Source organism: Bacillus sp. AY3-1 (assembly GCF_008368785.1).
Lineage (GTDB): Bacteria > Bacillota > Bacilli > Bacillales > Bacillaceae_G > Bacillus_A > Bacillus_A wiedmannii.
In genome coordinates this window covers 287,559-345,229 of record NZ_QORZ01000016.1, presented here as the reverse complement: position 1 = coordinate 345,229, position 57,671 = coordinate 287,559, and the positions used below count along the sequence as shown (strand labels likewise).

General features: G+C 33.8%; 54 protein-coding genes and 7 pseudogenes (2 of these 61 cut by a window edge). 14 read left to right on the top strand and 47 right to left on the bottom strand.

Annotated elements, in window-relative coordinates:
• From DN389_RS13010 to DN389_RS12990, 4 genes and pseudogenes are all read right to left on the bottom strand, one after another.
• Positions 1-1,223: pseudogene (locus DN389_RS13010) on the bottom strand (Y-family DNA polymerase); it reaches 43 nt to the left of the window's first position.
• 755 nt (positions 1,224-1,978) lie between these two features.
• Positions 1,979-3,136: a serine hydrolase domain-containing protein gene (locus DN389_RS13005; protein WP_149237213.1), complete on the bottom strand. Its 1,158-nt coding sequence runs from the start codon at positions 3,134-3,136 to the stop codon at positions 1,979-1,981.
• A 390-nt stretch (positions 3,137-3,526) separates the two neighbouring features.
• On the bottom strand, positions 3,527-5,116 hold the full coding sequence (locus tag DN389_RS12995) for a bifunctional metallophosphatase/5'-nucleotidase (RefSeq protein WP_149237212.1): 1,590 nt from the start codon (positions 5,114-5,116) through the stop codon (positions 3,527-3,529).
• 607 nt (positions 5,117-5,723) lie between these two features.
• Positions 5,724-6,560, bottom strand: coding sequence for a bromoperoxidase (locus DN389_RS12990; RefSeq protein WP_106102025.1), 837 nt, complete (start codon positions 6,558-6,560; stop codon positions 5,724-5,726).
• A gap of 516 nt (positions 6,561-7,076) precedes the next feature.
• Here DN389_RS12990 and ycaC point away from each other — a divergent pair.
• From ycaC to DN389_RS12970, 4 genes are all read left to right on the top strand, one after another.
• Positions 7,077-7,721 (top strand): isochorismate family cysteine hydrolase YcaC, encoded by a 645-nt coding sequence (gene ycaC, locus DN389_RS12985; RefSeq protein ID WP_000131220.1) that lies wholly within the window; start codon positions 7,077-7,079, stop codon positions 7,719-7,721.
• Positions 7,722-7,896: 175 nt separating this feature from the next.
• Positions 7,897-8,541, top strand: coding sequence for a hydrolase (locus tag DN389_RS12980; RefSeq protein WP_000067162.1), 645 nt, complete (start codon positions 7,897-7,899; stop codon positions 8,539-8,541).
• A complete protein-coding gene (locus DN389_RS12975) occupies positions 8,538-9,131 on the top strand; it encodes an antibiotic biosynthesis monooxygenase (protein ID WP_098191328.1) in 594 nt (197 codons plus the stop codon). Before DN389_RS12980 ends, DN389_RS12975 begins: the two co-directional genes overlap by 4 nt.
• 13 nt (positions 9,132-9,144) lie before the next feature.
• Entirely contained in the window at positions 9,145-10,980 is a 1,836-nt protein-coding gene (locus DN389_RS12970) for an amidohydrolase (protein ID WP_060487297.1), read from the top strand.
• Between the two features lie 315 nt (positions 10,981-11,295).
• Here the strand turns inward: DN389_RS12970 and DN389_RS12965 are convergent, their stop codons facing one another.
• From DN389_RS12965 to DN389_RS12950, 3 genes and pseudogenes are all read right to left on the bottom strand, one after another.
• On the bottom strand, positions 11,296-12,177 hold the full coding sequence (locus tag DN389_RS12965) for a LysR family transcriptional regulator (RefSeq protein WP_060487298.1): 882 nt from the start codon (positions 12,175-12,177) through the stop codon (positions 11,296-11,298).
• Positions 12,178-12,395: 218 nt separating this feature from the next.
• Positions 12,396-12,761: pseudogene (locus tag DN389_RS12960) on the bottom strand (MarR family transcriptional regulator).
• 511 nt (positions 12,762-13,272) lie between these two features.
• Positions 13,273-13,515 (bottom strand): hypothetical protein, encoded by a 243-nt coding sequence (locus DN389_RS12950; protein WP_060487299.1) that lies wholly within the window; start codon positions 13,513-13,515, stop codon positions 13,273-13,275.
• A gap of 243 nt (positions 13,516-13,758) precedes the next feature.
• On the opposite strand from DN389_RS12950, the pseudogene DN389_RS12945 reads away from it, so the two are divergent.
• Positions 13,759-13,824 (top strand): annotated as a pseudogene (locus tag DN389_RS12945) (DUF2187 family protein); the annotation flags it as partial.
• Between the two features lie 58 nt (positions 13,825-13,882).
• Here DN389_RS12945 and DN389_RS12940 read toward each other — a convergent pair.
• The 4 genes and pseudogenes from DN389_RS12940 to DN389_RS12920 all read right to left on the bottom strand — a co-directional run.
• Complete coding sequence (locus tag DN389_RS12940; RefSeq protein ID WP_060487300.1) at positions 13,883-14,182, bottom strand: ArsR/SmtB family transcription factor; 300 nt, start codon at positions 14,180-14,182, stop codon at positions 13,883-13,885.
• A gap of 625 nt (positions 14,183-14,807) precedes the next feature.
• On the bottom strand, positions 14,808-15,548 hold the full coding sequence (locus DN389_RS12935; protein ID WP_098190773.1) for a YrrS family protein: 741 nt from the start codon (positions 15,546-15,548) through the stop codon (positions 14,808-14,810).
• Positions 15,549-15,786: 238 nt separating this feature from the next.
• Complete coding sequence (locus tag DN389_RS12930) at positions 15,787-16,221, bottom strand: hypothetical protein (RefSeq protein ID WP_002004029.1); 435 nt, start codon at positions 16,219-16,221, stop codon at positions 15,787-15,789.
• Between the two features lie 355 nt (positions 16,222-16,576).
• A pseudogene (locus DN389_RS12920) lies at positions 16,577-16,699 on the bottom strand (Holliday junction resolvase RecU); the annotation flags it as partial.
• A 433-nt stretch (positions 16,700-17,132) separates the two neighbouring features.
• Between DN389_RS12920 and DN389_RS28780 the strand changes: the two are divergent.
• The 3 genes from DN389_RS28780 to DN389_RS12905 all read left to right on the top strand — a co-directional run bounded on the left by DN389_RS28780 (position 17,133) and on the right by DN389_RS12905 (position 18,283).
• Positions 17,133-17,441, top strand: coding sequence for a hypothetical protein (locus DN389_RS28780; protein ID WP_149237211.1), 309 nt, complete (start codon positions 17,133-17,135; stop codon positions 17,439-17,441).
• 459 nt (positions 17,442-17,900) lie between these two features.
• Complete coding sequence (locus tag DN389_RS12910; RefSeq protein WP_097891741.1) at positions 17,901-18,080, top strand: hypothetical protein; 180 nt, start codon at positions 17,901-17,903, stop codon at positions 18,078-18,080.
• Positions 18,077-18,283: a hypothetical protein gene (locus tag DN389_RS12905; protein ID WP_060487304.1), complete on the top strand. Its 207-nt coding sequence runs from the start codon at positions 18,077-18,079 to the stop codon at positions 18,281-18,283. The genes DN389_RS12910 and DN389_RS12905 overlap by 4 nt, the downstream gene beginning before the upstream one ends.
• A 169-nt stretch (positions 18,284-18,452) precedes the next feature.
• Here the strand turns inward: DN389_RS12905 and DN389_RS12900 are convergent, their stop codons facing one another.
• The 4 genes from DN389_RS12900 to DN389_RS12885 form a co-directional block, all read right to left on the bottom strand.
• Complete coding sequence (locus DN389_RS12900) at positions 18,453-19,403, bottom strand: magnesium transporter CorA family protein (RefSeq protein WP_097891702.1); 951 nt, start codon at positions 19,401-19,403, stop codon at positions 18,453-18,455.
• 295 nt (positions 19,404-19,698) lie between these two features.
• Positions 19,699-20,724, bottom strand: a complete 1,026-nt coding sequence (locus tag DN389_RS12895; protein WP_097891705.1) for a ParM/StbA family protein — start codon at positions 20,722-20,724, stop codon at positions 19,699-19,701.
• Positions 20,725-20,758: 34 nt separating this feature from the next.
• Positions 20,759-21,160 carry a peptidase U61 gene (locus DN389_RS12890; RefSeq protein WP_097891708.1) on the bottom strand — a complete coding sequence of 134 codons (402 nt, stop codon included), beginning with the start codon at positions 21,158-21,160 and terminating at the stop codon, positions 20,759-20,761.
• 85 nt (positions 21,161-21,245) lie between these two features.
• A complete protein-coding gene (locus tag DN389_RS12885) occupies positions 21,246-21,632 on the bottom strand; it encodes a YflT domain-containing protein (RefSeq protein WP_088122536.1) in 387 nt (128 codons plus the stop codon).
• Positions 21,633-21,751: 119 nt separating this feature from the next.
• Here DN389_RS12885 and DN389_RS29170 point away from each other — a divergent pair.
• Positions 21,752-21,903: pseudogene (locus DN389_RS29170) on the top strand (acyl dehydratase).
• Positions 21,904-22,019: 116 nt separating this feature from the next.
• On the opposite strand, the gene DN389_RS12875 reads toward DN389_RS29170, so the two are convergent.
• The gene (locus DN389_RS12875; protein ID WP_097891717.1) at positions 22,020-23,558 is read right to left on the bottom strand and encodes an alpha/beta hydrolase; all 1,539 of its coding nucleotides are present in this window, start codon (positions 23,556-23,558) and stop codon (positions 22,020-22,022) included.
• Between the two features lie 555 nt (positions 23,559-24,113).
• Between DN389_RS12875 and DN389_RS12870 the strand changes: the two genes are divergently transcribed.
• Positions 24,114-24,479 carry a YxeA family protein gene (locus DN389_RS12870; protein ID WP_088122538.1) on the top strand — a complete coding sequence of 122 codons (366 nt, stop codon included), beginning with the start codon at positions 24,114-24,116 and terminating at the stop codon, positions 24,477-24,479.
• A gap of 87 nt (positions 24,480-24,566) precedes the next feature.
• Here DN389_RS12870 and DN389_RS12865 read toward each other — a convergent pair whose 3' ends face one another.
• From DN389_RS12865 to DN389_RS12835, 7 genes are all read right to left on the bottom strand, one after another.
• Positions 24,567-25,277, bottom strand: coding sequence for an alpha/beta hydrolase (locus tag DN389_RS12865; RefSeq protein ID WP_097891720.1), 711 nt, complete (start codon positions 25,275-25,277; stop codon positions 24,567-24,569).
• Positions 25,278-25,380: 103 nt separating this feature from the next.
• On the bottom strand, positions 25,381-25,836 hold the full coding sequence (locus DN389_RS12860) for a TspO/MBR family protein (RefSeq protein ID WP_141542865.1): 456 nt from the start codon (positions 25,834-25,836) through the stop codon (positions 25,381-25,383).
• A gap of 111 nt (positions 25,837-25,947) precedes the next feature.
• Complete coding sequence (locus tag DN389_RS12855; protein ID WP_098190771.1) at positions 25,948-27,378, bottom strand: cryptochrome/photolyase family protein; 1,431 nt, start codon at positions 27,376-27,378, stop codon at positions 25,948-25,950.
• An 85-nt stretch (positions 27,379-27,463) separates the two neighbouring features.
• Positions 27,464-27,976 (bottom strand): carbonic anhydrase, encoded by a 513-nt coding sequence (locus DN389_RS12850; RefSeq protein WP_097891723.1) that lies wholly within the window; start codon positions 27,974-27,976, stop codon positions 27,464-27,466.
• Between the two features lie 79 nt (positions 27,977-28,055).
• On the bottom strand, positions 28,056-30,680 hold the full coding sequence (locus DN389_RS12845; protein ID WP_149237209.1) for a DUF2309 domain-containing protein: 2,625 nt from the start codon (positions 30,678-30,680) through the stop codon (positions 28,056-28,058).
• Positions 30,680-32,212, bottom strand: coding sequence for an NADH dehydrogenase subunit 5 (locus tag DN389_RS12840; protein WP_149237208.1), 1,533 nt, complete (start codon positions 32,210-32,212; stop codon positions 30,680-30,682). The genes DN389_RS12845 and DN389_RS12840 overlap by 1 nt, the downstream gene beginning before the upstream one ends.
• Before the next feature lie 616 nt (positions 32,213-32,828).
• Complete coding sequence (locus DN389_RS12835; RefSeq protein ID WP_061671957.1) at positions 32,829-33,191, bottom strand: Na-translocating system protein MpsC family protein; 363 nt, start codon at positions 33,189-33,191, stop codon at positions 32,829-32,831.
• 392 nt (positions 33,192-33,583) lie between these two features.
• Here DN389_RS12835 and DN389_RS12830 point away from each other — a divergent pair, with 392 nt between their 5' ends.
• Positions 33,584-33,859 (top strand): hypothetical protein, encoded by a 276-nt coding sequence (locus DN389_RS12830; RefSeq protein ID WP_001087713.1) that lies wholly within the window; start codon positions 33,584-33,586, stop codon positions 33,857-33,859.
• Positions 33,860-33,926: 67 nt separating this feature from the next.
• Here the strand turns inward: DN389_RS12830 and DN389_RS12825 are convergent, their stop codons facing one another.
• From DN389_RS12825 to DN389_RS12805, 5 genes are all read right to left on the bottom strand, one after another.
• On the bottom strand, positions 33,927-34,160 hold the full coding sequence (locus tag DN389_RS12825; protein WP_000120818.1) for a YuzF family protein: 234 nt from the start codon (positions 34,158-34,160) through the stop codon (positions 33,927-33,929).
• A 238-nt stretch (positions 34,161-34,398) separates the two neighbouring features.
• Positions 34,399-34,632 carry a hypothetical protein gene (locus tag DN389_RS12820; RefSeq protein WP_000340034.1) on the bottom strand — a complete coding sequence of 78 codons (234 nt, stop codon included), beginning with the start codon at positions 34,630-34,632 and terminating at the stop codon, positions 34,399-34,401.
• 294 nt (positions 34,633-34,926) lie between these two features.
• Positions 34,927-35,073, bottom strand: coding sequence for a BC1881 family protein (locus tag DN389_RS12815; protein WP_000738548.1), 147 nt, complete (start codon positions 35,071-35,073; stop codon positions 34,927-34,929).
• A gap of 547 nt (positions 35,074-35,620) precedes the next feature.
• Positions 35,621-36,082: a CarD family transcriptional regulator gene (locus tag DN389_RS12810; protein ID WP_097915227.1), complete on the bottom strand. Its 462-nt coding sequence runs from the start codon at positions 36,080-36,082 to the stop codon at positions 35,621-35,623.
• A 216-nt stretch (positions 36,083-36,298) separates the two neighbouring features.
• Positions 36,299-37,207 carry an acyl-ACP desaturase gene (locus DN389_RS12805; protein ID WP_000957101.1) on the bottom strand — a complete coding sequence of 303 codons (909 nt, stop codon included), beginning with the start codon at positions 37,205-37,207 and terminating at the stop codon, positions 36,299-36,301.
• A gap of 549 nt (positions 37,208-37,756) precedes the next feature.
• On the opposite strand from DN389_RS12805, the gene DN389_RS12800 reads away from it, so the two are divergent.
• The gene (locus DN389_RS12800; RefSeq protein ID WP_001191994.1) at positions 37,757-38,056 is read left to right on the top strand and encodes a hypothetical protein; all 300 of its coding nucleotides are present in this window, start codon (positions 37,757-37,759) and stop codon (positions 38,054-38,056) included.
• Positions 38,057-38,430: 374 nt separating this feature from the next.
• Here DN389_RS12800 and DN389_RS12795 read toward each other — a convergent pair whose 3' ends face one another.
• Positions 38,431-39,657 carry a phospholipase D-like domain-containing protein gene (locus DN389_RS12795; protein WP_149237207.1) on the bottom strand — a complete coding sequence of 409 codons (1,227 nt, stop codon included), beginning with the start codon at positions 39,655-39,657 and terminating at the stop codon, positions 38,431-38,433.
• 211 nt (positions 39,658-39,868) lie between these two features.
• On the opposite strand from DN389_RS12795, the gene DN389_RS12790 reads away from it, so the two are divergent.
• Positions 39,869-40,069 (top strand): DUF1657 domain-containing protein, encoded by a 201-nt coding sequence (locus DN389_RS12790; protein ID WP_098191422.1) that lies wholly within the window; start codon positions 39,869-39,871, stop codon positions 40,067-40,069.
• Between the two features lie 428 nt (positions 40,070-40,497).
• On the opposite strand, the gene menA is transcribed toward DN389_RS12790, so the two are convergent.
• Both menA and DN389_RS12780 read right to left on the bottom strand, forming a co-directional pair.
• Positions 40,498-41,409 carry a 1,4-dihydroxy-2-naphthoate polyprenyltransferase gene (menA, locus tag DN389_RS12785; RefSeq protein ID WP_000536362.1) on the bottom strand — a complete coding sequence of 304 codons (912 nt, stop codon included), beginning with the start codon at positions 41,407-41,409 and terminating at the stop codon, positions 40,498-40,500.
• A gap of 272 nt (positions 41,410-41,681) precedes the next feature.
• Entirely contained in the window at positions 41,682-43,892 is a 2,211-nt protein-coding gene (locus DN389_RS12780; protein WP_179955891.1) for an MMPL family transporter, read from the bottom strand.
• Between the two features lie 393 nt (positions 43,893-44,285).
• Here DN389_RS12780 and DN389_RS12775 point away from each other — a divergent pair, with 393 nt between their 5' ends.
• Complete coding sequence (locus tag DN389_RS12775) at positions 44,286-44,801, top strand: TetR/AcrR family transcriptional regulator (RefSeq protein ID WP_098191426.1); 516 nt, start codon at positions 44,286-44,288, stop codon at positions 44,799-44,801.
• Positions 44,802-45,248: 447 nt separating this feature from the next.
• On the opposite strand, the gene DN389_RS12765 is transcribed toward DN389_RS12775, so the two are convergent.
• From DN389_RS12765 to DN389_RS12690, 16 genes and pseudogenes are all read right to left on the bottom strand, one after another.
• Positions 45,249-45,524, bottom strand: a complete 276-nt coding sequence (locus tag DN389_RS12765; protein ID WP_098191421.1) for a hypothetical protein — start codon at positions 45,522-45,524, stop codon at positions 45,249-45,251.
• 238 nt (positions 45,525-45,762) lie between these two features.
• Positions 45,763-46,647 carry an alpha/beta fold hydrolase gene (locus DN389_RS12760; protein ID WP_098191420.1) on the bottom strand — a complete coding sequence of 295 codons (885 nt, stop codon included), beginning with the start codon at positions 46,645-46,647 and terminating at the stop codon, positions 45,763-45,765.
• A gap of 168 nt (positions 46,648-46,815) precedes the next feature.
• Positions 46,816-47,811 (bottom strand): CgeB family protein, encoded by a 996-nt coding sequence (locus DN389_RS12755; protein ID WP_098191419.1) that lies wholly within the window; start codon positions 47,809-47,811, stop codon positions 46,816-46,818.
• Positions 47,812-48,111: 300 nt separating this feature from the next.
• A complete protein-coding gene (locus tag DN389_RS12750; protein ID WP_098191418.1) occupies positions 48,112-48,711 on the bottom strand; it encodes a DJ-1/PfpI family protein in 600 nt (199 codons plus the stop codon).
• Between the two features lie 55 nt (positions 48,712-48,766).
• The gene (locus DN389_RS12745; RefSeq protein WP_098191417.1) at positions 48,767-49,750 is read right to left on the bottom strand and encodes a phosphotransferase enzyme family protein; all 984 of its coding nucleotides are present in this window, start codon (positions 49,748-49,750) and stop codon (positions 48,767-48,769) included.
• A gap of 56 nt (positions 49,751-49,806) precedes the next feature.
• Positions 49,807-50,636, bottom strand: a pseudogene (locus DN389_RS12740) (GNAT family N-acetyltransferase).
• Positions 50,637-50,785: 149 nt separating this feature from the next.
• Complete coding sequence (arsC, locus tag DN389_RS12735; RefSeq protein ID WP_149237206.1) at positions 50,786-51,190, bottom strand: arsenate reductase (thioredoxin); 405 nt, start codon at positions 51,188-51,190, stop codon at positions 50,786-50,788.
• Between the two features lie 25 nt (positions 51,191-51,215).
• Positions 51,216-52,256, bottom strand: a complete 1,041-nt coding sequence (gene arsB / locus DN389_RS12730; RefSeq protein WP_149237205.1) for an ACR3 family arsenite efflux transporter — start codon at positions 52,254-52,256, stop codon at positions 51,216-51,218.
• Positions 52,257-52,274: 18 nt separating this feature from the next.
• Positions 52,275-52,712 (bottom strand): ArsI/CadI family heavy metal resistance metalloenzyme, encoded by a 438-nt coding sequence (locus DN389_RS12725; RefSeq protein WP_088122557.1) that lies wholly within the window; start codon positions 52,710-52,712, stop codon positions 52,275-52,277.
• Between the two features lie 60 nt (positions 52,713-52,772).
• On the bottom strand, positions 52,773-53,078 hold the full coding sequence (gene arsR / locus DN389_RS12720) for an arsenical resistance operon transcriptional regulator ArsR (RefSeq protein WP_000046014.1): 306 nt from the start codon (positions 53,076-53,078) through the stop codon (positions 52,773-52,775).
• Positions 53,079-53,451: 373 nt separating this feature from the next.
• On the bottom strand, positions 53,452-53,976 hold the full coding sequence (locus tag DN389_RS12715; RefSeq protein ID WP_097889769.1) for a nuclear transport factor 2 family protein: 525 nt from the start codon (positions 53,974-53,976) through the stop codon (positions 53,452-53,454).
• Positions 53,977-54,117: 141 nt separating this feature from the next.
• The gene (locus DN389_RS12710; protein ID WP_060486500.1) at positions 54,118-54,510 is read right to left on the bottom strand and encodes a nuclear transport factor 2 family protein; all 393 of its coding nucleotides are present in this window, start codon (positions 54,508-54,510) and stop codon (positions 54,118-54,120) included.
• A 4-nt stretch (positions 54,511-54,514) separates the two neighbouring features.
• Complete coding sequence (locus DN389_RS12705) at positions 54,515-55,336, bottom strand: MBL fold metallo-hydrolase (protein ID WP_097889768.1); 822 nt, start codon at positions 55,334-55,336, stop codon at positions 54,515-54,517.
• 292 nt (positions 55,337-55,628) lie between these two features.
• On the bottom strand, positions 55,629-56,249 hold the full coding sequence (locus DN389_RS12700; protein ID WP_097889767.1) for a DsbA family protein: 621 nt from the start codon (positions 56,247-56,249) through the stop codon (positions 55,629-55,631).
• Positions 56,250-57,215: 966 nt separating this feature from the next.
• Positions 57,216-57,392: pseudogene (locus DN389_RS29165) on the bottom strand (S-layer homology domain-containing protein); the annotation flags it as partial.
• 222 nt (positions 57,393-57,614) lie between these two features.
• A protein-coding gene (locus DN389_RS12690; protein WP_098190721.1) for a serine hydrolase domain-containing protein crosses the window boundary here: on the bottom strand, positions 57,615-57,671 show its 3' portion. The gene runs 2,028 nt beyond the window's last position; the window shows 57 of its 2,085 coding nt (coding positions 2,029-2,085); its start codon lies off the right edge, out of view; its stop codon occupies positions 57,615-57,617.

Below are 57,671 nucleotides of genomic sequence, written 5' to 3'. Positions count from 1 at the left end.
GTTGCAACGCTTGTGTAGGAAATTCCACGTAATATACTGTTCTTACCAAATCGTGTTCGAATTTCGTCCATAACTTTCGTTAATCTCATTTCTTTTTCTCTTTGAATAATGTTATCGAAAAGCGAAATTTGCTCTTCTCCTTCATGGATTAAATTTGTTAAAGAAAGACTTATCGATCGAATCGGCTCTCCTGTATGCCGCTCGTATAAAAAATATGTACAAACATTGTAAATATCCATCGTTAAATTTGTTGCTCTGTTTAACGTATGTGCTTTTTTTATTCCTCCCCCGTATTCTCTACTATATCCGACTGAAAAATGAATCGTTTGCGCGTATTTCTTTTCTCGTCTCAATCTGTAACAAACTTCTTCTGTATGCTCTAATAAAATAACGATGAACTCTTCTATTGAATAATCACGAAATAATATTTGGCTTTTCGCTATAGATGTTGTCGCTGGAACATATTTCTCTGCTATTCTGCTAAAATCAATCCCGTTACTATGCAAGTGTAATTCCTCTCCTATTACACCAAATGATTGTTTTAAATACTTTAATGGGTACTGCGCTAATTCTCCAATTGTATGTATACCTTTTCGATTCAATTTCATTTCTGTTTTATACGATATACCCCAAAATTTACTGAGCGGTCTAATACTCCATAACTTCTCGGGTATATCGTCATACGTCCACTGCGCTATTCCATCCTTATTCTTTTTCGCTTCCACATCCATCGCTACTTTACTCAATAATAAATTGGGTCCAATACCAATCGTACTTTCAATCCGTGTATGTTCATATATTTATTGTTTGAACTTTAATGCGAACTCGCACGGATTACTCGCAAACAAATGAATACTCGCGGTCATATCCATAAAAAACTCATCAATACTATATTGATGAAAATCTTCTGGCGCAACATACTGTAAAGCTAAACCTGTTATGTAAGTTGAACATTTCATATACGTATGCATAATCGGATTCACAATAATAATATCTGGTCGCTTCGGTATTTCGTACAACCGTGCCATTTTCTTAATTCCTAGCGCTTTTAATGGCGGTGTTGCTGCCAATACGATTGATCCACTACGGTTTACATCTCCTACAACAGCCAATTTTGTATATCGTGGTTCAAGTCCTTTTTTAATACATGATACGCTTGCATAAAAGCTACGAAGATCTACACATAAAATAATACGATTCGGTAAAAGAGAATAATCATACAAGGTTATCACTCCTAACAAAAGAACGTTTGTTCTTATTATATACGAACTTATGTTCTTTTTAAAGGTATTTTCATGAAAATTTTGGTTAAAATAACCGTTATATCTGTGCGCTATCAATTAAGGCTGGAAAAACTATGTATACAAAAATGCTAGAATTTCAAGTAACTCATAAGCATAAAACTACTAAAACAAACCAATTAAACCTTTATTATCAAAACAAAATTTATATAAATTTCTTTGTTTCTTATATGTGTGAAGATAATAAAATACTATTCCCAAAACAAAAAAGCAAAGATTTTTTAATTTACTTCAGCTTTCTTGTCTCTAATGCATATATTCTTCTAAATTTGATTTTTTCTTGTATATTTTTTCAGCAAAATCTCCTACATAGCGCATGTAACAAGATTCATCCGCATAACTAGTTACTTCCTCTTTTTTTCTATTGTTAATAGCTTCACAATAAAAGCTGTTAAACAGCAAAAGTGCGAAGTCTTAAATTAAACTTCGCACCTTATACAAATTTACAATTAGTGACAATATCAATACAAATATAATAGTATATATACATAATAATCACTTGTTATATTTGTTGCTCTTTTAATCGGCCAATGTATAAACCAATCCTTTTACTTAGCTATCTCTCATAATTGGTTTGATTGTTTCTAGATACTTAATCCCCTCTATACTCATTTCAAGCGGTAATCCATTCCGATTGAAATTACAAATGGAAAAATTTATCCGTTTTTCCTTTTTGCCTACTTGCTAAATTCAGCAAGTAAAATGTTTTTAAAAAATTCCGGATTATTAATGTTTAAACTGTTCGAATTGATAGCAAATGTATGTTTGCCTCCAAGTGTTCCACCAGCAAAAGTAGAAAACCCTGGAACGGCACCCCTGTGTCCCCATATCGAGACACCGTTCGGAAGTTTAATTTCAAGAATTCCAAGACCATATCCAGTTCCCTCTCTTTCTGTAGGAACTGTAGTAAGCATTTGTTTTAGTTGCTGTTCCTTCAGTAATTTGCCACTGAGTAAGTAAGAGAAGAATTTGTTTAAGTCGTCAGCAGTAGAAATCATATCTCCATCCGAGCTACCTGGGTTAATATAAGTAACGTCTTTTAGCTCACTTGCTCCGTCTAGTTGCAAATAGCCACGAGCATGCTTGGTGCCTGGAATCACGCTTGAATTGCCAGGTAGGAATGTATTTGACAAATCAAGCGGTTCAATAATCCGATTTTCAACCTCTTCCGCATAGCTGTTTCCTGTTACTTTTTCGATAAGGATCCCCAGTATTACGTATCCTGTGTTTGAATAAGACCAACCCTTCCCTGGAGCAAAGTCTGGAGGAAGAGAAATCCCCATCTTTACAAATTCTTCAGCCGTATACGATTTTTTTATATCCGTAATATCAAAGTCTTTTGAATTTATATAGTCAGCAATACCACTTGTATGATTCAATATTTGCCGGATCGTAATCTGGTTACCGTCATATCCGTTCCCTTGAATGACACCAGGCAACCATTTTTCAATGGAGTCATCTAGATTCAAACGGTTCTCTCCAGATAATTGAAGTAGAACTGTTGCAATGAACGTTTTCGTCACACTGCCAATACGAAAGCGAAAATCTGCTTTCATTGGTTTCTTAGTTCTCAGATCTGCTACCCCAGCGGTATAACTCCAAGTTTTACCACCCTTAGAAATTTGAGCGAGTATTCCCGGGTATCCAAGTTGCAGTGTATCCCGCATTGCTTTCTTAACGGAAGTACGATCGCTTTGAGTATTTGTATGCAACGAACTAGATACATTTTGCTTGGTTTCTGCTTTTACAATTGAGGCTGGTGTTATGTATAACAAGGAACTTCCAGCTATTAAAAGTGCTAGACTTGCACATGTAATTTTACTGCGTGTTTTCATAAAGTATTCCTCTCTTCTATTGAAATTGTATAGATAGTTGATAGCTGTGTCATATACGAACCACACAGCTATCCATTCTTCCAATGATAAAAAGTCAACACTGAATTTACAATCATTGTACTCATTATTTTCACAAAACACTCTTGTTACTGATTGTTTTATATGTAGGCCGTACTTATCCCCCCTTCACGCCTCCTTATATTTTTATCCTACACAATGAAAATCTCTTTTTCCTTACCTATCCCTTACGAATTCCTTACATTCAAAATCGTTTCTATAATGATAGGATTGAAGTAGCATCTGTGCCCGAAAGCGCAAAAAAATAGATTACCTGCACACTAAAAGGTTTAGCGCACAGGTAATCTAGTTGTTTTTGAGATTAATAAAAACCTAATTTATCTTTTGAATTCTTCCATCAATAATAGACTGAATTGGTTCTTTTGATTTTTTTATATAATCTACTAATGCTTCAAAATCAGTTGGTCCTGTTTCAGCATCTTTCCCATTTTTAAAGGATACAAATCCATCTCCACCTGAAGCTAGAAATGCGTTAGCAACGACGCTGTAAGTTTTAGAAGGAATAATTTCTTCACCATCTGTTAAGCGAATACTTGTTACTTTTTCTCCATTAGGCTTGTTCGCATCCCAAGTGTATTGGATCCCTGAAATTTGAAGCATTCTTGTTATGTCTTTTTGCCATTGTTGATTTAAAATATCACGAATGTCTTGGCCTGTTAAATTTACTTTTATTAATTGATTTCCGAATGGTTGAATACCATATATCTCTCCCCATGTAATATCACCAGCATCTAAGTCATTACGAATACCACCAGGATTCATAAGTGCAATTTGGGATTGCATTGTTGTACGCTGGGCATCAGCAACTAAATTTCCGAGAGTAGATTCACCAGCCGTATTGAGTTTGCGATCTAGTGGAGCAATAGACTTACCTACAACTTCATTAACAAGAGGTGCGATTTTTGCTTGATATTTCTCCATCTTCTTCTTTATTTTTTTATCAGGCTCCATGCCTTCATGGTAAGTTGTAACAATTTCTGCTTTTTTCTCAACAATATCTTGTGTCTTACGATCAATCTTTACATCAACATCAGCAAAAGCCATACCATAAGAATTTGCTTGTACGACAAGTTTATTATTAACAGTTCCATTTACATAAGTGTGGCTATGCCCACCAAAAATAACATCGACTTCTGGATCAGTCTCATTTGCTAATCGGACAATATCACCATTTGTTACGCCGTTCCCATCTGTTGTACCTCCGTTATGCGCAAGAACAACGATAGATTTAACGCCTAGTTTTTTTAATTGCTTTACGAATTTGTTAATAGCTTCAACTTCATCTGTAATTTCTACATTCTTTAGCATAGTAGGCATAACAAGGTTAGGAACATCCGTTGTTACGACTCCGATAAATCCAACAGGAACTCCTTGTACCTTTTTTATAGTGAATGGTGGTAAAAATAAACGACCAGTGGATTTATTATAGAAATTTGCGGCAACATATGGGAATTTTGCTCCTTTAAAATTCCCTGTTTTCTCATGGTATCCACCATAAATAAGGCGGTTCATTTCCGCAACACCTTCATCAAATTCATGATTTCCTATAGTCCCAACATCGAATTTCAAATCATTTAGAAATTCAATCGTAGGTTCGTCTTGTAATAATGCTGAAACAGGAGTACTTGCTCCAACAACATCGCCCGCATGTACCTTTAATGTATTCGGATTTTGTTTTTCACGATCACGTAAATAAGCCCCTAAGTACTCAATTCCCCCTGCATCTTTATTGTTAATTTTTTTTACAGTGTCTACCTGCCCATGAAAATCGTTAATACCGAGCATTTGTACATCTATGTAGCGGTTTGGTTCTGTACTTGCTTGTGCTGAAGGCGCAGCAAATACACTAGTAAAAGTAACTGTACTTAACGCTAAAGCAACTGGAATGATTTTTTTCAACATAAAATTTCTCTCCCCTAATTAAAATCTGACATAATACGATGTTATTTTAATATATTAAGAGAATTATTTCTATAAAAATTCAACTAATTATAAAAATTAATAAGATTTTATTGTTTTCCGATAAAGTACTTCTCCCTCAAAACGTGAAAGTGTAAAAACAGCAACTTTTAGTGGGAGATGAATATTTGTAGGCTTAAGCCTACCCTTTTTACTTAGGATATAAAGGCCCCCACTCAACTTAAGAAAATTCACTACACAAAACCAGGAAATGTACATTTCTTTGTTTTGTAGATTATTCAAAATATTATCTTAATAGTAATATAGCAATCCACCTAAGAGACCTAAAAAACTCTAATCAATACATTTTAGCTGTTAAGAAGAATATTCAATCCGAAACTAATGGAAATTTATCAACCCAAAATCTCAATATCACTATTTAAAAATGAGCAGAAATTTCGTTATAGATGATTTCGATTCTTTAAATTGATTACAATGGTGCACTACTCCGCATTTAAAAAGATGCTCCTGGATTTATCCAAGAACATCTTTTATAAAGCTTTATTTTTACTTGTTTATAATGTATCAATTAACAATTATATAGTTGTAATCAGTCCTTTAAAAATGATAGGAGTGCTTCATTAAATTCTTTGGCATGCGTTGCATTTAGCCCATGTGGACCACCCTTTATTAACGCTACTTTAGAATTAGGAATTGCTTCATGTGTTAACTTCCCACTATATTCAAATGGTACAGTTGCATCTGAATCACCATGAATAACAAGGGTAGGTATATTAAACTGCTCCAAGTCTTTTCTAAAATCTGTCTTACTAAAGGCGGTAATACAATCAAGCGTTCCTTTAGGTGATGCACTGGCTGCAATATCCCAATTATATAAACGGAATGGCTCACTAACTAAATCTGTTCGATTACCAGCCGCGAAAAATCCCTTAGTAAATTCATCAAGAAATGCAAGACGGTCATTTATCACACCACTTTTGAATGCTTCAATTGTAGCATCATCTAATGCCCCCTCAGGATGATCCTCTGATTTGTATAAATATGGAGGAACTGCTCCAGCAAAAACAGCCTTTTCAATACGATCTGTTCCATACGTACTAATGTACCGAGCTACCTCGCCTCCACCCATAGAAAAACCAACAAGTGTGACATTTTGAAGCTCTAAATGTTCTAATAGTTGATGTAAATCAGAAGTAAAGGTATCATATTCATACCCTTCCCACGGCTGAGATGATTTTCCAAATCCTCTACGATCATATGTTATAACTCTGTATCCAGCCTCAACAAGAGCGGGAACTTGGTATTCCCAAGATCGACCACTTAGCGGCCAACCATGAATGAGTACAACTGGTTTTCCTATGCCATGATCCTCATAATATATTTCAATTGGTGCTTGATTTTCAGTTCCTACAGTAATTTTTGCCATTCTTCTACCTCCCAAAAATATTCTAATATGTATCCTTTTTTTCAATAATCCGGATGAATCTCATAACCTATTTACGCATGGTTATGTTGTGAACTCTAAGTATGAAACTCTATTATTCCAACGAATTCATTTTCTCCTTTTGGAACAATGCCCCCTCTAATACCTTTTTCATCATAAAATAATTGCTAAACATTCCTCCTATTCAATTCTAATAACAAAAATAGGAGACTATCAATATCGTTCTATCTATAGAATGTATAGGTAAAACCAATTCATTTTATAGTGAAAATAACTATAGTTATCACCTATACAAACTATAGATAATTTAGAATTGATTAACGAATCAGTTTTCAAATACTATAAATTTGTATAGCGCTTCATGTTCTGTGAATGTTGCTATAACCAATATTATTGGTCAGCTTAGTTATAAACGAATCGTAATAAACGAAGAAACTTATGATAGTATTCGACTATTTAGACTTTCTTCGATTACTTAATTTTTAGGAGGAATACATAATGACTGATCTCTATTCTCGTATTAACAAAGATGATGCTGTCGTGCTTTTAGTAGATCATCAAACTGGTCTTATGTCCGGACTAGTACGTGACTATGGTGTTGATGAATTCAAAAACAATGTTTTAGCTCTTGCTCACACTGCTAAGTTTTTTGATTTACCAGTTATTTTAACAACAAGCTTTGAAAACGGACCTAATGGACCTTTAATGCAAGAATTGGTTGATCTCTTTCCTCACGCACAAAAAATAGCTCGACCTGGACAAATTAACGCATGGGATAATGATGATTTTGTAAAAGCAATCGAAGAAACTGGAAAAAAGCAACTCATCATCGCGGGCGTAGTAACAGACGTTTGTGTTGCTTTCCCGGCACTTTCCGCTATAAAAGCTGGATATGAAGTATTTGCTGTCACTGATGCTTCAGGAACTTTCAGTAAACAAGTTGCAGATGCTGCCAATACGCGTATGGCACATAATGGTGTACAACTTATGAACTGGTTTAGCGTAGCTTGCGAATTACAACGGGATTGGCGCAACGATGTTGAAGGTTTTGGCAATTTACTTGCTAGTAATCTTCCAGGTTATCAAAATATAATTGGAAGCTATATGGGAGCTCAGCGCGATCTTAGTAAACAAAATGCATAAATATATTCCAAAGAAATAGCTTTAAATTACTTTTTTTAGAGTAGATAGTATAGATTTAGTGCTGATTAAATCGGCACTAAATTTTACATTAAAAAGTATAGCAGGGCTTTAATTGACAGAAGATACATTCCTTTCAATAAATAATTTTAAACAATTAAAAAAGGAGCGTTTTATTATGAGTAATTTAGAATTATTAAATCCGGAGAACAGTGCCTTAATTTTGATTGATTTTCAACCTCAAATGACTTTTGGAGTTGCAAGTATTGATAGACAAACATTGATTAATAACGTTATGTTGCTTGCTAAATCAGCAAAAACTTTTAACGTACCTACTATTCTTACTACAGTTGAGACACGCAGCTTTTCTGGTTATTTTTGGCCACAAATTCTTGACATATTTCCAAACCATGAAATTATAGAACGTAGTTCAATGAACTCTTGGGAAGATCCAAAATTTGTTGAAGCAGTTAAAGCAACAGGTAGAAAGAAATTAATATTTGCAGCACTTTGGACTGAAGTTTGCCTTGCATTCCCTGTGCTTGAAGCAATTAAAGCTGGCTATGAGGTGTATGCAGTTGATGATGCTTCAGGTGGTACTAGTTTGACAGCACATAACGCTGCTATGCGTCGTGTAGAACAAGCTGGTGCCATTCCAGTGACAGCAATTCAAGTTTTACTTGAATACCAACGTGACTGGGCACACAAAGACACTTATGATGCGGTAATGGAGATTGTAAAAGAACACACTGGTGCTTATGGTCAAGGCGTAGAATACGCATATACCATGGTGCATGGCGCGCTTCCAAGCAGGAAAATATGAAACAAGAAGGAGTAGCTGTCGAAGAGGTTCATACAGTTAACACGATGGATGCTGCTGATCCAGTAACAACGATTGTTACATGGGAAATTCAAGAAGGTAAAGAAAAACAGTTTGAAACATGGAGACATGAAATCGAAGCTGCCGCTACTAAATTCCCAGGACATTTAGGTGTAAATCTAATAGTCCCTAATAATGTATCCAGAGAGTATACTGTTATTTTTCGCTTTGATACGTATGAGCATCTACGTGCTTGGCAAGAATCAGATATTCGCCGAGATTTGTTAAAAACGGCGGAGCAATTTCAAGCTACTAATCCAACGTACAAAACTGAAAGCAGTTTGGCTTATTGGTTTGTTACTCCGAAAACGCCAGTTCCACCGCCAAAATGGAAAATGTCTATCGTTACCCTTCTGGGGGTATGGCCACTTAGCATGTTAGTTCCTAAATTGATAGGACCTATTATAAAACATATGAATCCTATTATGTCCGCTTTTTTCGTTTCTATATGTATAGTGTCCTTGCTATCATGGGTAGTTATGCCGGTCTTCGGTAAATTATTTCATCCATGGTTACAAAATAATAGGAAATAGACGAGGTGTGAATATGAATGTACCGGATATAATCTTATATAACGGAAAAATTACTACCCTTGATCCCTCTCAACCTGAGGTATCTGCTATCGCCATAACTGATGGTTTAATAACTGCAGTAGGTGGAGATGAGATTCTTAATAGTGCCACAGAAAAAACAAAAAAAATAGACCTTAAAAGAAAGAGAGCTATTCCAGGCCTGAATGACTCTCATATACACGTTATTCGTGGCGGTCTTCATTATAATATGGAATTACGATGGGAAGGTGTGCCTTCAATTGCCATTGCTCTCGAAATGCTCAAAGAACAAGCAAGGCGTACACCTGCTCCTCAGTGGGTAAGAGTAGTTGGAGGTTGGTCTGAATTTCAATTTAAAGAGAGACGGTTGCCAACTTTGGAAGAGATTAATGCTGTTTCTGAAGACACACCTGTCTTTGTACTACATCTTTATGATAGAGCACTTGTAAATCGTGCAGGGCTGCGTGCACTGGGATACACAAAAGATACCCCAGACCCTCCAGGCTGCTTAATTGAGCGGGATAAACGAGGTAATCCAACGGGTCTTTTAATTGCGAATCCTAATGCTTCTATTCTTTATTCAAGTTTGGGTAAAGCTCCAATACTTAATTTTGACGACCAGATTAATTCAACTCGCCATTTTATGCGCGAATTAAATAGATTAGGTATTACAAGTGCCATTGACGCAGGTGGTGGTTTCCAAAATTACCCTGATGACTACAAAGTTGTTGAACATTTAGCCGAGAAAGAACAATTAACTTTGCGTATTGCTTATAATCTATTTACGCAAAATCCTAATCATGAATATGAAGACTTTGCTTCATGGGCAAAACTTGTTTCTCCCGGTCAAGGAACTGATAAGTATAAAATGAATGGTGCCGGAGAAATGTTAGTATTCTCGGCAGCCGATTTTGAAAAATTTCAAATGCCACGGCCTGAACTAGCTACGATGATGGAAGCTGACTTAAAGAAAGTAATTTCTCTATTGGTAGAAAACCGTTGGCCATTCCGTTTACATGCAACTTATGACGAGTCAATCACACGTTTCTTAAATGTATTTGAGGAAGTCAATAAAGAAATTCCTTTTAATGGTCTACGATGGTGGTTTGACCATGCAGAAACAATCTCAGATCGTAGTATGGAACGTGTTAAGGCTTTAAATGGCGGTATTGCCATCCAAGACCGCATGGCTTTTCAAGGTGAATACTTTGTTGATTTATACGGAAAGGAAGCTGCAAAGCATACTCCTCCGATTTATCGTATGTTAGACCTAGGTATACCTGTTGGCGCCGGTAGTGATGCAACTAGGGTTTCCAGCTATAACCCTTGGGTCGCTCTTTACTGGATGGTTGCCGGAAAAACCATTGGTGGACTTTCGATATACGATGAAAAAAATAAACTTGATAGAAAAGTAGCCCTAGAATTATATTCTAAAGGAAGTGCGTGGTTCTCTGGTGATGAAGGTAAAAAAGGAACCCTTGCAGTAGGTCAGTTTGCTGATCTTGCTGTATTGTCTGCTGATTACTTTACTGTACCAGAAGAAGAAATCAAGAACCTTGAATCATTACTCACCATTATGGGTGGGCAGGTTGTTTATGGAAATGATGAATTTAAAAATTTATCACCTGAATTGCCGCCAGCATCACCTGATTGGTCACCGACGGGAGTTTATGGTTATGGTGGCGCTAACCTAGCCCACACTATACTTTCTCACGATGCCCATGATCACAAGTTACATAGTTGCAGTAACCCTCTCCATCAACACACTCATACCGTAATAGGAAAAGATGGAACTAAATGGGGTATTGGTTGTACTTGCTTTGCTTTCTAAGTCAAAACCACCGGTAATGCCGGTGGTTTTCTTTCTACAATAAGGATATGCAAATTCGAAATAGCATTGTATATCCCTATTGGAATCTAGTACTATACGATAAGACCGAAGAGTTGATGGATTAACTTGACTTATTTTTGACAGCCTTCTCTCCTTGCAAAGTCTGCCCTTTTTTCCTTAAGTAAAAGTCAATGATATTCCCATTTGAATCGATCACACCACACATATAAAGCCAATGCCCTTTGACTGTAATTTAGGTCTTATCCCAAGGATTATGTATCATTTTTAACTCTCACACTATAATCATTATTATTTCTATAATACTAATACTTTTTCAGGATCATTTAACTTTTGCATAAAGATACGTGCTGCAAAACTTAAAAATTTATCATCAAAGTGAATAAGATTAATATCTTGACTTGGTGTCGGATCAATAATACGAACTATACTCAAATTATCATTATTAACAAAGTCAACTAGTGAAAGAGGTATTATGGCAACGCCATGTCCATTATATACAAGGCTCAATAGAGAAATAGAAGATTTTGTTTCTATATTTGCTTCAGATAAAGATAACCCTAAACTCTCACAATATATCTTAATAGATTCACGACAACTACATGAAACCATTATTCTACTCAGCCCTGCTAATTCTCGAAAAGAAACAAATGATTTTTCATTCAAAGGATGTTTTTTTGGAATTACAAGGACGAGCTCTTCGCTATACAAAAGGGTGCTTGTTAATGTGTCTGGAATTTGAGCACTACGTGTGATTCCTAAATCAATATTTTGGTCAACGATTTGATTTACAGCAACTTCGGATTCTATAATTTTTACTATAATGTTGGGATAATGTTGTTGAAACTTCATAATATAAGGTGTTAAATAAGTGAGGTCCTCTAATAAACCTCCTATAGTAATCACACCTCTTTTTACACCCTTTAATTCAAAAATTTCATTATAAACGTCATCAAATTGTTGCATGATAAATTTTCCTTTATCAAATAGCAGCTTACCCGCTTCTGTCATTTTGATACCTCTTCCAACTCGATGAAACAAGGGTGTATCAAGTTCACCTTCTAACACACGTATTTGCTGACTTAAAGTCGGCTGTGAAATACCTAGAACTTCCGCAGCTTTAGTAAAACTATTATTATTACAAACTTGAATAAAATACTCTAAATGACGTAATTCCATTCTTGATACCCACTCTCCGCTTTATGAAAGATTTATAATGAAAAGGACAATATGTATACGTTAACATAACAGCTTTATTACCTACTACACTAATTACAATTACATAATTTTCTTATTTTGTATTACAACAAATTTACTACTATTTATTAATTTTTCCTCCTATTTATTTAATTTATATTTAATTAGGATATTACTAAACAGAAATAACCTCTAAAAACTTACAATTTCCGTGTGTAACATCCTAACTTTTTCAACTCTTTAATTATCATTTCTTCTCCATATAGTCCAAACTATCAAATATTTGCCGAATCCCCTCTTTATGCTGAGGAAAAATAGTATCCATCAATTCAATACCTTCTGAAGTAATTGACGTATACGTGATACTACTACTACTTGCAAATAATATTTTGTCTCCAATTTTTTATAGGCTGATCGCCTTTACTGTATAGTAGCTCAAGCACTGCAAATTCAGTTGGATTAAGTCTATAACTTTTTATATCCTCTTCAATACGCTTAGTGATTGACTGTACTGCCCTTGATAATATAACAAATAACTTTAAAGATAAGCTCTCATCGTTAATCACGTTCCTAATTACCAATCCTTTACAAGTTATCTTGAATTCGAGATTTATTATATTATCGTCAAAATATTATGTCAATAATTCATTTTAGCTTTATCAAGCCACTTATAATTTATTTCTCAACATAAGACATATAGAATTAGAAGAAAACAATTGTTACTATATAAGTATCTCAATTGCGTTATTTCTTTTAAAGAGAGCTTGTTTTCTAACGCAAGTTCTCTTTTGTCATATTCTAAATTGAATCGGAACAAATTTCAGGTGATGGTCTGCCTATATATATGATATAGTTTTTAAAAAAAGATTAGAGCTCTCCTACAAAAAGGAGAGCTCTAATCTTTCATATAAAGTGAAACTTTAATCAGTGGGGGTTTTGTTCATCCCCACTGATTATCAGCCCTCACCAATCGAACGTTTACGGACAGTTGATCTCCCACCTAACTTCTTTGCTCCAACTGAATTTTGAGGTGGGAGTTTTACTGTCCGTTAACGCGGGATAAAATTAGTACCTCACTTAAGAAGTTTTAAAAGACAAGCTTGTTAATGATGTCCCAACACTTAAGTCGTTATTTAATACGAGGGATAAACAGGCTACTAATGGTAATGTAATAGTAATTGAGCCATCAGAATTAATCACTATACTAGGACTAGATCCACACTCTTCTCCACCACTTACAATTGATTCTACCCCACCACTCGGAGTAAACGTAACTATAAGACACACATCGATACAAATATCATTTAAAGTATATGCCATTACTTATACCCCTCCCTAAAACAATTTAAAATAAGCTATGTAGTAAAAAGGGCTAATGACACAAAAAAATTTTAGATAAATGCGCATTAAGATGTTTTTTCTATTTTTACAGAGACCCGCTCAATTCATCCTTAAAAACACAAGGTAAAGTGAACCCGTTATAGTCCATGAAATGAGCTCTAATCCCCCCTTATCTAAAAAGGAGGAACTATTATTATGGGATATGATTGTAGTAAGCGGTGTACTTTTGAATTTGATCGAACCATTGTAAATCATAAAAACTATAAAATTTCAAATGCAAATACATAAAGCAACACAAAATAGCCCCTTCTCACCAGCAGCGGCTATTTTATATGAAAATACTTCATTAGTTTATATATCCTAAAACACTTACAATCTTACTCGCTTTTAAATTATGAATATGATAATAAATTTCTAAACCTTTTCGCTCAGCTCGTAACACTTTACCCTTCATTTTTGATAAATGTTGTGAAACTGTCGATTGTGGAATATTCAGTAATTCTGTTAATTGTGTTACATTACACGTTTTTCTCGTACTTAATTCATTTACAATTTGTAAGCGGATTGGATGCGCCATAATTTTCAAAATATCTACATCTTCTTCTGAAACTAAACTTTTTCTCAATTCACTTGTATATGTTGTCATAGGACATTCCCCTTTTATATGAACTCCTTTTATTTTGATCTATTTCCAAAATATTTAAAACTCCGATGTAAAACCTTTATATAAAAATAAAGGAATTTTAAATTTTTAAAAACAGAACGAAATACAATTCACTTTATTTATTCTTACATTACATATAAATAATAAAATATTAATATGTGCTCTATGTGAAGTTAGCCTAAATTTATAATGAAGATTTTTCAAATCATTCACATGTAGCTACCGATTTTTCTGCTTTGTGTTTCCCTTCTATCTTTGTTGTTTTCTTTCCTTGAGCTTTTCATTGTTTTCTCTAGGTGCAGGAGTGTTGGTCATATAAAGATCGATACTACTAAGTCGTTTACTACGAGGAGAATATTTCCTTCCTTTCTATTTTCTTGTACAACTTAATCCTGTAATCGTTTTTTTGTTGTTCTTTGGTTAATAGATGAACGCTCACACGAGATGAGACTTTATTGATTATCAAAGTTGATCCACATCAGGATCTAACAAATGAGTCCAAGTAATTAATGCTGTCAACATAACAAAAAGAGTCCTGATTGATACGGACTCTTTTTGGAGTTTTTAAAAAAGTAAACTTTTAAACACATAATTACATTTCTATTATTTATTTCACCACTTGAACAGATGCTGGTTTCCACCCCTGATTCTCTACCCAATCAATATCAACCTTATATTTTTTATTACTTTGCTTATCTCGTACATTACCGTAGGCTTTATTATCACCATTATTCCCAATAAAATCGAAAATCAATTGGCTCTCTGGAACATCAACAGCATAAGAAATTGCTTGTTTCATCTCACTCCAATCTACTGTTCCTTCTTTAAATTTCATTTCAGGTTTTGCTCCTTGCACTGTACCAATTGGCTTCCAAGAAGGATTAGTTTGAGAACCCTTTTCTTGAGATGCCGTTTTTTCTCCCTCTTTATTTTCATTTTCGTTCATTTTTACCGATTTTTCTGCTTTTTGTTTCTCTTCTAACAGTGCTGCTTCTTTCTCCTCACGTTTCTTCTCTTCTAACAGTACTGCTTCTTTCTCCTCACGTTCCTTCTCTTCTAACTGCGCTGCTTCTTTCTCCTCACGTTCCTTCTCTTCTAACTGCACTGCTTCTTTCTCTTTACGTTTCTTCTCTTCTAACTGCGCTGCTTCTTTCTCTTTACGTTTCTTCTCTTCTATCTTTGTTGCTTTCTTTTCTTGAGCAATTGCTTTCTTTGATGTATCAGAAGGGGCAAACAACTGGTATGTCACTATACCAACTGTCACTAATACCAAAGTAAATGCAATATTAAAAACCACCTTTTTACGACGATTTTGTTGTTTTTCTTGAAACCTGCTTACTTGTCCCATTTTTTAAACCCCCGAGTTTATTTTCTCTTCTAATCTTTATGCATTATTCTTATAATTCTTAATATTTTTATTAAACGATGGAAATAAATCACAATTCCCATACAAGATTTCATATCATAATAAAATTTGTGTTGTTTCAAGCATCTGACATATGTTATTCAAAAATATTTTAATACATTAAAAATTGATAAACTCCTGTTCGTAAGAAACCTTCAATTTTATTCAAAGATGATTCCAATTACGTCCACATTAGATCTCCTGTAGAAATCTTTTTAACAATTAAGCCCCTTCTTCCCTTATTTATAATTTTTAAATTAAACTGCCCTCTATGGTACAATAAAGATGTGTTGTTTTCTACTGGGGTATGTCGTAAAATCAGAAGGGATTTTATCTCTTTTACCTTTTTTTCAGAGTAACTTTCACCACTAGGAAACTCTATTATTCCTAATGTAATCTTTAATTCGCTTTCATCAAAAGTCCAATCCTTATTAAGTTCCCTTATCTTTTGTATAAAGCTTCTTTTGGTTTTTCCTATATAGATTAATGTTTCATTTTTAGCATATACTCTAGAGATTGCAAATATTCCCTTCTTAAAAGCTTCTTCTCTACTATAAAAATCATTTAAACTATACAATCCATACCATTTAATATGTACTTTTTCTATTAATCTCACCTCATTTTTAGATAATATTATAATTTCTGAATGTTCAAATTATTATGGGTACATAGCCTTGATTACTTGAATTATAAATAGTGCTTTTCAATAATACATTTTATTATTACTAATTTCAATAATGAATATGTATATCTCATCATGAATTTCCTATCATTTGTTTCGTCAAGTAAGGCTCATAATTCTCTTCGATAATTTTATCGTTCTGTGGTGGGAGAATCCTTGTACAGGGGAAATGGCGCGTCAGCCGGATGAATTGATTTTTCGTTTTCTAAATACCTTTTCTTAAAATGATATGCGGTGTTTTCACCTAGGACGTCATTTGCATAGAATAGCGTACTTTTTTGGGGAAATTCGAAAATAACACCTTCACAGGGGTCGGACACTTGTCGATAAGCGACACGCCCCCTCTTTGATACATTTTATTTGCTAAATTGATAAGCATTTCAAATGCCATCCCATGGTTTCCTAGTCCCATTGCTATTCCTCTCTTCCTACTTGTAAATTTCTACTTCAATAAAATATGCAATATTTCATATTTTATTATTATAATATTAATTTATTATTTATCACTTTCGATCCTATCATTGGAATTCATTAATAAACTAACATTTGTAATTTAATTCCTGATGTTTAATTCTGTTATAACACGTTAATTTTGTATATTTAAATAATCACAATGGAATTTCTTGTTCTATACATCTATACTTGTTTTGTATATTATATAGCAGAAGAGTAAGGTAAGAGTTACTCTTTGCCATTTTAGGAAAGGGCCTGTTGGAGACAACAGGTCCTTTCTTCGTAAAAGGATTATTTTGTTAAAAAATTTATTTCAATTTATAATCGCTATCTTTTTCTTTAATTTTCCAGTAAAATCAAATGTAAATATTTTAATTACATAGGAGAAAGCAATGAAACATAACATTAATCTGTGGTCCTTTATTTTTTCTTTTATTTGCATTGGTCTATTCCTCTTATATCTTGAAATTGGTTCGATAGCCTCATCTGAAACGAAATTGTTTATTATGAATTCGCTACCTATCCATCCTTTATTTTTTTTACTAGTTTTAACAATAGGAACTTTTTTTGCTGGTATGATGGGATTTTCTAAAATAGATAATTGGGTTGCTATGCTTAGAAGCATAGCGACAGTTCTACTAACACTTTTATTATCAGTGTTTTTAACACTAACTTTGATCATTGGCTATGCATTGAGTTAAACGTCATTCCTTGTGAATAAAACTAAATATTCCGTCAACAATATATATGACATTAGATTTTCTCCTTGTTCCCCCTTGGAGAACCGAGCAGTTAGCTTTTGCTTGATACTTACTAGTTCGTTTAACAAATTCTATATTTTTAGCTAATTGCTCTAAAGCATCAGGTAACATATATCGTTGTAACTCTTAGGAATACAATGGCAGCTCATCATGAATTGAAAAGCACATTATAAAAACATCCTTTCTTTTGATTCTAAAGAAAGGTTAACGCTTTTTCCATTTTTAAAACAGGTTTTTTCGAAGGTTTTAATTTAATCCTAATTATATTTTTTATAAATTCTAAAAGTGTATTCCCTATTTTTGGTATGATAGACAGGAACTATTTTTTAGAACAGGAGACAATAAATGAAAAAAATCAAATTAGGATTATTAGTTATATTTCTATTTATATTTATGTACATGTCTTTAGTAGGAGATGAGAATAAGGGTTCTTTAACTCCTAATCTGATTTCAAAAATAAAATATTTAGAAACTGATTCTGTTACTGGAGGTACATTTAGAGATTATGGCCAAGAAGCAAAATCAGTGTTTGAAAAACTAAGTAGTCAGAAAGATGTTGTAACAAAAAAAGATTTTTGAAGAAGAAAGTTTTTGAGGAATCTTCTCAACGTAATATTGACTTTGTATTAGATGATGGTAAAAAAATCAAATTCAAAGTATTATTTTTTAGTGTGAAACCATACTTTGATGAAGCGTATGTTCAACGTATAGGAGATGATTCCATTTACCACTTAAATAAAGAAGATACAACAGATATAGCAACTCAATTTGCAAATCGTTAATACATTTCTTAAAATTTTATGTTTTATATCTATTAATTATAAAAAAAGAACATCCCCAAACGAATTTTTTTGTTTTGTTAGCTTGATGGGCATGTGGCACTATCTCTATTAATAAATATTACTAACCATATACCTAGATTAATATCTATCATATTTTTTATAAACAGGATTAATTAGATTTAAAAAAAGATTTCTTTTTCTTTACTCGTAATAAGTCACCTGTCCATCCTTTGACTCGCATATACAAATACATACCCCCTGTTGTGAAAATGATAAATAGGAGAGCGATTAAATAGCTATATTTCCATTCTAGTTCAGGCATATATTTAAAATTCATCCCCCACAATGCTCCTAAGGCCGTCAAAGGCGTACTTACAGCAGTTAATACAGTAAGAGCTTTCATAATTTCATTCCCACGATGAGAAGAAACAACTTCTTGTAAATGAATCATCGTGTCTAATTCTTCTTGGTACTCTTTAACGAGTTGTAATCCACGCTCTAATTTTACGTGTGTTTGTTTATAACAAAGGGTGTTTGTTAGGTTTTCTAGCCAAGCTTCCTCCAAGCCTTGTAACACTTCTTGTATTAACCGAAACACATGTGTGTTCATAAATAATTCATGACGAATATGATAAATTCTTTCTAAAACTGCTATGTTATTATGATGATAAAAATCCCATAATACATTTCTGAAATTATTTTCAAAATAGTCAACCTTTCGTAAATAGTGAGATATAAACATTGATAAGATGGCACATAATCCTTCAGCGGAACTATTACATTTTTTTATACCCATAGGGAAATTATGTATTAATTTTTGGAAATCCTCTTCCTCTTTTTCCTGGACCGTTATCAGTATTCCATGAGCTACAAAATAATGAAGAAATTTTTGAATTTTGGCGTCCTTTTTATCTTGATCATATAAAAACGAACCATATACACAAGTTTGACTTGGTGATAACGTATAAACATATAATCCATTTTCACAAGGAGAACTTATTTTTTTTACAAATTGAGAGAAATAAGATGTTACATCACGAGGGATTATAGAAGAAAGTTTTTCAAGTTCACTAGTTTTCACATGATACCAATCCCATTTCGGCATTTTTATACATTCCACATTATTCTTCCTTTCTGAATAGTTTTATGTTTCATCGAATAATATCCGTAACACGAAATTTATATGTAGGTATTCATGTCTTGGAGGAAAAGTTTTTAGATCCTCTACATTACAAACTAAATGGCATAGGAGGTCTTCTTCTGTTACAAGAAAGACCCCCTATATATTAGTTATTTGGATTCTAAATTTTAAACATTTCCTCTATACAAGCACTTTTTATCTTTTCTTATTTATATGTGGCAAAGAAGCCACATAATTTGGCACGTCTATTTAACGAACTCCATTTTGGTCGTTATTATAATTTAGATTCATATGCAGATTGATTAGTGATGTCTTCAAATACTTGACTTCCAATAATAAAGTATCCATGAAGTGCAGCCTCTTTTGAAGCGTCTACCATACGGAAAGAAGAAATTTCACTTTGCATTTTTTCAATTCGTTTTTTGTGGATGTCTACTATTCCTCCTGTCCAAATAATAGTGTCATACTGGTCTAACTTAAATTGTTCTTGTAATACACGCATAACGTCTTGGAAGTGTGTATCCAACTCTTTTTGAATCAAAGTATTAACCTGACTTGTCTGATGATTTTCTTCTCGACCTCCATATCCTTTTTCTAATATTTTTGGCATGTCGTTAATATGCAAGTCATCACTTTCCCCTGCATGATTCTGCAGGATATTCTTAATATTTTTCAAAGGCTTGCTACATCCTAGTTCCGTCTCATAATGATTTAAAATGACATTCTGTTTCATATCTGTCATTTCTAATGTACGAAATCCACCATCAATAATTAAGATACGATCTTGTTCCTGAATGATTCCCTCTTTTAAGAAATAGGCATGTAAAGCGACCGGTTGCTGAAGAATCAAAGCATTTTCCACCGTGATATTAATAAATTTCCCATCGATTTGCACGGAAGTTTCTTTTTTTAATACATTTTGTAATTGCTCATGCTGACTACCAAAATAAGTAACGGGAAGCCCGGTCACAACTAAAGGTAACACGACATTTTCTTTATAATCCTTTGCAATGCAACCAAATATTTGTTGTTTAAACTGTTCGCTTTCATAATAATTTTCTATTTCTTCTTCAAATGGAGGAAGAAATGAAGCGTCAGATTGATGTGCTTCATTTCCCATGTAGTATGCAAAGTCTAAGTCTATAAAACTTACCTTTGTTAAATCTTCACTTTCAGCATGATTAGGTACAGGGGCTAGTGTGGAAGCTTCACTCTTAATCGTCACCTCAGAATCTACATCCTGTCGATATGCCCGCTTAGTAAAACCAATTCCTACATCAATTGCATACAGAGATTTCATACTTTTTCCTCACTTTCTCTTTTTAGAATTAAATCTAAGCACTCTCTTCTTTCCCTTCTTTCATATATTTCTTTTCATTTTTCGTTTTTTCTCCGTCTATGTCCTTACTATTTTGATTTATTTCGTTATCCTTTTCATCTTTTTTCTTTTTGTTATTTTCGTTTTCTGTTAAATCTTTAATAGTAGAAATGACAACCGGTGTGGCTGTAAGCAGTTGTGGTAATGTTTGTTTTGCAACATTAGCTGCAGTTACAGAGAATTGTTTACTTGTCTCAGTTACCTTCTCTAATGTTTCCTTTATGTTTCCTTCTTGTAGTTTGTCTTTTACGCTTTTTCCTTTTGTTTGTATAGCTTTCCGATTTTCTTTTTTTAACAGGGAGACCATGACTCCGGTCGTAATCCCAATCAAAGCATATTTAAATATTGTATGTTTCATTTTTCTCACCCTTCTCTACTTTTATTTTCTTCCATGCTACAACCTAAAATAATTAACTTATCTATTTATCAGATGTTGCAATCTATTAGAGAGAATGATAGTTTTGCGGCTGCCTATCACTCGCCGTTGGTGTTTCAGCTGTTATTAGAAGTAAAATTCTCCCTTGATCTAATTTTTCTTCATATAAATTAGCTTCCTCCTTCGACAACCCCATTTCCTCCATTTGATTTCGGAGTTCGTCCCCTTTTTTGGAGAAAAAGTTGATAATACGTGTACCCAATCCTTGTTCTTTTACTCCAATCGTATTTGTGTTTGTATCATCCGCAATCTTTTTTGTTAGATGTGTTTCATGTGTTAAAACGTAAATGTCATCTTGGCGAATCCCTTGCAATTCTAGCTCTTTTACTTTCATAACTACTTCCTGTTCATTTTCATATTCATGAACCACCGGTTTTCTTTCATTCTTATGCATTGTATTTTTCCTCCTTTAGATTTTTTATTTTCTTATTTAGTTGTTATGTAATATGTAATACACCTATTTTAAAGATGTTAAACCTAAATTTTCAAAAAAATTCACACAATAGGTTATTAATGTTTTTGAATATCAGAGAGATGTCACAAGAACTTTGCTTTGATAACAGAGTTACAAATAACGCTTTGTTTGGAAGACAAGTCCATTATTTTATAGAAATTTTCTATTAAAAAAAGTTACAAAAGGAGTACAAGATATTTTTTTTCGTTAATTAAATCAAAGGAAAATAAAAAAACACTCTTTTTAAAAGAGTGCTAAAAAACATATAACCTAATAATGTTTCTAGTTTGATTACAGAAAGAAAGTCTTTATTAAAACATATAGTTGCTAATTTAATTGCGATCTTCCTTGCACCCAAGCAGCAATATCATTTATAACATACTCAGGAATATTAGCAGGACTATAATATTCATCCGGTTTACTTATTTCTCCATCCCCTTCTGTAAAGAAATGATTTAACTTTGGATATAGTCGATAATCTACGTTATCTCGTTCTTTTAATTGTTCTTTCCAAAGAGGAATTTCAATTTTTGATTGAACTTGATAGTCTCTTTCTCCTTGAATAATAAGAAGCGGTGTCTTTTGTTCTTTTGACATTTCTGCCGCTTTAATTTTCCGTATAGAATCCCAAAATACTGCTGATCCTAAGTAAAAATCTTTTGGGGGATTCTGACCAGAGAAATTGGGATCATTTAATAATTCAAATTGCGATTTGTAGAATTTATATTGCTCCTGGTTCATTGCTCCAATAGAAAAAAGATACTCAAATTGATCTAAAACAACGTCTTGAATCGTACGAGCTGGCCCACCCATTACAATTGCCCCAGCAATATTTTGATTTTGGTCTTTTTCAATCATTTTCGGAAGCATCATTCCACCTTGACTATGACCAAGAATATATATTTGATTCTTATTTATTAGAGGCTCATTTTTAAGAAATTGAGTTACAAGAAGAGCATCATCTGTTGTCTCTTTATCAACTGTATAGAAGGGACTGAATTGTGTTTTCAACCCATGTTCATAAGTTCTTTTATTATAGCGAAGGACAGCAATTCCCTTCGATGCAAGACCTTCAGCTAAATCGCGAAATGGTTTTAAAGCAAACGCTGTTTCATCCTGATCAGTTGCTCCTGATCCTTGAACAAGAATAACCGCTGGAAAAGGCCCATTTCCTTTTGGAATCGACAATGTTCCTGGTAATGGAAATGCACCACTTCCAACTACTACTTCTTTATCAATAAATGACTCAGGCTTACTATATGATGGACGCTCTGCAACAGGACTAAACGACATGCTGAGTTGAAAATCGTCTATTTTTCCAGATGGATCTAGTTTAATTAGTAAAGGTACAGTCATTTTTTCAAAAACTAATTGAATCTCCACATTTGTATGAACAGGATTTGTCTCTTTTTGTGTAACCTCTCCAATTTCTATAAAAGAACCTGCTTGTAATTGCACTGGGAGTCCCTCCCAATAGCTCTTCAGCCATTCTTCGGATATTATTTTCTGTAATGACCTTGAGGTTAAATCAAATGCAGATTTATAATTTTCACTATTCATATGGCGAATAAATGAAAGAGTAGTAGATATAATAGGATTTTCATCATTACTATTGTCTACTTTTTTTATAGTTGTGTTTGCTTCCTTTAAATTCGAAATAAATTGGTAGTTAAACGGATAGTTATATGTATCAGGATATAAGCTTGTTTTCAATACTTCCGTATTCCGTCCCTTATACAAATTTGAAGAACTCGTAAAATTTTCAGGTGAAATTACTTCCTCCGCATATGAGACTGAGGGAATTGCTATTGTAAAAATTGCACTGACAAGTAATAACTTATTACTTATTCTTCTTTTCTTACCCATAATTATTGATTCTCCTTTCAAAATTAAAAATTTCTAATACAATATGCCAACTATAAGGAAAATAAAAATTATTAAAGAGATTAATAATCTATTTTACGATTCCCCCTAACTAGTTAAAAATCTATCATTAACAAACTTCAATAAAAAACGCCTTCCCCCTCTTTTTTTATTGTTGGATTTTCCAATGACCTAGAAGCACAGCACGAAATTACATGTAACCGACCCATGAGATTCTCTGTTTCAAAAGAAAAAAGCACCCCACTAGATGCTTTCTTTAATTGTTCTCACTATCATTTATTTAGATAATTCTCTTATTACTGTAAGATACATTTATTCTAAATACTAAAACTCACTTATTTCTTGATAGGTTCTTAAGAAATATCAAAAAATAAAGAAAACAAGTTATTTGGTTATTCATTCCGTAAGCTTAATGCTCAAGTTAGTTTTTTTCACACGGTGAAACTTTATTAAGAAAACTTTAAGAAATTTCCCTCTATATTTATAAGAATTTTTTTCTATACTGAATCCTGTAAATGAACAAGAGGAGAAATGACCATGAAGAAATTTGTAATTTGCATATTAGGAATAGGCCTTCCTATATACTTACTACCTTTCATATTACGCGGGGATTTAGACAGATTTAATCCGATTGCTGAAGAAAAAAATGTATACGCCGTTGCGAATGGGTATGGCATTCCAGATTATCATTATAAAGGCCGAGCTATGTACTCACTAAAGGGTGTTGATGAATTAAGCAATGAAAAAGAATATAAAGTTGGAACGAACACGCCTAATGTTTTTATAAGAAAAACTTACTTAAAAATTCATGTGAAAGGAAAATATGTGTATTCTTACGATATTATTTCTAAAGAGGATATTCCGGAGAAAATAAGGGGACAATTGGAGATAGCAAATAAATAAAAGAGCCAATTCATACGATTTGGCTCTTTATTCTCTCTCCCATCTACCGTTAGGAAAATTCTTTCGGTAGATTTATTAAATTCGTTATCATTGTTTCAATAACCACTCTTCCATTACTTTCACTGTTTCATCTTGTTGTGCTTTTGCCGTAATTAAACTCGCATTATCACCTTTTTGCTCACCATACATGCCAAAATGAGCATGATTTCCCCCTTTTATCATGTGCATAGTTGTATTCTTTGACATGAACTTTTTATTGTTCTCTATTTTTTCTACAGTTGCTAACGCATCTACTTCCCCATAAATTGATAACATCGGGATCGATTTCGTAGAGAAGTCATCTGCAGGATACGAACCTAAGAAAATGATCCCGTCTATCTTGTCTTCATGTTGGAAGGCATACTTAGAAATCATAGCTCCCCCCATTGAATGCCCCGCAACATACCACTTCTGAACTTCAGGATACTGTTCCATTACACTGTCTACTGCATTGATTCCAAATATCGCTAAATTTAATGGCAACTTAGGCATCACTACAAAATGTCCATCTTTTGCAAGAGCTTCTCCTAAGTAACTATATGCCTCAGCTTCTACTTTAGCTCCTTGATAAAAAATAACCCCTATTTTACCATCTTTCTCTCCAAAAACTATATTCTCTTCATCTTTTTTATCCTCTACTAACGATAAAGCCTCTTTCGTCGGTTTATAAGTAAACTGAGACCAAACAAAAAAACTAATACTTCCTATAAGTAAAATACCTAGTAAAGAGTACAGCGTAATTTTTATCCATTTCTTCACAAAGATGACCTCCCTAAGATGTATATATTCTATATTTTAGATTTTCATTAGTAAACATAAAAACTCGAGCATTTTTATTATGCTCAAGTTTTCATTTACTTCTTTAATTTATACTATAAATGGTCCAAGATAAATATGTAGCAAATGTGGCCCATAAAAAATATGGAATTAGCAACCATGTCGATACTTTAGATAATTTGGAAGAAACCACTATGAGAAGTAACGTAGTAATAGCGACTAGTAAACAATCTACTGTTGCTAAAAATAAATTTTTTTGACTGAATTGAAAGTAGCTGAACGCTTGATTGCACATGTAATTTAAAAGGAATACAAACCAAAATGTTTTTGGCTTACATCCATATTTGTTGTAAATAATTGCAACTGATAATGCAATAAGTCCATATAATACAGCCCATATCATTCCGATTGTCATACCGGGAGGTGTCCAAGACGGCTTTTCTAACGCATCATACCAAGTACGATCAATAGGGAATAAAACACTAGAAACATAAAACAAACCATATGTTAGTAAAAATACTATAATACTAGATTTTTTCATAAACATTCTCCTTTTTACTAGAAGATTATAGAAACTTTATATGATTAGTATGTCCTTGTAATGGATAAAATTCTAATATTAAAATTCTAAATTCATATTGTTTAACCTATTTCATACAAATTCTTTCATACTTTTATATGCAAAAAGGGCTCTCTCTCGTGCTGCCTTATGATCAACAATCGGATAAGGATATGTATTCCCAAGTTTTATATTGGATTTTTGTAAAATATGCTCAGGTGCTTCCCAAGGTTTATGTATATATTTGTTTGGGATATCTCTTAATTCTGGTACCCATCTTCTTATATACTCTCCATTTTTATCAAACTTTTCTCCTTGTGTGATGGGATTAAAAATACGAAAGTACGGTGATGCATCTGCCCCACTTCCAGCAACCCATTGCCACCCCATTGTATTATTTGCAATATCAGCATCTAGTAGTGTATCCATAAACCATTTTGCTCCTTCCTGCCACGGAATTAACAAATGCTTTACAAGAAAAGAGGCTACAGCCATTCTTGCTCGATTATGCATAAAACCTGTTTGCCATAGTTCCCGCATTCCTGCATCAATAAACGGATAACCAGTTTCACCCTTCTGCCATACTGTTAATAACTCCTCTTCATTATTCCACGGAAAATGTTCAAAGCTCTTATTAAGAGGTTTATATACTGTAAATGGGTAATGATATAGCAAATAATAAGAAAATTCTCGCCAAATTAATTGACGTATAAAGCTATTCACTTGTTTTTCAAAAAGACTACATTGTCTTTCGGTACTTTTATTTATTAAGTAATGATACATCCATCTCACTGATATTTGGCCAAATGAAAGATAAGGTGCCAACATCGAATGAGCATTTTCATTTGGAAAGTCTCTTCCTTCACTATAAGAGGCTAATTTGCTAGAGAAAAATTTCTTACATGCTTTGTATGCCCCTTCTTCTGTAGGCTCCCATATTGATTCAATATGAGATGTCCACCGTATAGTCGGCAGCAAATGTAATTCTGAAACAGATAAGCTTGCTGGTAAAGAGTTTCCTCCCTTTATACGCTGCACTTTACTAATAGGCTTAGGTATTTCCTGCTTTTGAAATGCATTGTAAAAAGGCGTAAATACCTTATATTCAGTGTTATCTTTCTTTTTAATAATCCACGGTTCTAATAATAAATGCGAATTAAATTCCTTACAGACAATACCTTTGCCTTCTAATACTATTTTCATTTTTTGATTAGATTGTAATCTGTCTGGATCATAACAAACATTCCAATATACAGCCGTTATACCTAACTGTTCTATGAGAGAAAGTATTTCTTCCAGTGTATTTCCTTTGCGAATTATTAAAGTAGATCCCAATGCCTCAAGTTGCTTTTGGACATCTATTATAGCATGATGTAACCACCACTTTGATGCACTTCCTATTGAAAAAGTTCCATCTTGTACATATACCGGAAGAACCTCACCAGACTGAACAGCCTCAAATAAAGCTGGGTTATCATATAAACGAAAATCTTTTTGAAACATAACAATAATTTTACCTTGCATAGCTATCCCTTCTAATTCTTAAAACATATTAAATTTTATTATATAACAGTAATTTATACATAAGAATTTATTTGTCTTTAATAGATTAATTAACTTTTTCAACTATTTTATTAGTAGGAATTTTAACAACCGTTTCTTTTTCACCTGTTCTATCAATCATGAAACCATGAACTTTAATATCAGAAGGTACTAACGGATGATGACGAATCATATCTATACTCTTCTCAATATTTTCACTAACATTTTCTTGTCCACTTAGCCATGCATTCAGGCTACCACTTGAAAATTCAGGCATGCAATTTTTAAAGAGATAGTCTATTTCTCTGTTATTTTTTATGGAATCACGTTGAATTTGTAGATTAACTATATCAGTTTCTTTATCCTCTATTCCGACAACAATAATTTCTTCAACTTTTTCTTCATAAATAGCAATAATAACAGATCTCATTATATCTCCATAAGGATGTACAATTACAGAATCATAGCTGTGTATAGTCAACACGTTTTCTTGTTGAATGTTAGTTACTTGTTGGATAATCGGCTCTATTCCGTGTTCAATGTCTGTTAATAATAATACTTTTTTATTCTTTGAATTCATATGGAGCACTCCTTCTTCATTATTGTATTTATGAAACTTTTAAACTAGTAACGATAGTTGATTATTCATTACATGATTGTTACCAGTTTTTCCATTGTCCTTCTGGATCAATACTTGCAAGTCTGACCCATCCATTTTGAACTTTTTCTCGAAATGTGAAATCATTATTTAGCAAACGTTCTATATATTCAATAGGCGCTTGAATTACAATTAGTAAACGAAGTGGTGAATGATACGTCTCACTATCTGACTGCATAACGGATTGCCAAGGTAAGCCTGGCAACAAGTCACTTGCATTTCCTTGCATAACACCGAGACCTGCCGTTACGGTTTGGGTTGTTTTGTTTCCACTACCATAATAATGAGGAGCTACAGTTGAAGCGTAATATTGTAAATTTATCCACTGAGCTACTGTTCCTGGCCCTGCAATGATGCTAGCTAATATATCTCCACTTCCATCCTGTTTCCAATCATAATTATGAAGGAAAGCCCTTCCTTCTAAGTCACAATCCTGAGTTAATTCTCGTTTTCCGATAATAAAAGATGCATTACGGGCTAATCCCCATTCCGGACGTATTTCACTCCAATCTTCTGCAAATCGATGTGCCTCTTTACTCGGATTTTTTATTTTCGTTTTAAAATTAGGTAATTGTGTTAAACGCTCTCTATTTGCATGTTGGCTCACATTTGGCATAACCGACTCAATACTATCAAATGCTTCTTGCGCAGTTTCCGAAAGTTCTGGGACGTAAATCCATTCCAATTCATCCACTGTTGTTTTATGTTCAGCTGCTGCAAAAATGGTGTCCTCCGGAATTTTAATGCCTTCAGCAGACAAAGCCTCTCTGACTTCTGGAAGATTACATAAAGTAGCAAAAACTCTTGCATTGAATCCCCCTGCTGCTCCGCCACAAGCACCACACTCAAGCGCTGCAGCATAAGGGTTGTTCGTACTTTGACTACTATGTCCGCACATTACAACTAGAGGCGCGAATTTTTCTGTTAATCCCACCATTTTTAAAGCTTGACGCACATAGTTCACTTTTTCTTCTTTCGTAAAACCGATAGGCATCTCACATTTTGTTTCATGAACATGATTAAGTGAGAATGTCGTATCAGGTTTTCGCAACATTGTTTTGCGAAGGTTACGAATGAAACTACCTACTCTTCTTGGCACAAAACTTCTTGTCATCATTTGTAGACCAAGTAAAGGGCCACTTATCTCAGGTAGTAACATACTTGTAAGTACATTTTGTTTCATCATTTTAAACGTATAACTTACTGAGCTGTCTATCTTCTTACGTTGTTGATAAGATTTATATTCATTTTCATCCGTGAGCTCTTTTATTTGATGTTTCGGTTTTAATATAACTGGCAAAGAAGGATGACTGTCATTACTACCTAGTTCACTAGTCGCAAGTGGTAACCCAAAGAAACCAGCTATTCCAACCGTTTCGAACGGACCTAATTTTTCTAGGTGGCGACGAAACGGTTCTGAACGTACATCAATACAAAATGCTAATTGAGCTAATACACGTTTTTTATCATTAGTTGCACGTTGCTTAGAAACAATCTTTTCCCTTAATTGCTCTGCATGCGTCTGTTCCCAAGCTTCTAGCCAAAGTTTCCTGCGAATATTTTCATCAAAACGATATGCAAATGCTAATAATTCGCTTTGTTCAGCTGCAGACATTTGTGACCATTCCAGGGTTGAAATATTCCCCCAATAGATCCAAGAAGCTATAAGTGGGACAATCGCAACTTTCTTCTCAGCCTTTTGATTTTTTGTAGGTAAATAAGGTTTGACAATGGCCAGCTCCATAGAAATTCGAACTGCTAAATATTCAATCATAAGTTCCTGTTCCTGAATTGATTGTTGGGAACGCCATAGTATCATTCCTGCCCACCCAGGCAAAGCAAGCAAGTGCCCTTCAAGGTAAGCTTGCTTGTTAGATTCAGAAATTCCTAATTCAGATAAAGCTCTTGTTAAAGCTACCTCGGCATCCTCTGGCCAATCTTTTAAAATGCTACGCTCATTTTTACTGAGTGCTGGATCAAATTTAATAAGGTGATGCCATGCACGATACAAACCTTTCTCTCGATTTGGCATCGTCCAACTTGATCCGGAGTCATCCAAATATAATTTACACCATTTAATGATATGATAATTAAGAATATCAGATAGGTTTTCACCCTTTTGATTCTCTATAAGTGAACTTACAGGTTGCATAGGAGAGTCTTTCATACTTCCTGTATTTATATAACTCATTTCTTCTGCCAGTTTATTTAATTGTGGCGATGATAATAGGCTAGAAGGTAATTTCTCTAATTTTAAAGTTGCTTGGCAAAACTGCTCCGCTTTCTTTCGCGGGATATGAAAAGATTGTGAATCAAGCCAATGAGACAAGCCACTTTGTAAAAATGATTCCTTAATCTCCCCTTTCGCCTTTGCCGAATGAATCATAGTAGCACTAGGATATATATCCACATTACGAATTTCTTTTAACCAATCTGCAACTTGTTCAAATGATTGTTTTTCAAGTCCCATCCAAGGGTGATGAGCTGCAAATGTAGCGATCGGCCAAAGTGGTGCAATCACTCGGCTAGCAGATTCAACTAAATCATTTATATTCTTTTCTTGTACTTCAATGTTTGTATCTTTCTTTTTTAAAGTTTCTTTCGTTACGATTGACGGTATGCTCATCACTGATTACCTCCCTTTGATACATAATGTTTAAGATAGCTCGGATGACTTTCTACTGACTTTTGTCTCGCCTCCCCTACTCGAACGAACCAAAGATACATTACAGCAAATATAGTAGAGGATTGATTACGAGTAACGAGAGTACTAATAGCACTACCAAATAATAAGAGACATATAACAAAAATAACGGCTGAAACTGAAGGTTGAACATTTTTATAAATGTCAGTATGCAACCATTTATAAAGAGAATTATGAACGGTAAAGTAAATGAGAGAAAATCCAACTAAAATAAATACGCCAACAATTCGTCCCATTCTCCCCTCTCCAAAAACAACAAGTTGTTTCCATGTGAAGTATAATGACCACCCTAAGATGAACGCACTAACTAATTGATACCCTTCTCCAGAAGTCGTAAACCAAAATGCAATCGCTATAAATAATCCGAAAACACGTCCGACCATAATCCATAAATTAGATATCTTTTCATTAGACTGCTTCACTACCCCAAAACATTGTACGGAAGAACCAGCTTGTAAAAACAGTGTCGCTTTAAACAAACCATGTAAAATTAAATGAATAACAGCCGCTAAATAGGCTCCTAATGCGCATTGAATAAGCATAAACCCCATTTGTGCAATAGTTGACCCCACTAGCTGACGTTTATAATCAACCTGAACTAGGCTAATTCCTGTTCCAATTAAGACAGAAATACTAGAGAAAATTAGTAAAATGATTTGTGCCATATCATCATGAAAAAGAGGTGAAAATCTAGTTAACATGATACCGCCAGCATTTACTAACCCCGCATGCATAACAGCAGAAACAGGCGTTGGAGCAACAGCTGACTCAATTAACCACCTTTGAAAAGGCCATTGTGCTGCTGGAATCATCACAGCTAATATAATCAATAAGTTAATTCCTGTTTTCTCCAATGTTCCAAATTGAGCTACATTTTCATTCGTTAAAACTGATGTTAACTGCCACTGTCCAGTGACTTGAAAAAGCCAAATGATAGCTGCTAGCAAAGCAATCCAGCTTATTGTAAATAAATAACTAGAAATTTTTGTTGCTTCGCTAACTACTTTCCACCCTTTATTTAGACCTATGAGTAAAACCAATCCTATAAGAGTTGCCCCCCAACAAATAATCATGAAACGAAGATCATCACTTAACCATGCAACCGAAGATATACCTGTAGTAAATGTAAAAAGTGCAAAGTATTTTCGATATGAGCGATCTCCCAGTAAGTAACGTACAGAAAAACGCTGAATGATTAAACCAATTGTAAGAACAAAGAAAGCCATGAACCAAGCTAAAGTATCTAAATGCCAAGGCCCCACAACTCTATCTCCATTGTGATTAACAAGTGCGAGTAAAGAAACCAATGAAGGCAAAGCAGCGATACCAATATGGATATGAACAAAACGTAAAGGCATCCTTGCATGTAAAAATAATAATCCACTTAGCCAAGAAGCGCTAAGCGCCATAAAAAATAATGTTAACAGTGTTGATGAACTCAGCGAAATTAACATGTACAATACTCCCTTCCAAACGAAAATAACCTATAAAAATTCCTTTTAAGTAAGATAGTTTTTTAATTTCAATTTTCATTCACTCTTTTTAGTACATCGTTTTTTCCCATAAAAAAAACCGACAACTTCCATAATTCAATGATTTTATATCATCATTGAATTATGGAGATTGTCGGTTTCACTTCAACTAACTTCAATAAAGTTTTTTGAAGAGCTCCCATTTTATAGAGGATAATGTATGTATTACTCCTGTTAAAAAGAAAAGTATATTTCTGATCTCCTAGATTATGCAATCAATATATCAATTTATGTTATGTGCTATCTTTTAATTAAGAAACTTTTTCATTTAGTCAATATTACATATTAAAAAAATGCTAAAGCCTTAATTATAGCAAACTGTTAAAATGAGCATCTATCAATTTTTTAAAACAATTATAAGATAAACCATATTAAGCAGTTTGTCAATTTCTTTATCAGTTTTTTAAGAGTTATTTGAATTACGATTTATTATACCTAAATAACTTCAAGTTTTTTAATTATTAGCATGTTAATAAAGTTAAATAAAGTGCAAAACTTGTAGGTTTCTTAATCCTTCCACTAACCTTAAGTTTTATTTTTAAAATTTCCCCTCAAGATTATGAAGCAATTTAAAAATCATTACTCGTTCGCCTGTACGGGAGCTTATATCCGTATGAAAGCTTTTCACTTTCTCTCCAGTTAATTCTAGTATAATCTCTTTCAAATCATCAATTCCAGATTCAACTAGCTCCGAACGGTTTTTCTTTATCGTTAGCATGCCGTCTTTTGTTTCGCAAACAGTATATTCAGCCGGGGTTAAAATACCTTGTAAATTTACGATAATCATATCCCGTAATATATCTGTCTTAACGGATATAGAACCGCGTCCTAAGTAGTCCTTTTCCCAATGAGTAATTGCTTTGCTTATCTCTGATTCAATAGAGCCTTTTGAGCTTTTCATCTATGTATCCTCCTTCAATAAAATAAATTTACAATAACAATATAATAATCTGGATTGATTTTATTTTCAATTATTGAGAAGAATTTATTGGGGTTGTTGTAAGGTATCCTTTCATATCATAGTGATTTTTCATATTACAATATAGATTTTTTGATCATTCCCAACAAGTTACTCTTACTATAAAGGCTCTGTTGCATAGATTTCTAAAAAGGTCATTGTGGGGGGAGTTGTATTTTCTTAGCTTGATAGCGATGGGGCAGGACCCCTGTACGTTAAGAGATTAGGTTGTATATTTGAGGAGATGTACGAGACAGGTGTGAATTTAGGGTAATCTAATATTTCACATTCAAATATGATAGAATAGAAGTATATCCAAAACGGAGGAATAACAAATGAACTCAAACACAAAACAGTTTATTTATGATATCCAGCAACGAAAGAACAATTATATAGAAAATGCTTTAATAGCAATACAACACCCTAAAAAAGAGCAATCTGAGCAGGTCATTCAAAATATAGTAGAGAAAATGGATATGATGATTAGTCTAGTTACTACGTACATGAGGATTGAATCTGGATCTACGAAAGAATTAAAAGAACTTCAGAAAGAAATTATCCATGCTCAAGCATATATCCAAAAACGAAAATTTGAAGAAACACAGAGATAAAACCCTGTGTTTTTATTTGATGTTCTATGACGCTAATCTGTTATAAATCAAATTACATGTAATTTGATTATTGTTTTGGCATAATCCATACAATTTGTTGAATGCGTACAATATATGGCACCGTATCTTCAATGAGCAAATGATCGGGTTTCACATCCTTTAATTTACCTCTTATATTTCCTCTTACAGTTTCAATAACCACATGTTTACCAATTACTGATTGTAATGTCTGATATACATAGGGATTAGGCACACTTACCATATTTTGTTTACTAAAGTCATTTCCCTCCAAATAACTCATTCTATAAGACTCCTTTCTAACTCGCATTCTTTCTCCTAATATATGATGTAAATCTTATAAATATGCTAGAAGGATAATTCATTATATGAACGGAAATAACATTTTAATAAGATACGGTTTCTATTCCTAAATTGCTAAAAAATTATTTATATAAAGTTACTTTTACTAGTTAATAGGTGATGATATAGGGATATTTTGAATGTACATCTAGGTTGTTCCTTTCAGGATATGTATCATTTTAAATACGCCCTTTATTAGAATAGTACTCATACTTTTTTTGAGATTCTTTCGTAATACGTGCGTTAAGTAAAATTGCTAACAATAAAAACACTCCATATTTTCCCCCTGTAGCTCCTATGATAATCACACTACTACAAACAAGTACAATTAATAGGATAAACGAAACTAAATAAATACGATCATAATTCTTTGACATCTTCTCGTATTTTATGCGTTCTTTCCTTGCATCCATCTAAATTCCTCCTTTAAATAATCCATTTCACTCTCAAATAAATCTAGCCCTTAAAAAGGAAACAATCTATCGTTTTAAATAATTAGTTTGTTTTTTATCAACTAATTTATATAACGTAAAAAGAAATCCTACCAATATTAAGCTCTCTACCATGATAATCCCGACCCTCTCCTTCCTTTTAATCCCAACAAATCAGATAAAAGTTATGTATATCCCATATTAGCTGCAACAAGCAAAAAGGATCCCCTTCTCTTAAAGGCCGATCCTTTTCTCCTTGTATGCAACTATTTTTACCTATTCTTGATTAATTAGAATAATAGCTGGTCCATCTACACGAATTCCACCAACTTCGATTTTTTCATAAGACTCAACTGTAATAGAGATGATCCCTTCTCGCTTCTTTAATTCATTACTTAATTCTTTTGTTAACATTTTTTTCATGTGTGTACTCCTTCTTACTGCTTAATTTACTATTGGTATGTAAATAAAATTTAAATTGGTTTCCTGGTCTGGAAACCAATTTTTTGTAGTTGACCATATGGTGTTACCAGTTCGTTTATCAATTTTACGTAAAGAAGATAAACAATTACTATTCACCGTCTCAGTAGATATAAGGCACTCTTACAGATAGTGGTGAGATTGATTGTTTTTTCTTCTAGAAATAATGACTTAGATAGTATATTACCTAAAACAATGAAAGCCCTACCTCTCTTTCATCCTTACGGCTCCTTGTCCGTGCCAGTGTGAATCAGGATTGTAAAAATCAAGTGACTATTTAATCGAGTTATTTGATGAAACTTCAAACGTTCGTAAAAGAAATTTAAAAATAAAAATGGATTAGATTGAAGTAATAACAAAAGAGGTATCTACTCTAAAAGTGAGTTGAAGAAATTGAATATCTTTGAAATACTTTCCTTTTAATAATCATCATATACCCAGAAAATTCAGGATATTCCCGAGGGATGTCATACAGTATTTATAATACATCTCAACAGAAACTTTTTATTTGTTTTTCAGTGATTCCTTTAATTAATTCTAGCTCACTGACCAAAAATTTATATGCATCATCCAACAATTTTTTTTCGCTTGTATTCAGTGCTTTTTCCTTCTTTATACGGATTAAATCACGTATAACTTCAGCACCTTCTTGTATTTCACCCGTTTTTATTTTATCTGTGTTTACTTTATGCCTTTGTTTCCACGGCATTAATTCACCTGATTCTCCATGCTGAAAAATGTGTATAATGCGCGTTAATGTAAGTATATCAATAACTGGGCGTATATTCGAACTCAATATTTTGCCCTTAGGAATCATGATTTGCATATTACTAAGGGACATTTTTATGACATAATAAAGTTGCTTTTTCCCTGAGAACTCTTTTTCTTCTATGGCTTCAATTATACCTGCTCCGTGCATTGGATAAACAATGTTATCGCCAATTTGAAACATATAACCCACCTCCATATGTGGTAACCTTCTCAAGCTTAACACATATGTTATTTTTTATCAAATATTTAATAATATCATGAGTTTATTTTTGGTGTCAATCACTTTTTTCTTCGGAAGTTAAATTAAGGAAAACAGCCGCAAAATAATAGAGAGCGTTCTAGATTTCAAATAAAAGAAAAGGGAATTCCCACGCGTATATTCTGAAATCTCTACTCATTAACGTAGATCAGTTTTCCCTTGAAAACGGCCAAATCGATCCCGTATTTTTTTCAATCTTATATGATACTCCAAAATCTCAATTCTTGCTTTTTCTGCTAGAGGGGCAATTGGTCGTAAGTCTTTTAACCCCCAATACTCAACCACTACATCAAGTACTTGATCAAAATATTGTAGTGGCCCATAGTTTGCTTCTTTTGCAATCACAGCCATTCTATTTTCAAAATCAGGCATGACGGCACCTGGCATTTTAAAATTCCTAATCACATTGGCAATATGGTAGCAATAATTTGGTTCCAATTCTAAATGTGTTCGAATAACGTCTCGATAAAACGCATAATGAAGTGTTTCATCTTTTGCAAGACGGCGTAATAATGTAGCAAGATCTGGATCATGCTTACTTGCCACCTTAGCTACATTATTGTAAAACACCATTGTTGCAAGTTCTTGTAGCGTCGTATACGTCATGGCTTCGATTGGTGTATGAAAATCAGGCTCAAATCCACACTCAACGACTGATTTTCTTAATTCATGTATACGTTTAGGGTTTACACTTCGAGTGAGTAGTAAATATGTCTCTAATAAATTCGAATGTTGATCCTCTTCTGAGGTCCACGTATGAATAAAGTCTGTAATAACAGAAAGGGAACCTTTAAAAGTCGCAGATAAATACGTTGTAAACCATGGTAAATTCACTTCTGTTAATAAAGCTGTTTCAATGGCCGTAATTACACCAGAAGGGAGAGTAACTTGACTTTCATCCCAAGGAACTCTTTTAAAGTCCATTCCCTTATCCCATGGTAAAAACTCATGATAACCCCAGTCTATCTTCTGCGCTCTTATTTTATGTTGTTCATACAGTTCTTTTAAACGTGGTTCTAATCGGAAATCTAAATCATTTGTTAGCATATAAGTGCCCCCTTTTCTTACCATGAATATTCAGCTTATTTTTATCTCTAAAAATTTTCTACAAATAAATATTACTTTCCTTTTTTTAAATCAAACATAACAAACTTGTAACAAAACTCTTTAAGAGTGCTATATTTTCATAGGATTTTTTTATCAAAAGAGGGACCGTTACATCTATTTTCTTTTTTATAAAATAGATATTGAGGCAAACAATATGTTAGTTAGTCAAAATAAAAACTAACCTCAGTAAATACAGAATAACATTCATCGATAAAGATACTCGTCATGTTGTAAATTTTGGTGAGTGTAAAAAGGTGCATGCCTATAAAGAATCGTTTTATAATAAAGATTGATAGTGTTTTATATACACTATCAACTTATTTAGACGTAAGATTATAATCCAATATATTAGATTAAGCGCTTGAAAAAAATATAGTTGATGAGATAGCCTTAAACGACAATTCCCAACAAGCTTAATGCACATTGGCTATGATGAGTTAGACCAAATTTTGTGAAACAGTATACAAAAAAAGGGAAGAGGCGATAAACATGCAGTCAACGGAAGCGCATATGAAGGAAAAACAACGTAGAGAAAAAATAGAAATTATATTTAGTCACAGGGTAAAAGGGGAGAATTTTTTTCACGGTTCTTCCTATCAATGGAAAAACATTGTATATCAAAATTATAATAGGATACAACAAAAAGAGTTGGAAATTGAACAACTCATTTCGAAAATGGAAAAAGAAGGGATCCGTTTTACGCAGCACCGTTCACTCATACACTATCCCGTCATTGATTTCGTAAAATATATAGCTAAGATTTATAAGGAGCCCCTCGAAATAAAATAATCATATTTATAAAAGGTTTATTTCCGGGGATTTTTTTAACTTAAAACCAGGGGTACCGCCCCATTTCCATCAAGATAAAGTTTTATAACACCCCCAAAACGAAATTTTTAGGTTTTATTGTGAAAAAAGCCTATTTATCGTTTTGGGGGTGACCTGTTTTCTTAGGTTGATGGCGATGGGGTACCGCCATCAACCTAAGATTACCCAAAGATCTAAAAAGCCATGCCATTGCTTCTCCACGAAGAGATCGTGGAATACATCAATCACAGCCTTTTCTATCGAACTTGTAGCAACTGCCAAGCTGATTCCATGGAAAATATGTAAAATCACTAAGCATATAGCCCCTGTTATCCAAGTATAAAAATACATTGTCTTTACAAATAATACTCAAACATTTTTGCAACTTTTTCTTTTATTTTTTCTTTTATAGATAATTGGTTGACGTCAGAGGATGTTACTTGCTTTGAATTTTGTAAGTCTGCATTAATCACTGGTTTTATTCTCGAAATATAGATAGGGTCATGAATATAACAGTTCATTTCTTCATTTAAATGAAACGAGCGTGAATCAAAATTCACGGTCCCAACCATCAATACTTTTTCATCAATCAAAAATACTTTACCGTGTAACACCCCATTTTTGTAACCATATACTTCCATCCCCTGTTTTAATGCTTTTCGGATATATGGATATGCTGCTTCTTTAACTAATAGTGCATCCGAATGAGGTGAGAATAGAATTTTGACACGGACTCCCCTCTTTCTTGCATCTACTAATGCGTTCCAAATAGTTCTGTCTTTTGGTATAAAATAAGGTGTTAATATAATAATGGATTCTTTTGCTTGTTGAAACAGCATTTTATAATCTTGCCCAAGTTTTTCTCCACTATAATATGCAGTAAATCGTTGCGAGGTTGCTCCCTTTTCCTTTACCGCATTGTGTATCGGAATCGGTTTCTCTGAGTTTCTCTTCCAGTCTAATAAAAATTGTTGTTCTAAATCTTGAACTCCTTCTCCTCGTATTTGAAGATGATAATCTCTCCAATAACCAAGTTTTTCTTTTTCCCCCAAATACTTCTTTCCGATGTTGAATCCACCAATGTAACCAACCTTTCCATCAATAACTGAAATACGACGATGATTCCGATGATCCAAAGAAGAAAAAAGATAAGGGAAAGCAGGTTTATTGTAATATGTAAAATGAACTCCTTTTTTAACTAATAATTCTCTTTCCTTTTTCTTTAGTAAAATTCCACCTAACCTGTCCAAAGCATAGTATACTTCTACACCTTCTTGACTTTTTTTCCGCAATAACTCTAGAAACTGATGGCTTACTTTATCATCAGCAATAGAAAAAAAGTTAACATGCACGTAATGCTTTGCTTTCTCTATATCTGAGAATAGTTGATTGTTTAACTGTTTCCCATCTGTATACAAAGTAATATCACTTTGACGCATAGGGTATTGACTAGCATTATGGCTAAATACCCCATTTTTTTCGGCTATCGTTCTGTCAATTTCACCCCAAACAAACAGAACTAAACATCCACCGATAAATAAAAAGAGGAACACTTGGAAAATTCTTCTTATCTTTTTCAGCACATTTAATCTCCTTTATATATTATCGTTTTATTTCTGCTAGTTTTTGTTATTGGGACAAAACTATTCCATGCATCTATTAGCTAAAAAAATCCTTCTTTGAATGATTAACTATAAAATTTCTCATTCGCATAACCCTAAAATTGGAAGTCGTACGATGATAACAAAATAGGCATTCTATATTTTGAAGTACATTTACAAGGAGGAATACTACATGACAGTAAGCACTAAACTTAAACAAACTATCGCTGGATTAAAGAGTGCTCAAGCATGCCTAGAAGGATTTGTTCTTGATACTGATAACAAGCAAGCAAAACAATTATATAAAGGTGCAGCACAACAAGCTCAAGAAATTATTGAATCTTTAAATCCTCGTCTTCAACAAATTGAATATGAAGAGCCTCAGTACAAGTAATAACATAATACCTTTCACATAGAATATCGTCCCCATGGAAGAGTGCCCAGCTTAAATAACGATTATCATAATGCTAATTACGATTAAAGGGTCTCACCATATTGCCATCAATTTAAGAATTCAAAATTACCCCAAAACGAAAAAATGAGTTCAACTCTCATGGACACCTATGAAAAGATAAAATTTTCGTTTTTGGGGCATTTCAAAATATTAGCTTGATTGGCATAGGGTACCGCCACATACCCGTCAAGCTAAAGATGTATATTCCATGCACTTCCGTTCTTGATGCTCACATGCTTGATATTTTTATTTGTTTTTAAAGTTTGCTTTTGATTAAAAGGGAAAATACACGCTATAAAAATAAAACCCCAATTTCTCTATATTAAAATTGAGAAATTGGGGTTTAGTCACGTAATAATATTTTTTATTTAAAACAAGTAACTGATTAATAATCCTGCCGATAATAAAAAGCCAAAAATCGTATTTGTCATCGCTGTTGATTTCATTGCGATGCGCATATACCCAGGATCCTTTGCACCTTTTTGGAAACTTTGAATGGCAGAGATTGGCTTTCTCAAACCTAGGAACATAACTAATGCCCAAGGGCTTATATAACCCATCAATACAATCACAGCGATCCATAAATAAGCAATGAAAAAGGCTACAGCTAATGTTACTATTGCTTTTTCTCTCCCAAGGAGGATTACTAATGTCTTTCTTCCACCTTTAATATCTTCTTCGATATCTCGGATGTTATTAGACATGTTAATTGCACCTACTAAAATTCCAATTGGAATGGAAATCAATACACTTTCAATTGTTATCGTATTCGTTTGAATAAAGAAAGCGATGAGTACAAAACATGTCCCCATTAACAATCCAGAAACTAATTCTCCAAATGGAGTGTACGCAATTGGTAATGGACCACCTGTATATAAATAGCCAACCGCCATCCCAATTAAACCAATGACAACTAACCACCAACTGCTATTCATACAAATATAAACTCCAATAATTGCTGCTACTACATACAATAAAAGCGCAACTGTTAACACATTTTTTGGTTTCAATCCGTGACGGACAATTCCACCACCGATGCCAACAGAATCAGCGGTATCTAATCCACGTTTGAAATCATAGTACTCATTAAATAAGTTCGTTGCGATTTGCAATGCTAAACATGCAACCATCATCGCAATAAATAAAAGCCAATGAATTTCGGCAACATAAAGTGATGCCACTGTCCCTAAAATTACAGGAGAAAATGTCGCCGTTAATGTATGCGGGCGCGTCATCTTCCATATTAATTTAGCGGAACTAATTTCTTTTTCTGTCCCCATAACTCTGTTCAATCTCCCTACCTTTTAAGTATAAATGACTAGCAGTATCTTTCTCTCTATTTCCTGCTTCACATCTATTATATCAAAAAAAGAATTGGCGATAGAACTTTCATGCTCTTGCTTGCACGATAACTTTGCATCAAAATATCGTTTTTTCTAATATGGGGTGGTACCCCATCGCCATCAAGTTAAGGGCGCTAAGAGGATACATGTGAGGGTTATTTTTAAAAATTTCTACGGCTGTACTAAATGAATACAACTATGAATTAAATTTAACGGTTCTGTTTATATATTTTTTCATTTTTGTTTTCTACGCGATGTATAATGCTTTCTCCTTCAACATCAATGTTAGGCAAAATTTTATCCAGCCATTTTGGCAAGTACCAGGCTGAATTACCCATGAGAATCATGACTGCAGGTACGATTGTCATTCTCACGATGAATGCGTCAAAGAAAACACCGAATGTAAGAGCCATGCCTATGGATTTAATGATGGTATCAGGCGCCAACATGAATCCAATAAATACAGACATCATAATTAATCCCGCTGCGACTACGACTCTCCCGCTCTCCCGCATTCCTTCTACAATAGCTCTCTTCGGATCACCTGTATGCGTATATACTTCCCGCATTTTGCTCACTAGGAACACCTCATAGTCCATGGCGAGTCCGAACAAGATGCCAATCAGAATGACAGGCAAGAAGGCTAAGATCGGACCGGCAGCCGGGAACCCAAATATATTTTGGAAATGTCCATCCTGCACGAAAAATACCACGGCTCCCAACGTAGCGCCAAGAGAAAGTAGAAACCCTAATACTGCTTTTAATGGAATGAGTAGAGATCTAAACACTAGAACTAAGAGTACATACGCAAGTCCCACAATAAGGGCAGCAAAAACTGGCAAGGCGTCACTCAGCTTTTGCACGATATCAATATTCATCGCTGCTGTGCCCGTTACCATTAGTTCAATTTCATTTTTTTTCTCGGTTTGGTTCGATTTGTCCCTGATTGCTTTTACCAAATCCTTTGTCTTTGTATCGTCAGGTCCAGTTTTTGGTGTAATAGAAATCATATAAATCTTTCCAGAAGGCCCAGGGATAGCTGGGGTCACACTTTTCACGTCAGGTAGGTTACCCAATTCTTTTGCGATGGTGTTCATAGCATTTTGCGTTTCAGCTGTTGCTTCTTCTGATTTTGCTACTACCATTAAAGAAGCATGAAATCCTTCCCCATACGCTTCCGTCAACAAATCATATGCTCTTCTTTCTGTCGTTTCTGTGGACTTTGTTGTTCCATCAGAAGGCAAGCCAAGGTTCATATGGAAAAACGGAATTGAAATCACTGCAAGTAGTCCGATTGCGAAAATCGTGACAATCAGAGGACGTCTTATGACAAATTCTCCCCATTTATTTGAACCAGCATGTTTCTTAGCTGCCCCAGTCATCTTTTGCAAGAATCGATTTTGTTTAGATGGGGCAATCTTATGGCCGACAAGTCCCAAAATGGCTGGTAATATGATGACGGAAACCAACACAGCTGCAAGCACAGTAAAGGCAGCTGATACGCCCATCGCTGTCAGGAATGGAATCTTTGTAACATACAGTCCCAAAAGACCTATAATAACAGTTAATCCTGCGAAGATTACGGCACTTCCCGCTGTTCCCGTTGCGATGGCAACAGATTCTGGAACAGAATCTCCTTGTGCAAGCTGCTGTCTAAAACGATTGATAATGAAGAGTGCATAGTCTATGCCTACTGCGAGTCCCAGCATGGCAGCTAATGATAAGGAAACTGATTGGATTTCCACATAATTGGTTCCAATCATGATTCCTAGCATTCCAATTGCTAATCCGATTATCGCAGTGAGAATCGGCAGTCCAGCTACTAGAAAAGACACAAAGGTAAATGCCAGGACTACGAAGGCAACAAGAACTCCGACAATTTCAGTCATACCTGAAGTCTCTGAGTCAGAAAACGTAACATCGCCTCCTGATAACTCCGTTTGAATGCCGGCATCCCTTGTTGTTTCAATACTATCTAAAATCTTATCTTTAGAAGCTTCTGTAACCTTTTCTGCTTTTACTTTGTACGTAACAACTGCATATCCAATTGTCTTATCTTCACTGAGGTTCTGCAGTTGCATCGGTGCTGCCACAGAATCAACAGCTGAGTCTTTTTTTATCTCTTCAAGAACTCCTGCAATTTTCTGTTGTACTTCCGCTGACTCCAAGGTTTCGTTTTTTGGTGCTTTAAATGCCACTTTTACTTGGGCACCTGCTGGTTGCATCGCTTTAAACTCTTTTTCAATTACTTTTCCTGCTTTATCTGCTGGTGTATTCGGGATACTCAGCTCGTCCTTGAAAGAGGAACCCATGTTGACTGCAAAAAGCACTAATGCAATAAGAATTGCGAGTGCGCTGAATACAACCTTCTTCCTATGATTTACTGCCCAATATCCTAACTTATACAGATGTTTTGCCAATTAAATCTCACCCTATTCTTGTCAAAAATTATTCTTCTTACGTTGTAATCTAGAAACATACAAATACCTAAATTACATATAATTCATATAATAAGATTTTAAAATACTTATTACAGATTGTATCTGAATATCCCTCCCTATTTATAGCTTGTAAAATGGCGACAAATTGCCAGTAAAAAACAAAGAAAATGGTACACATTGACAGCGATAATGTCCTTTTATACAATGAAATTATCACCGCACTAACAATTGTACTTACAAGTGTAAGTATAACAGTGAATTTTCATCTTTCAAGCAATATGTGATTATTTACACTTAAAACGAACAGAATGAAGGGATGTGTTAGCTTTGAGGAAGTCAAGAGAAGACAGTATACACTCTCAAACATACATTATGGAGGCATTGAGCGCACTGTTGCATGAACATAAATTGCAAGATATAACCGTAACAGCTATTTGTAAAAAGGCTGGAGTTGCCAGAGTCACATTCTATAAATACTACCGCAACGTTTACGACGTCGTGCAAGCATCTGTGGATGAAATTGTTCAACAATTCTTGAAAGAGGTTGATAGTTTGGATCCGTATGAAAGTATGCAGCTAATTATTGAATATATCATAGAGGGATTTATCTCTGCACAGAAGCCGTCAGGAAAGTTAATTGATTCAAATATATCTAATATGATGCTTGATTACTTGAATTACACAATGGAAAAGGTCTTTCAAGCGGATATTACACACGATCATGACATGAGCAGAATGCAAATCCTGTTTTTAGCAGGCGGTATCTTCAATATTGTTACCGATTGGATTAAAAGAGGGTCAAGGGAGTCTCCTCAGGCACTTGCTGCAAAAATATACGAGATTCTTCCATATGGGACAACAGATACAAGGAATTTGGCAAATTCCTGATACAACTATTCTACCTTTTATTACATCTTAAAAAATGGGCACCACATAAAAAGCTGTAAGTATTTCATCTAACCATAAACGACCGTTTTTGGTTAAAAGAGCAAAACTTTCTTTCATATAGTCTCGCCACACATCCATCAACTTAAGATCTCATAATACCCTCAGAACGAAAAACGTGTACATTTCGCCTGCTTTTTATTGTTTTGGGGTAACTCGTTCTTTTTAGCTTGATGGGCATGGGGTGGTACCCCTAATACCCCAGAAGAAAAAGAAGAGTTTGAACCCTTTAACGTACAGGGCGTTCCATATATCATTGTAAAAGATCATGAAAATAACATTCAAAAATTAATTCTTGGATTCAGCACTCAATCATTAGAAGAGGCTATTTTATAATAATCATCCCAAAAAAAGAAACGAACAAAAATGTTCGTTTCTTTTTTTGGGTGTTTAATGCTCAAGAAAACTTATAACCGCATAAGTATATAGAACGACTAGAGCAAAGGCACATATTCCCATAATTATAATCGCTAGTGCGCTTTTCTCTAGTCTAAACCCTATAATTCCAAGAATAAATGCACTCAACATTGTTACCTTAAGCATTGTAGAAAGGTTGGGAATTGAATATCCACTCAACCAGGTAGAGAAACTTACAATTACAGAAAAAGAGAACAAAGTTAGAACAATAGATAATATATTAATGTGCTTCCCATACTTCAGTTGCATTTCGCTAGCCTCTTTTCATTAGTGAATAATAGGTAGGTGACTATATTTTTATTTCATTCTAAATTTTCTTGAAAATCCACAACAAAAAGAAGAGGTTGTCCCAAAAAGTCGCTAAATAGTTACTTTTGGCTACCTCTTTTCTTTATTTTTTACTTTCCTCTAGTTCAGAGATACTTGTTTCTTTTTCAGGTAACGTATAAAGAAAATCCGTTGCTCAAATGCGAACAACGGACCTTCTTTATATGAACCAATGTAAAACATCCTCAGCAATCTCTTCTGGTCTGTCCCAATGCATTAAGTGCCCTGTATCTCTATAGAGCTTAGTCGTAATATCAATATGCTTCCTAAATTCTGCAATTTGCAATTCCCTTATTTCTAAATAATTATGTGGGAGATCACAATACAATAATAAAATATCATTTTTAATTTCATGCGATTTCAACGTTTTATACACCGTATATTGAAACTTAATTACACTTCTAGCGGTATCGCCAGTAGCATGCCATTTCACTTTATTATCTTCTTCTCGCATTAAGTCATAAACCGCACGTTCTATTAATGGTGACCACCTGCTGTAAACCATTTTTTCTGATTGGATGAATGCTTCTTTACTGTCAAAAATGTATTCATCAAAATCTTTTTCGTAATGGGTGATTTCTTCTTCTAATGATCGCGGTGGACACTCTCCTTCTTTCGCACCTTTATATAGCTTCGCAAAATAATCTGCATTCATTTTGCCATGATGATAACCACCATCTAACAATACCATTTTATTCACTTTTTCTGGACATTCTGCTGCATAGTGAAGCGCAACGCTTGCTCCCCATGAATGTGCTAATATATGAAATGTTTCTTTTCCTATCCCCGCCAGTAATGCTACTACCCACTTTGTTAAATGAGATGCACCGTAATCTTCATCTTTCCCGAAACTTGGTGTTTTCCCATGTCCAGGTAGATCAAACGATACAATATGATAGTTATCTTTTAAAAGTTTCGCTATTTCGATAAAACTTAATTTTGTACTTCCTAAACCATGAAAACAAATGATTTGAGGATTACTTTTATCTCCCCATTCACAAACACTTGCTTCATATTCGCCAAATTCTACAAAAAAGTGATTCATTTTTAATCTCCTCTAATTATTAGATATAAATTAGTTTGAATGCAAAATTGTTTTTTTCAGAATAAGTAAATTCTACAAATGTATCCAAATTCCTTTTTCGTAAATAATTTTTATAGAATACGAGAGTTAGAAAGCACCAAACGCTTATCATTTAAGTTAATGGTTAGACTACATCTTCACGCCTATGAAATTAACATAGTTTAATAGTTGTAATATACGTTTATCATATGTGTGATGTTTCAAAGTTCTATCCAGTCCATTTTTTGCTATTTGTTTTCTTTCTTGTACATGTTCCAAATAATACTCCGCTTTTTGTATAAACTCCCGTGCACTATTAAAAGTTTCTATTTCAACACCGGGTATGTAATGCTTTGCTACATCTGGTCGTATATCAGTTAATTGAAAAGAGCCTACAGCATTAATTTCAAACGTCCTATTATTTACTGAATAGGCTTGGATATTTGCAGCATTACAATTCAATTCCTGATCATTTGGTGAACGGTGTAAATTTATATTGATTTTAGTCGATACGTAAAATTGTAATGCATCCTCATACTTCGCAAGTGGCAAGACATGTATTTTATCCTTTAATCTTTCATAATTCTTTAACTTCTCCCAGCCGAACCCCACAATTTTTATGTTTTTTTCTGCTAAATACTCTGAAATAGAATCAATAAAGGTAAGTCTATTTTCAAATGCTGTGCCTATAAAACTAAGATCATACTTATATGTATCCCCTTTATAAGAAGGTTTAAACACATCTTGATTCGCCGCTAACGGAAGATGAAACACATTATTACATCCTAACGCTCTATAAAACTTGATACAATTTAAATCTTGCGTAAATATGTAATCATAATACGGAACAAGATTTTGTGTTACATCCGTATAATAAGGATCATCTGTCAGCCAAAGTCCAGTAGTAAAACCTGCACTCTTTATTACTGGCATGACACTAATAATTCCCTCGTTTAAACCACCGAGTACCAAAATAAAATCCGGTTTCATTTTTAATGCGGTTTCTATCGCTCGTTCTGGGTTCACCATAATTGTATTACTGTTTACCTTTTGTAAACTATTCAAAATTGCTTCTTCGATCATTGGATAATAAAAAGGAATGCCTGATTGAATAAATAAAATTTTCTTAGGCGTATTGTCTTTCATGTCATCTCCCCTATTTCTACATAATCAAAGTGCACGAAAATTAGCAGTCTTTATTTTTCATAACATCTTCTTTTACATGTATAAGCACCGTTTATGTCCATTATGTTGCACTTCCCCTCATTTTACAGACTAATGAGATTTTGGAAGCTGTTACGAAGGGATTAAAATTAGGTTATATTCAGCCCAATTATTAAACATAGAAAATGAATACGTAAAAAAAGAGCCTGCTCGTATGAGTTGGCTCTTTCTCTTTTACAATATCTAATACACTCTACAGCAAAAAACATGGTTAAGATCAAATTATTTCCAAACAACACCTCGCCGCTCATATTCCATTCTATATTCAACAGCAGCTGCAATTTTAGGACTTGCGAATCTTTCCGTGATCCAAAGTCCTAAATCAACTCCTGAAGTAACTCCTCTTGCGTTAATAACATTCCCTTGATCCACAATTCTGTAAGGAAGCAGTTCTGCTCCATATTCACTCATTTCATTCTGCGCCAAATGATGCATTGTCGCCTTTTTATCATTCAATATACCGGATGCAGCTAGTAACATACCTCCAGTACAGACTCCAGCAACAATCGTTCCTTCATTGTGCATCTCTCTAATTATTTTAGTCAAAGTACCAAGTTCAGCTTGCTTTCGCGCCCCATGTTCAGCTTTATGATTCCAGCCACCACCAGGTACAATTAACAAATCTGGACGATTATCCATTCGTAAAAAATCATGTAGTTTAACCGTAACTCCAAATGAAGTAGTAACTTCTTGTTTTCGTTCACTTGATACAAGGTCAACCGTAAATGGAGCCCCTTCTTCTATCGCTCTTTTCAGTACTTCAAAAGGTGCAAAGGAGACAAGTTCTCCAAAACCGTCAAACAATACAATTTGTATTTTCATTTGTAGAACACCTCATATGCTTTCTTTTTCGCATCCCAAATTAAGAGAATAAATGTTATCTACAAATTAACAATGAAGATTGTCTTTCTCCTCTCACTCTATAAACCTCCAAATGTTTTTCCAATTCCCTCTCATCACTTATTACAAGTAGCGTTTTCTTCACAAAGTTCCAATTTAAACTACCGGATAACCATAATAATGAAGAAAGCCTTTTATAATCATTTGATGTTAAAATATTATGGGCCTTATACCCTTCTAAAAATGCTCTAGCAACTTCCGAACATACTTTATGCGACTGTATTCCTTCTGTCCGGGAATACCACTTTATTAAAAAGGCTAAACCTTCAATACGATCTACATATCCAATCGATTCAAAATCTACAATCCCTTTTACACATTGATTTGAATCCCATATGACATTTAAAGGGTTTAAATCAGTTTGTACTATATACTCTAGATCATTCGTATGTGCGCTTTCTATATGATACTTAGCGAGATCTATATACCCTCTTAATTCCTTACATGTACCACCTTTATTTTCTAATAATCTTATAAACTCACCATATCCATCTAAATGAGATTTCTTTTGAAAAGTCGAGCTTTGAAACGTACTAGAAATATCATGTATCTTTCTTGCTTCCTTTCCAAAGACTTCTGCCATCGTTTCTGTACAATAAGTGACATGTTCTCCTTCCATCCAAGTAGACAATACAAACCGGTACTGTTCCTCATTCCAAGTGAGTAATGTAAAGGACTCTCCCGTCCTATTCTCCTTAATCTGCATAAATGGAATTCCATGCTCTCGTAAATAATACGTAAACCGTACTTGCTCTTTCAATTGTTCATTTGATAACGTCCCAAAGGCCGGATTGATTGTTCGATTGCTATTTATAAACCGTGCGGAATACCGATCTCCATTTACGATGATTTTATAATGCAAATCTGTATGCCAACTGTTCTTATGTAATTCTTCTTCCACTACTAATGTATGAATTTCTTTAAAATGATTTATTAATACGTCTTTTATTATTTGTTTCATCCTTTTTTCTTTTCATGTGAAAACTCTCGATGATAGGTTTGTAACATACACTTAATTTACTCAAAAGGAAAATAATAACCTACATAATTAAACACATTTGTAAAACCTACATTTTCTACAACGGCCACAGAAGGCTTATTTATTTCCATGCAGTCCCAATATGGAATGATATTATTCTCCAAACATTCTTTTACGAAACTATGAGCTATCGTTTGAGCTAATTTTCTACCTTGGTGACCTTCTATCGTTTCAATATCTATACAGTGTATATTTTCAAAAACGAACCCTGAAAAAAAACACTTACAATCATGCTGTCATAAACAATACAATAACCTATTCCCTCATTAAAAAATTCATCCGTTGAGGACCAAAACTCTAAAATTTTTGATTGTAAAAATTCAATATTCTTAAATACGTTCCCTTGATTTTCATAGAGAGCTTTACTCATTTTTAGCACTGTATATCCTTGTTCAATTTTAGGTTCATGATTATCCTCATAATCCTCTTCCTTTAGCGTATACACTCTTTGATTCCAACTCTTTAAATTACGATGTTGAAATATTTTTTCGATTGCTTTATTCCACTTTGAATAATTACCGATTGCTTCAAAGCAATTTAGTCCAGCCTTTCTCGCCTCAGGTTCTATCACATTATCAATAAAACTATTCATTTCATTATTAAACTTTTGATTTTCTGCACTTCCTATAAAAAAGAAGCCATCGTTATTCCCTAACCAAATAAGTCCTGAATTAGGAGAATAGATGTTATCTACAAATATACGACCAGGATTCACCCCTGAAATTACAGCCTTTACCTCCAATTGCCCTTTTTCATTTACTAAACTGTTACATTTATAAAAATCAGTCTTGTTTAATTCAGAAATCATATGTTATCCCCCCTGAAACTGCTCTATTCTAACTTTACCACCATGACAGAATATTCTCTATTCGTTTTAATAATTGTTTTAAACCAAAGAAGTAGATAATAAAAAAGAGCCAATCTCCTATACGATAGAAGATTGGCTCTTTCCTTTATTTACTCCCCTGTTTCAGAAAATCGCTTTATACGTTCTCCAATTTCATCGCGAACACGTTGAAATTCAGACCACTCTTTTCCTGCTGGATCATCGAATCCCCAGTGTACACGATTAACGTGCGGAGGTGTGGAAGGACAAACAGAATCTGCATGACTACAAAGGGTAACAACTAAATCAGCGTTATTTAAAATATTTGAATCGATTATATCCGATGTTTGATTCGTTATATCAATATTTACTTCATTCATTGCTTTAATAGCATTTGGATTTACTCCGTGTGCTTCAATTCCTGCAGAATATACATTCCACTTATCACCTAAATATTGTTTGCTCCATGCTTCTGCCATTTGGCTTCGGCATGAATTTCCTGTGCATAAGAAATAAATTGTCTTTTTGTTTTCCATGTTGTTTTCCACCTTTGTTTTTAAATTATACTGGTTGACCATTAAAATATTTACGCTTAAACCAAAAAGCGACGTTTACAAGGGCAATCATTACAGGTACTTCAACTAACGGCCCGATAACAGCTGCAAATGCTGCACCTGAATGAATACCAAACACACCAACTGCTACAGCAATTGCTAACTCAAAGTTATTACTACCTGCTGTAAATGCTAACGTTGTTGTCACCGGATAGTTTGCACCAATTTTCCTTCCCATAAAGAAAGAAACAAAAAACATTACAATAAAATAGATTAATAACGGAATTGCTATTCTTACTACATCTAATGGTACGCTAACAATCATCTCCCCTTTTAAAGAGAACATAACGATGATTGTAAATAGTAGTGCCAGCAATGTAAGTGGACTAATCTTCGGTATAAACACCTTTTCATACCATTCTCTTCCTTTTAACTTAACGAGTACAAAACGTGTTAACATACCTGCTATAAAAGGAATTCCCAAATAGATAAATACGGATTTCGCTACTTCTATCATTGTAATATCAACAATAGCCCCTTCAATCCCTAACCATTCTGGAATGACTGTTACAAACACGTATGCATAAACGGAGAAGAATAACATTTGAAATACTGAGTTAAAAGCTACTAAACCTGCAGCATACTCTTTATCCCCATCCGCAAGGTCGTTCCAAACAATTACCATTGCAATACAGCGTGCTAAACCAATCATAATGAGCCCGACCATGTATTCTGGCTTATCAGGAAGAAAAATAATTGCTAAAACAAACATAAGTACAGGTCCAATAATCCAGTTTTGTACTAAAGATAAAACCAATACTTTTACGTCTTTAAATACTCGGCCCATTTCCTCATAGCGAACTTTCGCTAATGGTGGATACATCATGACAATTAAACCAACAGCAAGTGGAATAGACGTCGTTCCAACTTGTAATGTATTTAATCCGTCTACTACACTAGGAAACACAAACCCTAAACCAATCCCAACAGCCATAGCTAGAAAAATCCATAGTGTTAAATATCGATCTAGAAAAGATAAACGTTTCATTTTATTTTCCATCTCCTATTAACAACAAGAATTTTTTTCTACTACGTTAGAAGTCGTGCAACAAGATGAATCTTCAATTTTATGAACATCACTATGTGCTTTTGTATAAAAGAATTCCCACTCGTTCCCATCAGGATCTGTTACCCAAAACTTATCTTGAACTGCATAGCAACAAGTCGTATCCATCTCATCACGCGCAAAGAAACCTTCTTTTTCTAACCTTTCTTTATGTAATGTAATTTCTTCAGCTGTATCCACTTGGAAACCGAAATGATTTACCTGATTTCCCTTCACTTCATCTCTTACATTCAGTGTGAAATTAAGTCCTGGCACCTCTAATAAAAATTTTGCATAATCCACTTTCACCTTAACTGGTGACACACCAAATACCTTTTCGTAGAATTCGATAGACTTCTCTAAATCCGTAACATTTATACCAACGTGAACATATCTCATAGCTAATTCCTCCTCTTTATATTTCATTAATCAATTTTTTTTGATTAATGGTGCAAAATTTTAACAGCAACTACCTTTGCCTGTTTTTCTAAAGATACAGCACAATTCTTCTGATAATAAATTATTTACTTCCGCATCATTTAAATCATAATAACTCCACGTACCTTTTGTTTCTTTTACAATTAAACCTGCATCTAATAAAATCTTTAAATGATATGACAACTTAGATTGCGTCATTTCAAAAATCTCTGTTAAATCACATACACAAGTCTGGCCTCGCTGGCAAAGTTCATACATGATTTCTAGACGCTTCTGATCCGCCAACGCTTTAAACTTTTTCTCATAGAGCTGAAAATCTTGTGCCACTGTAGTTCACTCTCCCTTCATCAATTTTTTTTGATATTTATAGTATATACGCAGATGAGTTCTATATGCAACTAATTCATCAAGTTTTTTTGATTTATCAAAAAAACTTCCTCTTCAAAATCTATACTTGAATACTTTTTCTTGCTCAATATAAAATAGCTTTCTTACAAATTAATACGATAATTTAATATTAACATGGTGCAGTTTCAGGGGTAAGTTATCAGAAGACATATGAAGTAAGCACTCTACAAATGATAATATATTAAATCTCGTTAAAACAAAAAGATATGTCCTAGTAGTATACCTAGGACATCCCCTTCATTTTATAATTTCTAGATTCTATACATCACTAACAATTGAATATACCTTCTGTCTAAAACATAGTATTATCATTAGCTGCCTCATTTGGAATCTCTTGAATTACATCCCAATGTTCAACAATCTTACCATTCTTTATACGAAATATATCGACTATAGCAACTCCCTTATCTTGAGAATTAGTACGAGAATGTACATGAAGAGCAACTGTATCTCCTTCTACTACTACTCGTTTAATCTCTGCAGAAGAATTAGGATTTTTAACAAAGTCCTCCTTAAAGAAATCCATGAAGGCTTTTCGTCCGTCAGAAACAAAAGGATTATGTTGCTTATAATCTTCACTTACATATTTAGGGATAATATCGATATCATGTTTGTTAAAAACTTCATTATAGAAATCAACTACCATCTTTTTATTCTTTTCATTTTCTGTCGCTTCTTTCGATACCGATGCAACATTCTCACTCTTTATTGAGTGACCTTTGGTATTACCAGTTGAAGCTTGAAATATCAAAGTCGACACAATTCCTAAAATAAACACAGAAATAATTATTACTATTAAATTTTTCTCTAATTTCATTTATGCCTACCTCTTCTAATCGTATAAGTTATCTTCCATAACACGCTTGAGAAGTAGAAACCTTCCCAAAAATGTAATGTGAGGGGGAATGTTAGGAAATTACACTCCCCCTTATACAAGGCATGTTAGAAACTAATAACTCTAACTTAATACCTCATTAACAGTTGCACTGTCCACAATTTGAATAAACTTCTTAACCTTATCGTTCTCATCAAACTCATAAAGATGACAGAAATCTGCTATGAATGATTTCCCTGTTACTTTATATGTTCCACTATATTTTCCATACACGATAACAGTATTGTTATTAAAAGCATAAATTTCATCTTTAGCGTTATAGTTATCCCATTCCGTGCCAAGACGTTCATGTACATTTTTCACTACTGCATCAGGACCTGTATAAGTGCCCGCATATGGAAACCCAGCAGCTTCTGTCCAAGATACATTTTCACTTAAATACGTTTTGAAAGCATCCATTTTCCCCTCGCCAGTTAACACATACGTTTCATGTAATAGTTTTTGATATTTATTCATAGCATTAACCCCAAGGCATTTCTTTTGTTACAACTTTTGCACTTAATTCTAATACACCTTTATTTGCATAGTCTGGATATGCTGCTTCAAGTTTCGCTACAAAATCTTTTGAAGTTTTACTTTCCTCAGAAGCTTGAACCGCAGTTCTTAGGTAATCCATAGTTGCAATAATCGCTTGATTATCTAAGGATTTTTCAATTGATCCATGGCTAGGTACAATTATGTCAGCATTTAATGCTTGTAATACTTTCAAGTTCTCAATCCATGCCTCCATAGCCGCTTTTGAGCTAGTATCCGCTAAGAATACATGTATTTCGTTAAATACATCAATACCACCAATTAATACTTTTAGCTCTTTATTAAATAAGCTAGTTCTGTAATGATCTAAGCCTACTAGTTCAAATGTTAACCCCTGAAAATCAATTGTTTTTTCTTTAAACACTTGAGGTAATACTACGTTGCTTGGTGCGTTTTCTCCTAGGGCACCTTTCCAAACTTTTAATTTACCTAAGACAGAATGAACAATATGTTCAACAGTAGACTCTGTAGCATACGCTATAGCTTCTGGGTAAGCAGCCTTAATAATTTCTAATCCAAAGTAGTAATCAGGATCCCCATGAATAATAAAGATTTTATCTAAAGATAAGTCGTTTTTTTTCAGATACTCAACAATTTCTTTCGAATCAGATTGAGTAAATTTTGAGTTTATTAAAAATGCATGTCCCGCTTTCTCAACTAAGGTTGCAGTGACCATAAAACTTTTTTCGTCTGAACTAAACACCGTCAATTTCACATCTTTTTGATTTGTATCAATTGTTTTAAACATAGAATGTTATTCTCCTTTTGTTAAAGTTATTTACTAGTTAACATATTTTTATCTTGTTCCGACAGAAGCTCCCTCTTCAATTTACCTGAAAGTGTGATAGCACCAGCAAATAGGCGAGAGATGAATGTCGGTTGGCGTAAGCTAACATGTTTGCTACTATAGCTGATAGTAAAATTAAATTTGGACTCTTTTTAAAAATAAATTGAAACCGACTGTTATAAAAAGGTTTAAGTCCATCCAATTCTAGTCTTTTTTAAAACGTTAAATGTTATATACTGTAACTTAAAATTCATTAATATAAATTTTTAAAACGCGCTTCAATTTTATCTGGCGTCATTACCCCACCACCAATAGGGATAATTTGATTATCCTTTTGTAAAAGTAATGAAGGATAACTATTAACACCAAGCTGTCGCACTTTGCTGAAATCGTTTTGGACATCTATTATTGTTTCTTGAGCGTTTAAACGTTCTAGTACTTGTTCAGGGTCCAAACCATGCTCGATTGCAATCTTACGATATGTTTCAGGATCACTCAGACTTTGTCCCTCATAATAAAACGCTTTTTGCATAGCCGCAGTGAATTCTAACAAACGGTCTGGTGCTAATGAGCGTAAAGCTGAAAAGCCAATTGCAGCATCTTTCGAATTCATTTTAAAAGTCCCTTCTTCCACCAATTTTTGATATGAAGGACCAAATTCTGCACCTGTAATTTGATTAATTCTTTTATTCCCCTCTTCTATATATGAGAAATTTTTTATTGGTAAATCATCTAAAAATAATCCTCCACATAAAACCGTTAACGGCATTTCAGTGTGTTCTTTGTAAAATCCTTTAATACTTTCTGAAAATCCATAGCACCATCCACAATATGCGTCCCATACGTATATAAGATTATCTTGTTTCGTCTTCATTTAAATCCCCTACCTTTATTTTTATTAACCAGTCCAGCTATCACTTAAAATTCTCAGCTAACTTTTTGGTTTATATAAGTACATCTTTTTTATATCTTGTTCTTTTTTGAGTTACCTTACTATATTTTTCAAAACTAACCTTTCCCAAAAAGATTAGATAAGATTTCTAATGAAAGATAGCGCTGCACATCATTGCTCCAAAATAGAAGATACTAAAATTCGGAATATATCTTGATTTAAATATGTTAGTAACTTTCTACACCGGGCGATAACATGTGGACTACCATCCTTAATTAAATATATAAACCTTATTTTCACTTTAAATATCCATGAGTTGTAACTAACTCAATTACAACCTTATGTAACCATATTAGTTACAACTATAGTAGAAGTCAATTCTTTTTTAACAAAAACAATAAATTTCTACCCTAACGCTTTTAGAATTCTATTATTAAAAACTGGCTTCTTGTTCTTAAATTTGTTAAAGAGCTTAGTAATTCCCTAAAAACATCACTAGTAAATATGGAACAACAAATTCAAGATAATTTACAAAACAAATAATATAAGTACCTCTTTCATGGCTTACCGACAGAGTACCAGTTCTAGTACATGTTTTTTTTCAAAGCATTACATTTTGTTTTTACCTTTAATAGAAACTACCTGATTAACTAAAACAGGAACTGTCCCACCATGACTTATAATTTTTTATCCCTGTACATTGTGCGGGAATTTTTTTCATAAAGAAAAGACACCCTAAAGTGCCTTCTTTCAATGTGAACCATCACAATTTCAATAGTAAGTATTGGACTCTCATCCAAATATACTTTTACCATGTTAAATTGTTTGATTCATTGAGGAATAGGGTTCAAATTTGGGTTAGCATCACATCGCTAACATACTAAGGTTTTATGCTACCCAAAAACAATGATTTTTACTCTGGGGATCTCAATTTTATTATTTGGGGATTTATGCTTTTCTTAGCTTGATAGCGATGTGGTAGGGCCCTATATTTGACTCTTTTTCTACACCTAGATATTCTAGAGTTCGTTCTAACATAAGTGCTGCCTGTTGACGTGTGAGTGTGCCATATGGCGTAAACTTAGTAGCTGAAACACCTCGGATAATTCCTGTATCGTATAGGGCTTGTACATCATAATACCGGCTGCGAACGTATTTACATCAAGAAGATTAATGGAGCAAATGATGATTGCCCTAAATTGGTTTGATAGCTGTTTTTGCAGAGTTTGAGCGTGATATTATTCTTTGAAATTCTCTTCTTAAAGATAATACGTAAATACAAACAAAACCAGCAAAACAACGTTCCTATGTCGTACTGGTTTTGTTGAAGTCCATTTTGAATTGTAGCTAGTTCAACGTAATTGCAAATTCTGAGTTCGGTGCCCCAGCAATTACAACCGTTCC

Bases quoted from the DNA above. Each gene is read 5' to 3' on its own strand.
- DN389_RS12775 (WP_098191426.1), top strand. From the start codon at position 44,286: ATGGAGGCATTGAGCGCACTGTTGCATGAACATAAATTGCAAGATATA.
- DN389_RS12760 (WP_098191420.1), bottom strand. From the start codon at position 46,647: ATGAATCACTTTTTTGTAGAATTTGGCGAATATGAAGCAAGTGTTTGT.
- DN389_RS12725 (WP_088122557.1), bottom strand. From the start codon at position 52,712: ATGAGATATGTTCACGTTGGTATAAATGTTACGGATTTAGAGAAGTCT.
- DN389_RS12965 (WP_060487298.1), bottom strand. From the start codon at position 12,177: ATGGAATTACGTCATTTAGAGTATTTTATTCAAGTTTGTAATAATAAT.
- DN389_RS12885 (WP_088122536.1), bottom strand. From the start codon at position 21,632: ATGCATAAGAATGAAAGAAAACCGGTGGTTCATGAATATGAAAATGAA.
- DN389_RS12810 (WP_097915227.1), bottom strand. From the start codon at position 36,082: ATGTTTCAAATTGGCGATAACATTGTTTATCCAATGCACGGAGCAGGT.
- DN389_RS12990 (WP_106102025.1), bottom strand. From the start codon at position 6,560: ATGGCAAAAATTACTGTAGGAACTGAAAATCAAGCACCAATTGAAATA.
- DN389_RS12950 (WP_060487299.1), bottom strand. From the start codon at position 13,515: ATGGCATATACTTTAAATGATATTTGTATCGATGTGTGTCTTATAGTT.
- DN389_RS12995 (WP_149237212.1), bottom strand. From the start codon at position 5,116: ATGTTGAAAAAAATCATTCCAGTTGCTTTAGCGTTAAGTACAGTTACT.
- DN389_RS12835 (WP_061671957.1), bottom strand. From the start codon at position 33,191: ATGAAAAGCTCAAAAGGCTCTATTGAATCAGAGATAAGCAAAGCAATT.
- DN389_RS12745 (WP_098191417.1), bottom strand. From the start codon at position 49,750: ATGAAACAAATAATAAAAGACGTATTAATAAATCATTTTAAAGAAATT.
- DN389_RS12710 (WP_060486500.1), bottom strand. From the start codon at position 54,510: ATGAATAAATATCAAAAACTATTACATGAAACGTATGTGTTAACTGGC.
- DN389_RS12800 (WP_001191994.1), top strand. From the start codon at position 37,757: ATGCAGTCAACGGAAGCGCATATGAAGGAAAAACAACGTAGAGAAAAA.
- DN389_RS12850 (WP_097891723.1), bottom strand. From the start codon at position 27,976: ATGAATTCAAAGAATAAAAAAGTATTATTATTAACAGACATTGAACAC.
- DN389_RS12940 (WP_060487300.1), bottom strand. From the start codon at position 14,182: ATGACAACATATACAAGTGAATTGAGAAAAAGTTTAGTTTCAGAAGAA.
- DN389_RS12910 (WP_097891741.1), top strand. From the start codon at position 17,901: ATGTCTTTAGTAGGAGATGAGAATAAGGGTTCTTTAACTCCTAATCTG.
- DN389_RS12815 (WP_000738548.1), bottom strand. From the start codon at position 35,073: ATGAAAAAAATGTTAACAAAAGAATTAAGTAATGAATTAAAGAAGCGA.
- DN389_RS12970 (WP_060487297.1), top strand. From the start codon at position 9,145: ATGAATGTACCGGATATAATCTTATATAACGGAAAAATTACTACCCTT.
- DN389_RS12975 (WP_098191328.1), top strand. From the start codon at position 8,538: ATGAAACAAGAAGGAGTAGCTGTCGAAGAGGTTCATACAGTTAACACG.
- DN389_RS12820 (WP_000340034.1), bottom strand. From the start codon at position 34,632: ATGGATGCAAGGAAAGAACGCATAAAATACGAGAAGATGTCAAAGAAT.
- DN389_RS12875 (WP_097891717.1), bottom strand. From the start codon at position 23,558: ATGGGTAAGAAAAGAAGAATAAGTAATAAGTTATTACTTGTCAGTGCA.
- DN389_RS12890 (WP_097891708.1), bottom strand. From the start codon at position 21,160: ATGAAACATACAATATTTAAATATGCTTTGATTGGGATTACGACCGGA.
- DN389_RS12805 (WP_000957101.1), bottom strand. From the start codon at position 37,207: ATGCTAACAAATGATTTAGATTTCCGATTAGAACCACGTTTAAAAGAA.
- DN389_RS13005 (WP_149237213.1), bottom strand. From the start codon at position 3,136: ATGAAAACACGCAGTAAAATTACATGTGCAAGTCTAGCACTTTTAATA.
- arsB (WP_149237205.1), bottom strand. From the start codon at position 52,256: ATGAAACGTTTATCTTTTCTAGATCGATATTTAACACTATGGATTTTT.
- DN389_RS12765 (WP_098191421.1), bottom strand. From the start codon at position 45,524: ATGCAACTGAAGTATGGGAAGCACATTAATATATTATCTATTGTTCTA.
- arsC (WP_149237206.1), bottom strand. From the start codon at position 51,190: ATGGAAAACAAAAAGACAATTTATTTCTTATGCACAGGAAATTCATGC.
- DN389_RS12700 (WP_097889767.1), bottom strand. From the start codon at position 56,249: ATGAAGACGAAACAAGATAATCTTATATACGTATGGGACGCATATTGT.
- DN389_RS12840 (WP_149237208.1), bottom strand. From the start codon at position 32,212: ATGTTAATTTCGCTGAGTTCATCAACACTGTTAACATTATTTTTTATG.
- DN389_RS12705 (WP_097889768.1), bottom strand. From the start codon at position 55,336: ATGTTTAAAACAATTGATACAAATCAAAAAGATGTGAAATTGACGGTG.
- DN389_RS12980 (WP_000067162.1), top strand. From the start codon at position 7,897: ATGAGTAATTTAGAATTATTAAATCCGGAGAACAGTGCCTTAATTTTG.
- DN389_RS12935 (WP_098190773.1), bottom strand. From the start codon at position 15,548: ATGGGACAAGTAAGCAGGTTTCAAGAAAAACAACAAAATCGTCGTAAA.
- DN389_RS12755 (WP_098191419.1), bottom strand. From the start codon at position 47,811: ATGAAAGACAATACGCCTAAGAAAATTTTATTTATTCAATCAGGCATT.
- ycaC (WP_000131220.1), top strand. From the start codon at position 7,077: ATGACTGATCTCTATTCTCGTATTAACAAAGATGATGCTGTCGTGCTT.
- DN389_RS12825 (WP_000120818.1), bottom strand. From the start codon at position 34,160: ATGAGTTATTTGGAGGGAAATGACTTTAGTAAACAAAATATGGTAAGT.
- DN389_RS12855 (WP_098190771.1), bottom strand. From the start codon at position 27,378: ATGCAAGGTAAAATTATTGTTATGTTTCAAAAAGATTTTCGTTTATAT.
- DN389_RS12790 (WP_098191422.1), top strand. From the start codon at position 39,869: ATGACAGTAAGCACTAAACTTAAACAAACTATCGCTGGATTAAAGAGT.
- DN389_RS12860 (WP_141542865.1), bottom strand. From the start codon at position 25,836: ATGAAAAAATCTAGTATTATAGTATTTTTACTAACATATGGTTTGTTT.
- DN389_RS12870 (WP_088122538.1), top strand. From the start codon at position 24,114: ATGAAGAAATTTGTAATTTGCATATTAGGAATAGGCCTTCCTATATAC.
- menA (WP_000536362.1), bottom strand. From the start codon at position 41,409: ATGGGGACAGAAAAAGAAATTAGTTCCGCTAAATTAATATGGAAGATG.
- DN389_RS28780 (WP_149237211.1), top strand. From the start codon at position 17,133: ATGAAACATAACATTAATCTGTGGTCCTTTATTTTTTCTTTTATTTGC.
- DN389_RS12715 (WP_097889769.1), bottom strand. From the start codon at position 53,976: ATGAAATTAGAGAAAAATTTAATAGTAATAATTATTTCTGTGTTTATT.
- DN389_RS12830 (WP_001087713.1), top strand. From the start codon at position 33,584: ATGAACTCAAACACAAAACAGTTTATTTATGATATCCAGCAACGAAAG.
- DN389_RS12845 (WP_149237209.1), bottom strand. From the start codon at position 30,680: ATGAGCATACCGTCAATCGTAACGAAAGAAACTTTAAAAAAGAAAGAT.
- DN389_RS12895 (WP_097891705.1), bottom strand. From the start codon at position 20,724: ATGAAATCTCTGTATGCAATTGATGTAGGAATTGGTTTTACTAAGCGG.
- DN389_RS12750 (WP_098191418.1), bottom strand. From the start codon at position 48,711: ATGAAAATACAAATTGTATTGTTTGACGGTTTTGGAGAACTTGTCTCC.